Here is a 57,671-nt window from a genome sequence, read left to right on the forward strand (position 1 = left end):
AACTCGGCCTCCGCGACGAATACCAGGACGACACCACCCCCCACCGCCCCCAGATCGAGGGCAGCCTCCTCGGCAACTACCACCAACCCTCACCCAACGCACTCCCCCACGCCCAACTACGCCAACGCCACCTCCAACTCCTCGCCACCCTCATCGGCGACACCGACACCCAGAACCACAACGGCAACTGGGCCGAGTCACGGGCCAACACCACGCCCGCCGCGCGCAGTCACACCTGGATCGACCCCGTCTCCCAACCCCTCGGTCCAGAAGACGACAACACCGGCCCACGGGACACCGACGCAGTCGCTGCCCGCATGCTCCCGATTCCACGCAACCTCCGACAGGACTCCGACGACTCGGACGCCGAAGACTCCGACGACACCGACTGGGACGCACCCGCACCGACCGTGACCACGTCACTGCACACAACGGCGTTCTCTCCGCCCGCTGCCACGCCGACACCGGTCTACGCGGCGCCGACGCCGGCGCAACCCGACGACCAGGCGGATCCCGGGGGCAGCCAGGACGGCCAAGACGGCCAGGACAGTCGGCGGAGCGCGTCTCCGCCGGCACCGACCACGCTCTCGCCCGACGCACTGCCGACAGGTCCCTTCACCACGGCGACGCTCTGGTCGAACGCTCCGGCGCTGCCCGACTTCAGCGTGATCACCCTGGGGAACGGCAAGACCTATCCCATGGTCTATCCGGGCGACCGGTCGATCTCCCAGTGGACAGACCCGTACGAGGGTGTGAACGCCTACGACCAGAACATGGTGACGAGTGCTCAGTACCTGTCGCTCATAGCTCAGCGGGCCGAGGACGTCGTCGCCGACGCGAACGCCTCCGGGGTAGAGAAGAAGGCCGCGGAGCGGCTGCTGGAGACGAACTCCCTGCTGGAGGCGGACGGGTGGCTTCCGGAGTATCGCAGCGAGTTCCTGCGGATGCAGATGCTGCTCGGCGAGGGCGACCTGTTGGACGGCTTGCCGGCGCGGCTGGAGTCGGACGCCGGCCCGGTGTGGGCGCTGACCGACCCCACCGACGGCGCCCCATCGGCGCAGCGCCCGGTGGGCGGATCCCTGCGCGGTGAGCACGGCGTGTCCTCTCGTTTCCACGCCTGGGTGAACGACAACGGCGGGGACAGCGACTGGCTGGCCGATTGGTCCCTGGGGCAGTCCGGTGGTTCCATCCATTCCAGTTCGCAGTACTTCAAGGTGATGGTCAGTCATTTCCGTCCTCCGCGGGAGGACGAGGGCTATCACATGTCCCGGCTCGACGAGCAGAGCAGCCTCGTGCGCAGCGATCGCTGGCAGGACGAACACGGGAGGGACTTCCCGGTGACCGCCTTCTCCCCCGTGTACGTCCGCAGCATGGCGGCTCAACACGCCTTCACCTACGAGATGTTGCGCCGGGTGCAGATCCCGAACGTCGACGCCGCGCGGGGGGTGGTACAGCTCATCCGTCTGGAGGAGCGAAGCCTGCTCGGGCAGTACAACGAGAGCATGCCTCCGGTGGGCGGCCAGATCCGGATGAAGCGGGGTCCGGCGGAGTCGTACAGCCTCCTGGAGCCGTACAAGGACCCCACGGACACCGACAGTCACATGCTCGGTCCCTTCTGGGTGACCTCCCAAGAGGTGCCCCTGCACCGCGTTTTCGGTACCTACCTCCAGAGCCGGGCCGTCCCCAAGGAGGAGAAGTGGTCGGAGCACACACTGTTTCTGCGTGAGGACGAAAACGAGTTCCTCGCTCTGGGCGAAGGCGTGTCCATCGTCTACCACGGCACGAACACGCCGCCCGTCCTGCCCGTAACGCCCGCCCCGCCCCGAGCCGTCTCCGCCCGAGCGCCCCTCCTCGGTCAGGAGTCGGGCGTACAGCGGCAGTCGGCGGCCTCGGGGAGCGCCGGCCGGGGCTCCTCGTCGCGCGGGCGGACCACCCTGGACGAGCGGATCCGCACCGCGCAACGCCTCAGCCGAGCGGCCGAGGCGGAGTCCGCCCACATCAGGCGCCACCGTCCCGCCGAGCCCCAGGGTGTACGGCCGGACGAGATCCGTGCTCGCGAGGCCCGGCGGACCCTCGAACAGCTGCGAAAGGAAAGGGAGTCGACCGGCACCGAACCGTCCGGCACCGATCCGGCCAATACCCATCCGGCCAGTACCGAACCGTCCGGCACCGATCCGGCCAGTACCCATCCGGCCGGCACCGAACCGGCCAGTACCGGATCAGCCGGGGACGGATCCCGGCAGAGCGACCTCGCCAGGGCCGCCCGTGCACGCAGGTACGCCGCCGAGAAGGCTCTGGAGGAGGCGGGCCGACGCGCCGACGAGCTGAGGGAGTTGCTCGACGCCGCTCGCGAGCGGCAGCTCCTGTCGGCCCGCGCTCAGCGGGGGGCCGCCGAGCGCCTGGCGGGACTCGCGGCCGATGTGAACAACCTGCGGGGCGCCGTGCAGATCGACATGCCCACGGGATCACTCGCGCGTACGCCGTCCCAGTGGCCTGACCCGAGCTCCTCGCCGAACCCGGCAAGGGGGCTTGGCGACAACGACGTTCGAGGCGGGAGCCGCGCCGTCCCGTCGTCCCCCGAGGAGTCGTTCTCGGCAACCTTACTGGGCGAGTTGAGCCGGGAGTCCGCCCCCGCGCAGGACGGCGGTGGTCGTGAAGCCCTCAACTCCTGGTTGTCTGAACGTATTTCGGCCCTGGAAGCGGAGGGCGGCGTGCCCGTCCCCGGGCTGCCCTCCGGTGACGACACGGCCGACCTCGACGAGATCAACGCCCTCGGTGTGACACTCGGACCGGGCCAGCTTGCCGAGGCGAGCATGCTGGGCGGCCGGATCACCTTGTCCGCTGCGCAGTTGGACATCGGGCAACGGATCGGACTACTCGTCAGCCGGGCCGGCCCCGGGTCCTACCCTGAGACCATGGCGTCCCTGGCAGCGACGGTCACCGGCCGGAACGTCGTGATCGTCGACCAGGACGGCATCGAGCACAGCCAGGGAACCGGAACCGGTGAGCCGGTCCGAATCGTCTTCGACGGGGTGCGCTACACGACGCCCCCTCAACTTGGGCGAGAGAACTGAGGCATGGCCCGCACCTCTCCCAGCACCACACGGGAACCGATGGAACCCGCCCCACAGCCGCTTCGCCAGGAGGACGTCTTGACCACCGCACCGCACGCCGCCGGGTCCTCTCAGGGTTCCGAGGACGAGACAGCCTCCGCCGCCGCCCCGGGCGGGACCGCGGAGCAGACCACCTCGACGGCGGGGCCGTCGGCCGCCGCGGTCCCCGCCCTCGGCGTCGACCCGGATGCTGAGCCGGCCGGCCGATGCGCCGGTGGTACAAGTCCGGAGGCTGAGCCGGAAGGGCGCGGGACGACGGCCGCGGCGGCAGCCGCGGTCACGGAGCCGAGAGCAGAGCCGGCCTCCGGTTCCGCGAACGGCGCCCCCGAGCCCGAGGCCGCCGCCGAGCCGGACACCAAGACGCCCTCCTCGTCCGCCACCGCCGCACAGGCCGAGAGCACTTCCGCGGCCACGCGGGCCGAAGGCGGGTCGGCCCCCGTCACGGCCGAGGGCACGTCCGACGCGGTCGCCGCACGGGCGGGGCAGCCCGGCCGGCCGCCGCGCACCATCCTCGCCGCCGCCGCGATAGCGGGCGCGCTGCTGGTGTCCGTCCCCTTCCTGATCAACGCGCGGAACGACAACAACGACGGAATCAGGACGGCCGGTTCCAGCGACGCCGCCGCGGACACCGTCCTGACGGATGCCGCCGGGGACACTCCGGGCGCCTTCGATTCGGCCGCGCCCGTGGCGGGCAAGCGCAAGTCGGGCTCGCCCGAGGCGAACGTGCCGCGCGGCAAGCAGCCGGACCCTGGGAAGTCCGACGCGTCCGGAGGCTCGTCCGGCTCAGGCGGCAGCGCGTCGACGAAGGGCGACTCCGGCTCGGGCGGGACCTCCTCGAACAGCGACGGCACGACGAAGGGCGGTACCTCGTCGAGCTCGTCCAAGACCTCGTCCAATTCGTCCTCGTCGGCCTCCGGCGGGGGCGGCACGTCGAAGTCCTCCACCGTCACCACCACACCGGCCAAGACAACCACGCCGGTCGCGCCGGTCGCGCCGGTCGCGGCGGGCGTGTCGGTCTACAGCCATGCCAGCGGCCGGTGCATCGACATCGTGGGCGACGCCGGCAAGGACGGCGCCCCCTTGGAGATCCATGACTGCAATGGGAAGAACTGGCAGAAGTGGGACTTCCGGTCCGACGGGACCGTGCGTTCCATGGGACTGTGCATGGACATCGCGTGGGCGTCGACGGACGACGGCGCCCAGATCCAGCTGGCCAAGTGCAACGGTGGCTGGGCCCAGAAGTTCAAGGTCAACACGTCGTACGACCTCGTCAACACGCAGATCGGCAAGTGCGTCGACGTCAAGGACACCGCGACCGCCAACGGCACCCGGCTACAGCTGTGGACCTGCAACGGCCATCAGAACCAGAAGTGGAGCAAGCGCTGACGGCACCGTGAGGATCAGGCGGGTCCTGGACACGACCGGCGGCGACCAGGACCACGCACGCGTCGGTACCGCCCCGAACCGGACCGCCGGACCGCTCGAAGACCCACCCCGGTTCTCCGCGATCCCCGAAATCGCGCAGAGGGTCAGTCAAATCCGTCCGACACACCATGGAGAGCTACACCTGCGACGAAGCCCGCGACCCGGGGCGGCGACGTCCTCCCACCGGGCGCAGCCATACCCGCCCACCCCTTCGGGCCGCGCCCTGGTCCGAACGGCGTTGCGGCGTACCCAACTTCGCCCGCGCCCCGCCCTCAGGCGGCCGGGGGGACCGGCGGGACCAGTTCCGGCATGTCCTGTTCGTCGAGGACCACCAGCTGGGCCTCGACCGGGGAGGTCAGCTCGGTGATCCGCATGGCCTGCCGCTCGGTCATGGCCTGGAAGACCTGCCGGGCGGTGCGGCCGTTGCCGAAGCGGGCGTCGCGCGGCACGGCGTCGAAGTACCGGCCGAGCGCTCCGCGGAGACCGTCGCTCAGCTCGTAGCGGTGGCGCTGCGCGTGGTGCTCGACGATGCGGACCAGCTCGGTGGAGCTGTAGTCGGCGAAGACCAGGCTGCGGGTGAAGCGGGAGGCGAGCCCCGGGTTGGAGGAGACGAAGCGCTCCATGTCGCCGGGGTAGCCGGCGGCGATGACGACGACCTCGTCGCGGTGGTCCTCCATCAGCTTGACCAGGGTGGCCACCGCCTCCAGGCCGAAGTCGTTGGAGACCCCGGCCGGGACCAGCGCGTACGCCTCGTCGATGAAGAGGACGCCGCCGCGGGCCCGGTTGAAGGACTCGGTGGTCTTCGGGCCGGTGTGACCCACGTACTCGCCGACCAGAGCACTGCGGTCGACCTCCACCAGGTGCCCGCGCTCCAGCAGGCCGAGGGCCTTCAGCAGCCTGCCGTAGAGGCGGGCCACGGTGGTCTTGCCGGTGCCGGGGTTCCCCGCGAAGACCAGGTGGCGGCTGAGCGGCGGCGCCGGGAGCCCGGCCTGCTGGCGCAGCCGTACGGTCTGCATCAGCTTGACCATGCCGCCGACGTTCTGTTTGACCCCGTCGAGCCCGACCAGCTCGTCCAGTTCGGCGAGCAACTCCTCCAGGGTCTCCGGCTCCGGTTCGGGCTCGCCGAGTTCGGAGAGGTCGGACAGGGAGGCGAAGCCACCGCCGGCCGCCGCGGTGCCCCCCGGGGCGGTACGGGAGCCGCGCGCGGGGCCCGTACCCCCCGCGGCCCCGTCCGGGGCGGCGGGCTTCCTGGGCGGGGCGCCGGGCGCGGGTCCGGTGGCGGTGACTCCCGGCAGGAGCGGGTTCTTGACCCGGATCGAGACACAGTCCTCGAAGACGGGGGCGGCCTCGTCGGCCAGGGCGACGTCCTGGCCGCAGTCGAGGACCCGGCAGCCGGTGAACCGGGGGTCGGCGTTCGCGCCGATGTGCAGAGCGGGGAAGTTCCCGCCGGTCAGGTCGCAGTACGCGAACGTGCCGCCCGCGCCGGGCCCGAACAGGATGCCGTTCTTCGCGGCACGGTCGATCCGCAGGCCGCTCACCGCCGGCTCGGCGCCGGTCGAGACGACCATGCCGCTGCCGCCGGGGGCCTCGATGGTGCACCTCTCCATGGCCAGCCGGGCTCCGGCGGCGAGGACCACACCGGCGCTGCCGGTCGATCCGATCCGTACGCCCTCCAGGGTGGTGAGGGCGCGCGGTCCGAGTTCCACGCCCGCCTTGCTCGGGCCGCTCACCGTTGTGCCTCGTACCGATGCCTCGGCGGTGGAACGCAGCCGCAGCCCGGTCTCGCCCCGCTCGATGCGGCCGCCGGTAAGCGTGAGGCGGGCCCGGCCGTCGGTGTGCACCCCGGCCACGGCCGCGTCCGAGAGCGTGGTGTCGGCCAGTTCGGCGTGGGCGGCGTCGGTGACGGTCAGTCCGTGCTCCCCGCTGACGCCGATCCGGCAGCCGCTCAGGGAGGCCCGGGCCAGCTCGGAGACGCGTACGGCGGCCGCTCCGCTGCGCGCGATCAGGGTGTCCACGGCCAGGGCCACGGCCTCGCCGGTCACCAGGATGCCGTGGCCGGCCGAGTCCAGGATCCAGCAGCCGTGGACGGTGAGCTGGGCCGATCCCCCCACGGCCAGCGCGTCGGTCCCTGCCCCGGAGAGTCGGCAGTCGGCCAGGCCCACGGTGGCCGAGCCACCGGCCTGGACGGCGGCCCGGGCGGGACCGCTGATCCGGCAGTCCTCCAGGAGGCCCTCGGCCTCGTCCTCGATGAGCAGGCCGTGGCGGCCGGGGCCGCTGAGGCGGGTGTCGCGCAGCAGCACCCGGGAGGAGCCGCGGGCGCGCAGCGAGGAGCCGGCGGTGGCGCTGACGCGCAGCCGCTCGGCGAGCAGTACGGCGTTCCCGCCGAGGGCCGCTCCGAGCCCGTCGACGGTGTCGATGGCGGTGTCCACCAGCCGGGCCCGTGCATCGCCTTCGAGGTGGACGGCGGCGTGCCGGGCGTCGTGGAGCCGGCCGCCGCGCACCAGCAGCACCCCGCCGCCGACCGGGTCGCGCAGCGCCCGGGCCAGGGTGTCGGCGAAGGTGAGGGCGGAGTTCGCGGCGGCCCCGGTGTTGTCCCGGGAGCCGAGCACGTCGATCCGGCCCCTGCCGAGGTCGCACTCGGCGAGGGTCAGCCCGGCGGCGTCGGCGACCCGCACGGCGGGCTCGGCGGGATCGCTGCCGCGCAGTTCGAGCCCGTACACCTCGCAGCCGGGGGCGGTGACGTCGAGCACGGGCCCGCCGGCGGAGCGCAGGTGGACGGTCCCGGAGCCGTACTCCGGCTCCAGCAGCACCCGCCGCTCCAGGCGCAGGGACTCGGTGTAGACGCCGGGGGCGATGGTGATCACGGCCCCGGCGGGCGCGGCGGCGAGGGCGGAGGCGATGGTGCGGTGACCGCCCCACCCCTTGGCCGCCACGCGCAGCGGTGGGGTGCCGGCGGTGGTGGTCGTCATGGGGTGCCTGCTCCCTGCGGAAGGTTGTCGGTGTTGGGGTGACCGCCCTGCGTGCCGCCGGCGCCGATGTCCGTGTACCAGCTCGGCTGGAACCAGTCGCGGACGGCACCGTTCAGGAAGAAGGCGGAGAAGGACTTGTCGATGAGCTTGCCGAGGGCCGGCGCCACGTAGATGTCGACCATGCCGGCGCGGTGGTACCAGCGGCCGGCCAGGTTGAGGTGGATCATGCTGCGGGCCGCGCCGACGGTGAGCCCGCCGAGGGTGCCGCCGACCGCGCTCATCAGACCGGCGATGGCGGCGTCCGCCTTGGACAGGTGGATCAGCTCACCGCTCGCGGTCTTCACCCCGAAGACCGAGGCGGAGGCGGCTCCGGAGGCGAATCCGCCGAGGACGCCGGTGGCGATGCCGACGCCGAAGTCGTAGGTGCCGCCGCGCCAGCGGGTGACCTTGTCGTGGCCCGCCCATTCACCGCCCCAGTCGTCGTCGCTGGGGTGGCGCTGGTAGGCGTAGCCGTAGTCGACGTGGCCCCAGCCGTTCTTCCACGGGGTGCCGCGGCCGGCCGCGTGGTGCAGACCGGAGACGAAGCTCTTGACGACGGAGCCCATCATGGCGCCGAAGGCGGCCTTGGCGAGGTCGGTCGCGGTGAACTTGGCCCCGGTGACGAGGGCGGCGATGCCGAGGACGGTGAGGCTGAGGGCGAAGTCGACGATGAACTCGTGTCCCGCGTCGAGGGCGATCTGCTGCATCGCCTTGGTGAGGTAGGGCCGGTAGACGGACTCGCCGCCGACGCTGGCGCCGAACTCCCAGCGGTTGGCGTCCTTCCACATGCGGTTGTAGCCGCGGTACTGGTTGGCCCAGTCGATGAAGTTGGTCTCCCGGCCGACCAGTTTCAGTTGGCCGAAGGCGTTGGTCTCGTAGATCCATCCGGAGATGGACCGTTCGGCGAGGAGGTTGGTGCCGCCCGGCCCGTAGAGGCGCCAGTGTTTCTGCCAGCTCTCGCTCTCCAGGAAGTTCCCGGTGAGCAGTTCCTTCTTCTGGCGGACGACCGTGCCGCCGTCGAACTCCTTCCACACGTGGGCGTTGAAGGTGTCGCCCGGGTTCGCGACGTACTCGCGGACGCGGAAAGGGGCGTCGCCGAAGGTGTTCTGGAAGGCGCCGGCGCTGGGTCTGGCGGGGATCTCCTGGATCTTCATGTTGCCGAGGCTGGTGACGTGTTCGGACCAGCGGGCGCCCTCCGCCCAGCCGGGGAGGGCGTTGCCCCGCGCGTCGAACCAGTGGCGGACCTGGTCGCCGGCGCCGGTGCCGAAAACTCGGATGTTGCCGTGTGCGTCGATCTTGTTCCAGTGCCAGACCTCGTTGCCGGCGGCGTCGCTGCTGACGCGCCAGGAGTCGACGGTGGTGCCGTCGGCGAGGAGGCGGTGGTCGCGGATCATGCGTCCGTCGGCGCCGAAGTCCTGGTACGACTCGCGGTCCCAGCCGTAGCGGTTGATGTCCCGGCCGTGGGCGGTGACGCGGACGCCGCTGATGTGGGGGTTGTTGGCGTCGACCCAGGTCATGGTGGAGGTGGCGGGGCCGTGGGCGGTGATCCGCAGGTCGGGGCTGCCCTGGACGCCGGGCCAGGTGTCGGAGCGGGCCACGACGAAGCCGTGGTGGTCGTAGCGCGTCCAGTCGCCGTGGTTCATGTGGAAGTTCTGCCGGAAGGTGGCGCCGCCGTCGCCCGCCGCACCGCTGGCGCGGACCGCCGGGGCCGGCCGGTACTCGATCACCGTGCCGTCGTCCAGGCCGGTGCGCGCGATCCGCCACTGCTTGGCGGCGTTGGGGCTGAACCAGTCGCCGTCGCCCAGGTTGGTGGTGAACCGGTCGTGCCAGATGACCTGGTTGACGTGGACACCGGTCCCGGGCGGGGCCTGGAAGTCGGCGTGGTTGAAGGTGCGGTGCCCCTGCAACGTGCCCACCCCCTCCGACCAGGGCAGGTACTGGGCGGGAATGTTCACCGGAGCGCCCGCGGGGTCGTCGGGCACCTTGACGTTGCCGACGGTCAGGTCGTTGCCGTGGAACAGCTTGCGGGTCTCGCGCACGAGTTGCCCGGTGCTGGAGATGTCGGTGATGGCGGCGTTCTGGGTGAGCAGTCGGATGCCGTGGGCGCCGACGGCCCCGCCGGGCGTGGGCCGGACCCGCCATTCGTTGAGCTGCGGCAGGTTGTCGGCCTTCAGCCAGGGGAACGGGCTCAGGTCCGTCGTGCGGTACTCGCTGCTGATGAGGTGGCGGAACCAGTTCGGCGGGCGCTGCTCGGCCACCCTCCGGACCTCCAGGAGGCCGCCGTTGTTCTCCAGCTGCCTGAGGCTGTCGATCTCCTTGCCCGGTGCGGAGAGCGACACCGAGGTGGTCTTGGGCACCCCGTCGGCGCCCATCTCCCGTTGGAACAGCCTGCGTACGTCGTGGGGGTCGGTCTGGAAGCGGCCGAACTTCTCGTGGACGACGAAGCTCTGGCCGGTGAGCGGGTGATCCATCGTGTCGGTGAAGCCGCGGCCGAGGCCCGGCCCGTAGGCGCGGGTGCCCTGGGCGATCATCTTGAAGTCGGCGTCGAAGCGGAACCAGGTGCCGGTGCCCGAGCTCTGGTGGAACACGTTGCGGTCGAGGGTGCCCAGGACGTGCCCGCCGTCGGGGAGTTGCTGGAAGTGCAGGACCCGGTCGACCCCGCTGGTGCCGGTGGAGTCCCACCAGCTGCGGCCGCTCTCGCCCCAGTGCCGGTCGCCGTTGCGCACGAGCGCGCCCTGGGGGTCGATCTCGTGCCATTCGCCGCGCTGGTTGCCCAACGAGAAGGTGGAGACCTCGGCGCCGGCGCTGGACTGGAAGGAGTGGAGGGTGTTGCCTCCGGGCAGCGGCCGCGACTCGAAGACGGTGACGCCGGAGTGGGTGGTGAGGTGGATCCGGCCCTGGGGGATGCCCTTGGTGGTGATCAGCCCGTTGTGGAACCACTTGCCGCCCACCCCGGGGAGCGGAGCGCCCGCGCCGTCGGTACGGATCAGCTTCCAGGTGCCGGCCGGGTTCCCGCCGGCGCCGCCGGTGGCCACGTGGTGGAGCTCCAGGTGGTTGTTGGCCTTGATCCGCCCCTTGGTGACGATGTTGATCCGCTGGAGGGTGAGCGTGCCGTCGGCGGCGTACTCCGTGAACTCGCCCAGCCGGAGGTTGCCGGGCGGGTCGACGCGCCAGCCGCCGGCCGCCGTGGGGGCGACGGTGTGGCCCGGCACGACGGTGAGGTGGCCGTCGAGGACCCGCGGACCGCCCGGGGTGATGTCGACGAACCGGGACAGGCTCGCGTCGGAGAGCTTCACGGCGTCGCCGAGCGGGACGACGGTGAAGGCGGTGCCGGCCGTCGGGGTGACGGTGAGGGCGTTGGGGGCGCCGCCCGCGACCGGGACGGCCCGGAAGTCCACGCGGCCGCCCGCGTTGTACAGGGAGAACTCGCCGGTCGCTTGCTCGACCCGGAACCCGCCGCCCGGCCGGACGGTGACCACGGACCCGTCGACCACGTTTTGGTGCTGGTCCAGGAGGCGGATTCCGCCCGCGCCGTACACCCGTACGGTCTCCGGCAGGTGGGTGCCGGCCGCGTCGACGAGGCGTAGGAGGCTGAAGCGGAAGGCCCCGTCGGTGGCGTCGTGGACGCGGATCGTCCCGGCGCCGGTGACCTGGAGGCTGCCGTCCGGGCGGACGGTGACGGTGTCCGGCAGGTCGGCGCCCGTACCGTCCTTGACCTGCGGGTGCGGGCCCGCGCCGCCGGGAGCCGCGGGGTGGAAGACGTACTGCCCGGTGCCGCCCGCGGTGCCAGGGGCCCGGAGCTCGACGGCGGTGTGGGTGTGGGCGCCCCGGGGGTCGACCACCAGATGCGTGCTGCCCTGGTCGAGGCGGAAGCCGCCGCCCGCCGTGCCCGGCTGCGGGGTGGCCCGCAGGTGGGGGGCGGCGCTGAGGTCGGCGCGTACGACGGTGACGGTCCCGGCCGCGTCGGTCCGGACGAAGTGGCCGTCGAGTGCCGTGCCGCCGCTGACGGGGACGTCGGTGCGGAGGTGGGCGCCGGTCGCGGGGTCGAACACGTTCACGGTGCCGTGGCCGTCGGTGAGGCGGAACTCACCGCCGGTCCGCTGGACGGTGACGGTGGTGTCGACGGCCCCGTTGCCTGCCCGCGGGTGCCCGACGGGCACGTTCGGGGTGGCGACCGGAGTGAAGACGTACTGGCCGGCCCCCGGGCCCTGGAGGGTGACGGTGTCGTGGGTGTGGGCACCGGTGGGGCTGACGGTGATGTGCTGGTTGTTGTGGGTGATGCGGAAGTCTCCGCCCACCTGTGGGTGGACCTGGGCGCCGGGGACGGGTGTGCCGTCGCCCCGCGTCAGCAGGGAGCCGCCCGGGTTGACCGGGTCGGCCCGCAGGAAGGTGCCGCCGGGCGGGGCGACGGTCAGCCCGCCCACGGCGAGGGCCTGGTGCGTGTAGGCGCCGTTGGGGGTGTGGACGGAGAACTGGTTGCCGCCCAGGGCCACGTGGTAGGTGCCGTCCACCCACGCCACCGGGGCGCCGGGGGTGCCGCTCCGGTCGTGCAGCCGCGCGAGGGGCGTGTGGGGGGTGCCGGGAGGGCTGAACACGAACTGGCCGTCGGCCGGGACGCCCGGGCCCTGGAGGGAGACCACGCTGTGGGTGTGCACACCGGCCGGGCTGACGACGAGGTGCTGCCCGTTCTGGTCGATCCGGAAGCCCAGCGAGCCGTTGACCCCCTGCGGGTGCACGGTGGCCCCGGCGACGCCCGTACCGTCCGGGTGGACGAGCGAGGGCAGCCCGCCGGCGCTGTCCGGGAGGCGGACGAAGGCCGGGCCCGCTCCCCCGGCCGGGGTGACGGCCGGGACCGGCAGGGCGTGGTGCGTGAAGGTGCCGTCGGCCCGGTGGACGCTGAGGTGCGGGACCGCAGCGGCGCCGGGGGCCGGTGTGGGCCGTACGTGGAACACGCCGCCCCCGTGGGCGGGGGCGGTGACCGTGCCGAGCGGGGTCACCCCGTCGGCGCCCGTGAGCTGGAGCGGCGGTACGGCCCCGCCGCCGGGCGGGGTGTGCGGGGTGAGCACGTGCAGGGGGGTGGGGTTGCCGTGGGCGTCGACCAGGGTGAGACCGGTGTGGGTCTGCAGGCCGGTGGTGGGGTCGTAGAGGTGGAAGCCGTGGGCGGAGGGGATGTTGAGGGAGGTCGGGCTGATCAGGATGGGCCGCCCGCCGGTGGCCCGCACGGCGCCGGTGCTGTCCAGGTGGCGGACGGTGGGGACTCCGGCGGCGAGGTCGACGGTGATGACGCCGCCGCCCAGGGCGCCGTCGTTGAGCGGGAAGACCCGCTCGTCGGCGACGAGCCGGTTGCCGGTCAGGTCGGCGGTGAACTCCCAGCGGCGGATCTCGGCGCCCGCGGTGACGGTCTGCTCGACGCGGACGATGTCGACTCCGCCGGGGCCGCTCCCGGCAAGGTGCTGGACGGTGACCGGCGCACCCCCGGCCACCGGATGGGCGTGCGTGATCTGGCCGGTGGCATCGGTCCGGATGGTGACGTTGGTGCCCGTCAGACCCGGTAGCGGCACCACGTGCACGACGGGGGTGGGCAGCGGCACCGTGCTGCCGGCGCCCCCGACGCCCCCGGCCCTGGAGGAGCCGGCGACGGTGTCCGGCCGGAAGGTCTCCATCTCGATGTCCTCGCCGGTGACGCGGGCGGGGGTGATGGTCCGGCTGTCCAGCAGCTGGTGGTCGTTGGCGGCGCTCAGCTCGAAGTCGAGGCGCTGGATCGTCCCGTCCAGCTGGGTGTGCTCGACGCGCAGCACGTCCTGGCCGTTCACGGGAACGTGGGTGGCGGTCACCGACCCCGGGGTGCCGGCCGGGGTCGTCACGTGGACGTCCACCAGCTGCCCGGCCGTGCCGGGGGTGACCTGGACCTGGACACCGGCGGGCATCTGGGGGAGGTGGGTGAAGGTGTGATGGAAGTCGTAGGTGATGTGCGGGGCCATGAAGACGGTGAGGGGCTCGCGGTTCATCGCCGCGATCAGGCCGGCGAAGAACTGGCTGCTCGGCGGGGTCAGTGCCGAGCTGTTGAGCAGGGGGGCGGTGTTCGGCGTGGTGATCAGCGAGCCGTTGCCGGGCAGTACCGTCGGGATGTCCGCGAGCCTGCCGTTGATGCCCGGGGCGGAGAGGACGCCGGGAGCCAGGTGCGCGGTGGGCGGCGGTACGGAGAGCGCCAGGTCGTTCCGGCCGAGCCCCGGCAGCTGAACGGCTCCGGTGTGGCTGGTGGGCAGGTCCGTGTGGACCGGGCCGGTGTGCGCCTCCGGGGTGTCCACGTGTCCCGTGGCCAGGTTCACGTTCGGCAGGTCGATGTGGCCCAGGACCGTGCCGGTGCCGGGCAGCTCGATCTGGCCGAGCTGGGTGTCGACGTGCGGGGCGGCGTCGCCGAGGGCGGGGCTCAGGTTCGGGGAGGCGAAGCCGCCGCCCAGCGCGGTGTTGATCTGCGTCGCGGAGAAGTGGGGTGCGCTCAGGCCGAGCGACGCCACGTTCACGCTGCCGAGCTGGACCTGCCCCAGGGGGCCACCCGTGCTGCCCACCGACGGAAGGTCCACGATCTGCGCGTGGACCGACGGCATGTCGGTGCGGATGAGGCCGAGGTGGCCCGCACCGGCCGTGCCCAGGGAGGGCACGTTGATGTGACCGAGCGCGGGCAGCGAGGGGGCGTTCACGGTGACCTGGCCGAGCCCGGCGAGGTTGCCGTCGACGGACGGGGTACCCAGCGTCATCGACGGCACGGGGGAAGGGGAGAAGCCGAGTTGGGGGATGCTGACCTGGCCGGGGGCGGGCGTGGTCTGCGGGAGGCTTTCGAGGCTCGGGAGGCCCGCGAGGTTGCCGTTGACGGACGGGGTGTCGAGCGTCATCGACGGCATGTGGGTCGGCGAGAAGCCGAGTTGGGGCAGGCTGACCTGGCCGAGGGCGGGCATGGTCTGCGGGAGGTTCTCGAGGCTCGGGAGGCCCGCGAGGCCGCCGGGCAGGTCGATCCGGGTGACGGCGCCGAGGGTGGGCAGCGCCTGGTCGCCGGTCATGCCGAGGGAGGGCAGATCCGCGAGACGGGCGTCGATGGAGGGCAGGTTGATCTGGCCGAGGTTGGCGAAGCCGCCCTGTTCGCCGAGGTGGATCGAGAGATCGGTCGGCATCGACAGCGAGATGCCGGGGGGCGGTGCGGCGAACCGGCCGGGCGGTACCGGGCCGCCGGGGGCAGAGAGCCCGCCGGGGCCGCCGATGTTGCCGAAGGTGCCGGGAGCGAAGTGGAAGTCACCGGCCTTGACCAGGCTCATGCCGGCGCCGTTGCCGGCATCGAAGAAGTTGGAGACGCCCGCTCCGACCCCGGAGGCCTTGCTGCCCGCACCGATGAAGGAACCGTTGACGAACGCCCCGTACCTGTACATGCCGAAGACGCCGCGGTCGATGAAGCCGATCTTGAAGGCCAGGAAGAGGCCCTGGCCCATCTCGTCGGCGGCAACCGGCAGGAAGAGCCGTAGTCCCTTGACACCGGAGAGGCCGTTGGCGATCGCTCCGGCGCCCATTTTGATGCCGTTCAGGCCGACGATCACGCTGTGCAGCCCGAAGAAGCCCTTGGCACCGATGGTGTTGATGACCCCGAGCTGCACGCCGAGCGGGAAGAACTGGAAACCCTTGCCGGAGCCGCCGCCCAGGAGGGTGACGCCCTCCAGCCCCTTGATCTTGTTGAACTTGATCGCGTCGCCCAGACCGCCCTTGAGCCAGGAGCTCGTGGCACTGAACGTGTCGTCGATGCCCAGACCCAGCCGCCCGAAGAGACCGAAGGAGTTCGGGCCGCCCAGCACCAGGTTCTTGGTGCCCTTGATGCCCTGTGCGCCGAATCCCCTGATGGACTTCCACGCCTGGCCCACGTTCAGGCCCTTGGTGGTCGGCGCGAGCACTCCCACGATCGACAGCAGCAGTTCGGTCAGACTGGCGTCACCGCGGGAGAAGTCGATCGCCGTCTTGATCATGATGGCGAGGTTCAGACCGAACGCCAGCAGGGCGATCGGGCCTCCGACGATGATCGCGGGGATGATCAGGATGATCGCGATCCAGGTCAGCGCCTTCCACAGTTCCTCGCACTCGTCCACCGGCGAGGAGATCGACTCCGCGGCTGTCGCGATCGCGGTGGCCGCGGTGTCGGCCGCGGTCTCCATGGTGTCCCCGGCCGACTTCGCCGTCGCCTTGTGGGCTTCGCGGCCCTCGGTGTCGTCCTCCGGCAGGGCCGCCGCCGCGGTCAGCGCGTCGTCGGCGACCCGCTGTTGGGCGCGCATCACTCCGACGTAGGTGAGCAGGGCGGTGCGGACGTCTTCGTGGGCGGTCTTGAAGGTGGTGACGAAGCCCCGGATCCGGCCGTCGATCTTGCCGCGCAGCGCGTCGGCGGTCTTGCCCTTGAATGCCTCGGACGCCTTGTTGGAGACCTCCGCCAGCCCGCTGTCGATGGTCCGTGCCAGCTCGATCAGCGTGTACTGCGAGACGATGACCCGGTCGAGCTCGTCGGGATCACCCGGGGTCGGGTCTTCGGACAGTCCCAGCGCACTCCAGTCAGTGGGACGGGCCATGCCCGGCCACCCCCTCCGTCGTCCGGCGTCGTGTCCTCATCCCGACCACGCACGGGCCACCCGTCAGGTTCAAGGCTCCGCCGTCCAATCCGCGGCCCGGTTGAACCGAAGTGGGGTCCGGAGCGTGGTCGAAGCAAGGTACGAGCAGGAAGGAGGTGGCCGTGGCCGACATCACCTCGGACTTCGCCATCGACTACGGGTTGCTCCACGAGGTCCAGTCGAAGCTCCGTGATCTGGCGTCCCAGGCGGGAGCGGGCGCCGGTGAGGGCGCCTACCAGAGCCTGGGCGACGCCAAATCCAGTGAGCGCCGCAGGATCCTCGGGAACGCGAATCTCTCGGCGGAGTTCAACTACTTCTACTCCTTCTCGAAGAGGCGCCAGGGAAAGGCCAAGGACGGCCTGAACGAACTGGCCGAAATCTTCAAGAGTGTCTCCGACGTGTTCTTCGACGCCGACTCCCAGATCAGTGGCAGCGCCGGAGTCATGGGCAAGTCGATCGGGCTGGAGGACTGGAAGAACAAGAAGGAGGCCTACGACGACTGGGTGCAGGACAAGAAGGAGTGGGACGACTTCCTGAAGAGCATCGGTGCCTCCGACTACTTCGAGAAGAACCCGGACGCGAGCATCCGCATGGTCTGCAACGCCGATGACGCACCCGGCTGGTGCCAGGCGTGGCGCGATGCGGACGACCCGCCGCTGAAGCCCGGCGACGCGCCGCCCAAGCCGCCGGACACTCCGCCGACCCATTACCACTCCGAGACGACGACCGGTTCCGTCGACGTCGATCTGGTCCTCGACAAGGACAACAACGTCATCACGGAGACGTCCACCGTCAAGACCAACGGGCAATCGTTCACCACGTCCACCACCTACGAGCAGGGCGCGCCGAAGATGGTCGACCCGCCCGGCGACGGCAAGCCGTACGACACCCGCGACTACACGGTGACCACCACCGGCGGCGACGGCAAGACCAGCACCTCGACGGTGGTGATCAACGACGACGGCTCCGGGACGATGAAGGTCGTCCAGGACGACGAGACCACCCAGTACACCCGCTCGGGCCCCACCGCCGAGTGGGAGGAGGTCGTCGAGGAGGAGGACGACTACTCGTACACCTACGCCTGACGCGCACTGCGGTCTTGCCCGCGGATTCGCCCGCAGCACCTATCGAAGCTCCGACCGACAGAGGGAGAACCACTCGTGGTAGCCAACATCCGCCTTTCCTACTCCGAGATCGACCGGGTCGCCGGGATGCTCAACACCAGCGTCGACGTCACCCTGGTGCCCCGGATGACGGAGGCCAAGAAGGAGGTGGACAGTCTGCTGTCCACCTTCCTCGTCCTGGAGAAGAGCAGCCCCGCCCTCCAGCAGCAGTACGAGAAGTTCAACACCGCCCTGACGCAGGCGACGGAGTCCATCAAGGGCTACGCCAAGCAGTTCCAGGCGATCAAGGAGTCGGTCCAGGGCATGGACGCCGACCTGGCCGAGAAGGTCAACAGCAGCGGCAACTGACCGGCCCTGGGCCGTGTCTGACCATTCCCGCCGGGCGGGAATGGTCAGACACGGCCTGGCGCCTCGTACGACGCAGGGACACTCAACAGAAGGGGCTGTCAGGATGCCTGTCGGCAATGACGACGTCGTATTCGACTACGACGAGATCTTCAGCGGCTGTACCACCATGGGCAACAAGCTCACGGACATATCGAACGAACTGACCTCGCTGGAGGGCACCGTCAGCGGTCTGCTCCAGAACGGCCTGGTCTTCGAGAAGGCGAGCCCCGTCATGCGGGACGCCTACAACGAGTTCAGCAAGCAGATGAAGACCTCCGCGGCCAACATCGCCTCGTACGCGGACAACTTCAAGAAGATCGCCGAGTCGATGGGGCAGTCCGACTCGCAGATCGTCGAGGAGATCAAGAAGGCGCAGGCCGAGGCCGCCGCGCAGAAGTGACGGTCCCCGGGTGAGCCGTACGTCGAAGGGCCGGGCCAGGCGGCCCGGCCCTTCGACGCCGACGCGATCCTCAGGCGTCCAGGACCGTCAGCGGCACCTGCACGGCGATGGCGCTGCCGTTCTCGCCCGCCGTCCAGCCGCGTCCCGCCCCCAGCTGTGTACGGATCTGGTCGCCGGAGATGCGGGATCCGATGAGGTCGCCCTCGCCGGGGCTCTTGGGGCCGAGGAGCAGCCCGCGCCGGGCCCGGCGGGCCGTACCCACCCAGCCCAGCGAGTGCATCGACTCCGGCAGGCCGGCCAGCAGCAGGCCCTGCATGTGGTCCCGCCCGGACGTGGCCACCTGCCGCAGGGTGCGGTCGGCGTCCGCCGCCAGCAGCAGGTCCGCGTCGTCGACGACCACGACCACCGGCTGTCCCGCGACGGCGTTCAGGGCCTCGGTGAGCGCCTCGTTGGAGGGGTCCGGCTCGCGGAACACGTGGGCGAGGTCGTGCGCGGCGAGCCGGCGCAGCTGTGACTCGCGCGGGGTGATCACGATCAGCCGGGTGCCGCCGAGCAGCAGGGAGACGGACATCGCGGCGAGCGCGGTGCTGCGGCCGGTCCGGGGCGGTCCCGCGACGACGAAGGAGCCGCCGCCCTCCTGGAAGTCGTAGCCGATCGGGCCGACCGCGTCGCCGCCGACGCCCATCAGCGCCCAGAGCGGGCGCAGTTGGGCCTTGGGGACCTGGTCGACCGCCTCCTGGAAGCCGATCAGGGTGGGCATCTCGCCGATCTTGAACGGCCGCTTCTGCGAGGGCACCTCGCTCTCCCGTGCCCAGGCCTGCTTGCCGATGGCGCGCAGCGCGTCACCCTGGTCGGGCCTCTCCGGCGAGATGGTCGGCAGCAGCGCGATCTGCGCCTCGACCCCGCCCGGGGCGTGCCAGCCTCGGCCCGGTGCCACGTGGGAGGGGACCCGGTCCCGGCCCATGCCGACGACGTTGTAGTCGCTGGGGTCGGTCTGCCGGAGCACGAGACGCCTGTCGTTGTGCGCGGCCAGACGGCCCCCGAGCAGGACGCGTTCGGAGGTGGCGATGACGTGGATGCCCGCCGCGACGCCCTCGCGGAGCAACCGCACCACGTCGGCGTAGACCCGGCCGCCGTCGTAGTCGTCGAGGAGCTGGCTCAGCGCGTCCCAGCCATCGATGAAGAGGACCAGATGGGCGGGGCGTCGGGCCGCGGACAGTTTGGCGCGCAGTTCGTTGATGCCCGCGCAGTCGTGCTGGGACAGCAGGCGCTGACGGATCGTCAACTCCGCGACCAGGCGGTTGATCAGCCGCTCCATCCGCTCGGTGTCGTGGCGGGAGACCACGCCCCCGCAGTGCGGCAGTGCCTCCAGCGCCGCGAGGCCGCCGCCGGCCGCGTCGATCGCGTACATGTGCAGGTCGCTGCTGTCGATGCACAGGGCGGTGGATCCGGCGATGGTGCGCAGCACCTGGGTGCGGCCGGAGCGCGGGGCGCCGATGACGTAGAGGTGCCCGAAGGCCGACCACTGGATGGCGCCGAGGCGCCGCTGCTGGAGTGAGGGGATGTCGAGGAGCGCGTACGGGACCGCCGGGAGCTCGCCCTCGGCGGGCTCCGGGGGCGCGGGCAGCTCCTCCAGGGCGATCCGCTCGTCCAGGGGCGGCAGCCAGGGCCTGGGCTGCTGGGTGAAGTCCTCCAACCGCCCGGTGGCCTCGATCAGGGTGTCGACCAGAGCCTTCAGGTCGGTGGGAAGCTCCTCCGGGGCGGGTCCCGGCATCGCCTCGGGGTCGTCGTCGGAGTGTTCGGGCAGGGCCGGGGGCCGGCCCAGGCGCTGCCAGGTCAGTTCGGATCTCCGGATCGGCCGGAGTGGACGGTCGGGTACCGCCGCCGGGTCGGGGGCGGCGCCTCCGCGCTCGGCGCCCACGTAGGCCGTCTGGAAGGGCACCGGGGCGGCCGAGCCGCGCCGGACCAGGGCCCGGCCGGGATGGTTCGCCGAGATACCGGCGGCGTCCGGGGCGTCGATGATGTCCTGGCTCTCGGAGCGGTCGGTGACCCGCAGGGAGATCCGCAGGTTGGTGTTGGCACGGATCTCGTTGCTCACCGATCCGCCGGGCCGCTGGGTGGCGAGGACCAGGTGCAGGCCCAGCGAGCGGCCGCGCTGGGCGAGGCTGATCAAGCCGGGTACGAACTCGGGGAGTTCGCGCACCACGGTGGCGAACTCGTCGATGATGATGAGCAGTCGGGGCAGTGCGGGGAGCCTCGGGTCACGGGTCCGCTTGGCCCGGTACTCGGTGTGGTCCTTGGCCTCCACCTCGTTGAGCAGGATCTCCCGGCGCCGCAGCTCGGCGTCGAGCGAGGCCAGGGCCCGGCGGACCAGGTGCCCGTCCAGGTCGGTGATCATGCCGAGGGTGTGCGGCAGCCGGTCGCATTCGCGGAAGGCGCTGCCGCCCTTGTAGTCGACCAGGACGAAGGCGAGTTCGTCGGGCCGGTTGCCGGCGGCCAGGGAGGCGATCATGGTCTGGAGCAGCTCGGACTTGCCGGAGCCGGTGGTGCCGCCGATCAGGCCGTGCGGCCCGTCGCGGACCAGGTCGATGGTGAGCGGGCCGTCGTATCCGGAGCCCACGACGAAGGAGCTGGTGGCGGGCCGGCGGGCCCACTCCCGGACGAAGGCGGCCGGGTCCGGCGGCTCGTGGCCGATCAGCGGCAGCAACTGGACGTCCTCCGGCAGTCCGGAGTCGCTGTCGACGGTGACGTCGCGCAGCGGGGCGAGGGCCCGTCCGACCTCCTCGCACCACTGCGCGTCGACCTGGTCGGCCCGGACGTCCTCCACGGCCGGCACGCCGGAGGTACGGACGGTCAGCCGGTTGCCGGTGGTGGTGACGACGGCCGTGCACTCCTCGGGCAGCAGCCGCTCGCGTTCGTCGACGCAGAGGCTGAACACCCGGGCGGCGGGCCCGGCGGTGAGCAGGTGGACCACGCCCGGGACGTCGCGGAGCCTGCGTGCACCGTCCAGAACGACCATGATGTCGGGTTCCCGCTGGAGCGAGCGGCTCAGGGCGGAGGTGTTGTTGTCCGAGCGGTTCTGGATCTCGCCGATCAGCTCGTTCACCCGGTGCGCGGTGCTCTCCGGGTCGTTGCCGAGGCTGACGACGGCCGCGCCGGCGCGGGTGGAGCGCAGGTGCGGCAGCCAGCGCACCCAGTTCCAGGCCTCCGCGTGCTCGCGGTCGGTGAGGACGACGATCCGCAGGTCGCGGGGGCTGTGCAGGACGGCCGCCTGGGCGACGGCCCAGGCGGCCAGGGTGCGCGGGGCGGCGCCGGGACCGCTGATGCCGACGACCCCGTGCTCGGCGAGTTCGATGCCGAAGGGGGCGTCGGCGATCCGCCAGTGCACCTGGCGGTGGTTGGCGTCGCGGGCGCCGTCGTCGATGCGTTTGAGCGAGGGCCGGGTCAGGGTGCCGACGCGCAGGGTGAGGTGGTCGGGGTCGCGGCGCCGTCGCTGCCACAGCCCCTTGCCGGGCCCGGAGGCGGTCAGCAGCACCGAGGCCGGGTCGGGGAAGGTGTCGGCCCGCAGCTTCCTCTCGTCGATGGTCGCCTGACGCATCTCCAGCTCCGTCCAGGAGCGGCGGACCAGGTAGATCCGGAGGTTCTCCTCGTACTGCTTGCGCCCTGTGCGCCGGCCGGAGACCCAGTTGCCGACGGCCATCAGCGGCGTCAGCAGGATGAAGACGACGAAGTACAGGCTGTGGAAGAGGAACATCATGACCAGGCCCATGATCAGCGGCGAGATCATCATCAGGAACGGGAAGGGCCGCTTGGTGTTGTCGGCGGGCGGGCCCTGCATGGTCATCGACTCGGTGTCCAGGTGCGGGACGATCCGCGGCGGCCTGTTGTACTCGATGCCCACGCCGTCGGCGGCCCGGTTCACGGCCGCGTCCGCCTCGAAGGGCCGGCTCAGGCGCAGCAGGTGGTCGCCGAGGGACAGGTCGGCGTACGCGGGCCATTCGACGGAGCCGTCGTCCGGCACCGGCAGCTTCCCGACGGGCGGCAGCGGCGGCGGGACGGGGTGGCCGTCGGGGCCCGGCGGGGCGGGCTCCGGCGTGTGACCGCCGGGGCCGCCGTCCTGCGGGCCGGCGGGCTCCTCGGCGGTGAGCGGGGTACCGGTGGTCGGGTCGACCGGCGGGGGCGGGGTGAGACTGCGCAGCCCGCACTCGGCGTCCGCGTCGGGGGCGAGCCGCAGGCTCACCCGCCCGTCGGTGCCCACCGTGATCCAGGTGCCCCGCGCGGGCGCCCCGCCGCCGTCGAGGTACAGGACGCAGCCGCGGTCGGTACCGGCCTCGTGGTCACCGGGGCCGAGCCGCCAGACCCGGCCCGCGCCCGGCCCGCCGACGTGCCGGATCTCGACGAGGGCGGGGTCGGAGGCGGGCGGTCGCCACGCCTCGGACGCCCCGGCCGGGGAGGGCACCGGGACGCCCAGGCCGACCACCGAGCCCTCGCGCAGTCCGCTGCCCCGCACGGGGAGGTCGGGGTGGAGCGGACTGCTCCCGAGATACAGCTCGGCGGATCCCAGCGCCTCGCCGAGGGCGGCGAGGTCGGCGCCCTCGGGGAGGTCCAGCAGGTGGTCCGCACGGTGGCCCCGGGCGTCGACGGTGGAGAGGGTGAGTCTCACGGCACTCCTTGCGGTGGCTTTCAGCGGTGTCGTGGGGACGGGGCGGAGGGCACCCCGGCATCCGGATCGGGCTCCTCGCCCTGCTCCCCGCCCGGTCCGTGGGGTCCGGGACCGCCCGGCCCGTCGGGCCCGTCCGGTCCGCCGGGGTCGCCGGGGTCGCCGGGGTCGCCGACCAGCCCGGACCAGGCTCCCGGGTCAGGGTCGGAGCCGGCCCAGATGACGGGTGGTACCGGGCCGTCGGTGCCGGGCTCCGGCGGGCGCCCCGGCCCGCCGTGTACGGGCGCCGGCGCGGGAGGGTGCGCGCGCTCCGGGTCCTGGCCGGCCGGGATCCCGGGGGCCGGGTGTGTCTCCGGGCCGGCAGCGGCCCGCACCCTCGGCCGCGGGGTGGGCAGCGAGACGCCGGCCGGAACGGGGGTGGGCCCGGCCGTCGCCTCGCTGCTCTTCGGTGCCGTGCGCCGCGTCTCCCGGGCGGCGGGGGCCGCGGTCGGCACGCCCTCGTCCGGGTCGGCCTCGCCCAGCCCTGCGGGGACGGCCTCGTCCTCTTCCTCGAAGAGCGGCCGCATCCCGTCCGCCGAGGGGGCGGGCGGATGCACCGGCGGGATCCGCTTCAAGGTGCGGGACACCGCGCGCGGCAGGGCGTGCGACAGCAGCAGCGGCGTGCCGGGGAGCGCGAGCTGCCCGTACCGGTCGGCGTGCAGCCGCCGTACGTATCCGCGTCCGGAGCCGAGGACCAGCACCCGCAGCGCCGGCACCGCCGCCGGGGGCCCCGCCATCTCGGGCGGGAGCGGGTCCGGCAGCTCGCGCGCCGCCAGGAACGGGGGTGTACCCAGCCGGGCCGGAGTCTCCCTGGCCCTGCGGTACGCCTCCCGCACCGGCTCGCCCGGGTACCCGCGCAGCACACCCTCGGCCACGACCGTCTGCCCGGGCGGCAGCCGCCGCCCCAACTGCGCGGCGAGGGTGGGCAGCAGTGCCGCGCGGGCCCGCTCGTCCCCGTCCAGTGCCAGGGTCGGCGGCCCCGTCGCCAGATCCAGGAAGGCGCACCGGCCGACGGGCGCGTCCTCGGCGCCGATGGCGACCACGACCGGCCGGTTCAGCCCCGCCTCCGGCACCACGGCGGGAAGCTCCGACCGCAGGACCGTCCAGCGCGGCGGTTGGTCGACTTCGGCCTCCGCGACCCAGGGTTCGGGCGCCGGGGGGACGTGCCGCCCGGCCAGCAGGACGGTGACCGTCCGGTCGTCGACGAGGACCGCGTACGGTACGGCGGGCGCGGCCGCGAGCCGCACCGCGGACAAGGCCCGTTCGGCGTCGCGCCAGCTCTCGGGCGAGCGGAGCCGCCGCACCAGGATCCGCAGCACCCGGCGGTAGCGCAGCCAGGCCCGCGCCGGGGAGGCGAACGCCGCACCGGTGAGGGCGGTCTCCCTCGCCGCGCGCCGACCGGCCGCCTTCCAGCCGCCCAGCTTCATGGCGAAGTGCCGGACCAGCAGGAAGAGCAGGAAGGCCACGCACACCACGAGGGTCCACCGGATGATGCCGTCCCGGTGGTCGGAGATCCAGCGGATCGGGTCGACGCCGTTCACGCGGCCAACTCCCTGCGCAGGGCCCGCAGGGCGTAGTGCGTACGGGACTTGACCGTTCCCGGGGATATCCCTATCTCCCGGGCGGTCTCGTCCCTCGGGCGGTCGCAGAGGTGGACCCGTACGACCACCTCCCGGTGCTCCTGCGACAGCCGGGCCAGCGCCTTGCGCACCACGTGCCGGTCGACCACTTGCTCCGCCAGGTCGCACTCCCCGCCGCGGCTCAGCAGCTGCTGCGGCAACGCGCCCACGGGCACCGCGCGGTCGCGGCGGTGCATGTCGATGGCCAGGTTACGGGCGACCGTGTACAGCCAGGCGAGCAGCCGCTCGTCGTCGTCGGCCGGCACGGCGGCCGGCGGCCGCCTCCAGGCGCGCAGGAGGGTCTCCTGGACGATGTCCTCTGCCCGGTACGGGTCCCCGGTGAGCCGGTTCGCGAACCTCATGAGCAACGCCCGGTGGCGCTCGGCCGTGGCGGGTCGAGAGGACGAATCTGATGTGCCGTGAGCATCGATCACTGTTTCGCTCCACATCGCCCGGGGGCGGAGAATCAAGGGCACGGGGGAATGCCCTCTCATGTTCTGTCTGTTCACGGTGACGTTCAGTCAACGTAGATCCCCAGAAGCTTGTTGATGCTCAGTAAAAGCTCAGAACATTGCAGATCTCGAAACCCACGGAGACAAACCCGCGTTAGGGTGGCGCCCCGGGCCGACCCCCGGCCGGCGGACATCCCGACAGCGGGGGACCCGATCCGCTCCTGCCCGCTCCGCGACCGTCGACTGGAGCCACGCACCCCCATGAACTCGCAGTCCGAGCACTCGAAGCAGCCCCTGGAACCCCCGTCGTCCGCGGACCCGACGGCCCCGGACCAACCGTCCCCGGCCGGGCCGGACTTCGCCGACGCCTTCCGCCGCCGCCGCGTCCGCGGGCCCCGGGGAATGGCCCCAGGGCGCCGCGTCTGGACCACGCTGGGCTGGACGGCCGCGGCGGTGGCCGCGCCCCTCGTGCTCACCGCCGCACTGGCGGGCGACGGCGCCGATGATTTCGGTGACAGCCAGGAAGCGGCGGCCGCCCGCGTCCTCCCGCCGCCCCCGACCGCCGTCGTCTCCCCCACCCCGGCGGCCTCGGCTTCGCCCACCCCGAAGGCCTCCCCCACCCCGAAGGCCTCCCCCACCCCGGTGGCAGCGCCGCTGCCCGCCGCTCCCGCACAGGCCTACCAGCCCCCGCTCCCCGCCGCGCCCGCCCCGCAGAAGACGGCGCCCGCCACCCCGAAGCCGTCGGCGGCCGCTCCCAAGGCCGCCCCCGTCCCGGAGACCGCGGCCCTGATCGTGTCGCGCCTCGCGGCCCGGCAGCCGGGGCGGCACATCTGCTACCGCGCCTACGTCGAGGGCAAAGGCTGGCAGAGCGTGGTGTGCGACGGCGGCACGACCGGCATCACGGGCAGGAAGATCAAGGCCCTCAACATCGCGGTGTCTGGTACGAAGGGCACCGCCGGCAATGCTTTCGTACACAATGACGAGTGGAAGACCCCCTGGAACGGTGTGGCCGACGGGGTCGACAACTACATCGGCAGCACGGCCAAGGACTATCCCTACATGCTCGGCTTCGTCATCAACGTCGGTGACGGCGCGGTCTGCCAGAGCGCCCGGGTGCGCTCCGGCTGGGGCGACCTCGCCTGTGACAAGCCGATCGGCCAGGCCTCCGGGAACTACATATTCGGCGGCACCTTGAACAACGACTCCTGGCTGGAAGCCGTACGTTTCACGGTGTGAGCGCGGGGCCGCCGGTACGAACACGGCGGCCCTAGGTGGTGTCCGGGCCGCCCGTACCACCGCCTCCACCAGGCGCGTGTTCTCGGGCGCCTCGCCACCGGGGCAGGCGTACCGGCGGCGGGTGTACCCGTACGCGATGCCCAGCTCCGGGTCGGCGAACGCCTGCGAGCCCGACTGATCCCCGACTGGTTCCCAAAAACGATCGAGGGCCGGATTCGGATGACTCCGAATCCGGCCCTCGATCTACGACTCTCTCGAGTCGGGACGACAGGATTTGAACCTGCGACCCCTTGACCCCCAGTCAAGTGCGCTACCAAGCTGCGCCACGTCCCGGCACCTTCTGACCTGGGCTTTCGCTCTGGCCGAACCTGCAAGAGAACAATACCAAACCCGAGCCGGTGGTTACGAACACCTTCCCCTTGACCTCAACCTTGGTTGAGGTCACACCATGATCAGCATGACGAACTCCACCGGAGCCGAGCTCCGCACCCACGCCTACGCGGACCTGAACCGCCTGATGGGTCTCATGACCGGCGACGAGAAGCACGGGCCGGCCGCCACCTCCACCCTGGACGTGCTCTGGGTGCTCTACGACCGGGTGCTGCGGGTCGGCCCCGCAGCCATGGACGATCCGGACCGGGACAGGTTCCTGCTCTCCAAGGGCCACGGGCCCATGGCCTACTACGCGGTACTCGCCGCCCACGGCTTCTTCGCGGAGGAGCTGCTCACCGGCTTCGGCACCTTCGACTCGCCGCTGGGCCAGCACCCCGACCGGCTGCTGGTGCCGGGGGCCGAGATCGGCAGCGGTTCGCTGGGGCACGGCCTGCCCCTGGCGGTGGGCACCGTCCTGGGGCTGCGGGCGCAGGGGCGCACCGACCCCAAGGTCTGGGTCCTCGTGGGGGACGCCGAACTGGACGAGGGCAGCAATCACGAGGCGCTCGCCTTCGCCGGGCCCTCGGGGCTGGAGCAGCTGCACACCGTGGTGATCGACAACGCCTCGGCGACCTACGCCCGGCCCGGCGGGATCGCGGCGCGCTTCGAGACCGCCGGATGGTCGGTGGCGAGCGTGGACGGCGGGGACCACGAGGCGCTGTACGCGGCCTTCACCACCCCGCACCCCGGCCGGCCGCACGCCGTGGTCGCCCGGACGGCGCCGAAGCGCTGACCGGCCCACCATGCCACCCGCCCTCTCCAGCCGAACCGCAATCCCAGCAGCAACGGAAGGACCCGACACCGTGGACACCATGCGCGAACGCTTCATCGCCACCACCACCGAACTCCTGGACCATGATCCGCGTCTCGCCGTCGTACTGGCGGAGATCAGCCGCGACGGCTTCGAGAAGGCCTCGCGGAGCCATCCCGACCGGGTGGTCAACGTCGGCATCCGCGAGCAGCTGCTGATCGGCGCCGGAGCCGGGATGGCCCTGACCGGGATGCGGCCGATCGTCCACACCTTCGCGAGCTTCCTGGTCGAGCGCCCCTTCGAGCAGGTGAAACTCGACTTCGGGCACCAGGGCGTGGCCGGGGTGCTGGTGAGCTCCGGGGCGTCCTACGACTTCCCCGCCGCCGGCTTCACCCACATGTCGCCCGGTGACGTGGCGCTGATGGACACGCTCGACGGCTGGAGCGTGCACGTCCCGGGCCACCCGGACGAGGCGGAGGCCCTGCTGCGGCGGGCCGCCGCCGGGGACGACAGGGTCTACCTGCGGTTGTCGCTGCAGTCGAACCGCCGGGCGATGCCGGTGGAGGGCGACGCCTTCCGCACCGTGCGCGAGGGCTCCCGGGGCGTCGTCGTCGCGGTCGGGCCGACGCTGGACGACGTACTGGCGGCTACGGAGGGGCTGGACACGACGGTGCTGTACGCGACCACGGTGCGGCCCTTCGACTCCGCCGGGCTGCGCAGGGCGGCGGGCGCGAGCAGCGCCGACGTGGTGCTCGTGGAGCCGTACCTCGCCGGTACCTCCGCGGCGGTGGCCGGCGAAGCCCTGCTCGATCTGCCGCACCGGGTGCTGGGCCTGGGTGTGGGCCGCGCCGATCTCCGCCGCTACGGGCAGCTGGACGAGCACGTCGCGGCCCACGGGCTCGACGCCGCGGGGCTCCGGCGCCGCATCACCCACTTCCTGCACGGCTGACGGAACACGGCCGACGGAACACACGGCGGAACGGTCTCAGCGGCGGGGCAGCTCCCGGCGGTCGATGTGGCCCATCAGCTCCTGGGCGAGCGCCTTGATGGTGACGAGCCCCGCGCGCCCCCACGGCCGGGGGACGGTGTCGACGGCGCAGACGGTGCCGAGGGCGACGCCCGTACCGTCGATGAGCGGGGCTCCGAGGTAGGAGCGAATCCCTATGCCGTCCACGACCGGGTTCCCGGCGAAGCGCGGGTAGTCGCAGACGTCGTCCAGCACCAGGGCCTTGCGGCGGACCAGGACGTGCGGGCAGTAGCCGTGGTCACGGGCGAGGTAGCGGTCGCTCCGGTTGTTGTGCGCGGCGGCGGCTCCGAGGTCGCCGCCGCCCTGGGTGCCCGCGGGGGTGTGCAGACCGGCGAAGAACTGACGGTTCTCGTCGATGAAGTTGACCATGGAGTAGGGGGCGGCGGTCACGGCGGCGACCCGGTCCGCGAAGGCGTCGAAGTTGTCGAACGTCGTGTCCGGCCGCTCCCCCAGGCCGAGCCGGCGCAACCGGGCGGCCCGGGTGGAACCGTCGCGGTCGGCCGGGGTGAGCAGCGGTCTGCCGGTCACGGGTGTGCTCCGTACGTCTGGAGCGGGGCCGGGGCGGCAGTGGCGTTGATGAGGTGCTGGAGGAGGGTCACCAGCGCACCCGTACCGGAACTCGCGATCCGCGCGTCGCACAGGACGACCGGAACCCCCGGCGGGAGGTCCAGTGCGGCCCGCACCTCGTCGGGGGCGTACCGGTAGGCGCCGTCGAACTCGTTGACCGCGACGATGAAGCCGATGCCGCGCCGTTCGAAGAAGTCGACGGCGGCGAAGCACTCTTCGAGGCGCCGGGTGTCGGCCAGCACCACCGCGCCGAGGGCGCCCTGCGACAGCTCGTCCCACATGAACCAGAAACGTTCCTGGCCGGGGGTGCCGAAGAGGTAGAGGACATGTTCGTCGGAGAGGGTGAGGCGGCCGAAGTCCATGGCCACCGTGGTGGCGCGTTTGGACTCGATCCCCTCAAGGTTGTCCGTACCCACGCCGACCTGGGTCAGCAGCTCCTCCGTGCTCAGTGGGGCGATCTCGCTGACGGCGCCCACGAACGTCGTCTTGCCGACCCCGAACCCGCCCGCGACCAGGACCTTGAGGGCCACGGGGAAGGGCGCGGGACGACCGGCGCTGTCAGAGTTGTCGTCGTAGACCATCGAGCACTGCCTCCAGCAGGGTTCGGTCGGTGGGCATGTCCTGGAAGGCGGGGGCGTGCGCGGTGACGGCCCCGCAGTCGACCAGGTCGGAGACGAGGACCTTGGCGACCGTCGCGGGCAGCCGCAGATGCGCGGCCACCTCGGCGACGGACGTGGGGCCCTCGCACAGCCCGAGCGTCACGGTGTGTTCGTGGCCCAGGTGGGCCTGCGGTTGCCTGCCGGTCGCCATGATCAGCGAGAGCAGGTCGAGCTCGGTCGTCGGCCGGGTCCGGCCGCTGCTGACGGTGTACGGACGTACGAGCCGGCCGGCCTCGGCGTCGAGCAGCGGCCCTTCCTGAGCCCGCATCCTCACAGCCCCGGGGTGAACGGTGTCCCCGCCATGTGCCGCGCCGGGGTGGCCAGATACGGTCGCACGCTCTTGACCAGCATGGTCATCTCGTACCCGAGGACCGCCGCGTCGGCCTCGCGGCCCGCGAGGACCGCGAGGCAGGTGCCGGAACCGGCGGTGGAGACGAAGAGCAGGGTCGAGTCGAGTTCGACCACGACCTGGCGCACGTCGCCGTTGTCCCCGAACCTGGCCCCGGCGCTGCGGCCCAGGGAGTAGAGCCCCGCCGCCAGCGCGGCCATGTGGTCCGCGCTGTCGGAGTCCATGCCGTGGACCGACTTCACCAGTCCGTCCGCGGACAGCAGGACGGCGCTGCGGGTGTACGGAACGCGCTGGACGAGTCCGCTCAGCAGCCAGTCCAGGTCGGCGACCTGACCGGACGTCATTTCGCTCGGCATGGTGCATCTACTCCTTGTACGTGTTCTCGTGACGGGGTTCGGGGTTCTCGTGACGGGGATCGGGGTTCTCAGGACGGAGGCCGGGGCTCTCAGGACGGAGGCCGGGACTCTCGTGACGGAGGCCGGGGTCCTCGTGACGGAGGCCGGGCCGGCCCGCGATTCCCTTGTCGGACGGTGCGGCCGGCGCGCGGACGGGCAGCGGGGTGACCCGCCGGACCGGCTGCGCGGCCGGAGGGCCGTACGGGGCGAACCCGGACGCGACGGACCCCGTTCCCTGCGGGAGGCCCTGGCCCGGGCCTCGGGGGAACGGACCGGGACCGGTGGCGGGCGGCGGGCCGTCGCCACCCGGGGCCGGGGGTTCCGTGTCCTGCGCCGACCTGGCCTCCGCCAGATCGATGCCGCGCCGGAACGCGGCGACGAGGCCGGGGTCGTGCACGGCGTGCTCGTCCGGGACGCGCCGCGCCGGGGGCTGGCGGAGCTGCGGCACCAGGTTCTCCTGGTTGGTGCGCCGGGGCAGTTCGGGGCGTGCCGGGGCCGCGGACTCCGGTTCGGCGGGCGCGGGGTATCCCGAGGGTGCGGGGTGGGAGCCGGTCGCGGGGTATCCCGAGGGTGCGGGGTGGGAGCCGGTCGCCGCCGACCGCTCCGAGGTGCGCTGCGGCAGCGGCGGGCCCTGGGCCTCGCGGCGGATCTGGCGCGGGGGCTGCGGGGTTCCCGGGACGCCGGACCCCGAACCGGGTACGCCGGACCCCGAACCGGAAGCGGCTGCCCCCGGCATCGAGCCGGATACGCCCGGCATCGAACCGGGTGCGCCGGGTCCCGCGGCGAGGAGGTCGGGCCGTCCCGGTACGGACCGGAGCCGGTCCTGCGCGGGCGGCAGCTGCTCCTGGCCGGGCTGCCGGGTGCGGTCCGGGCCGCCGGGGAGGACGGGGCCGCCGGGGAGGACGGGTGCGGGTTGGGGCCCGGTGTGCCCCGGTGCGGGGTGGGCCTGGGGCGCGGAATCCTGGGCCGGGGGCCGGTGCACGGCGCCGGGCGGGGGCACCGGGACGCCTTCCGGCGGGGTGGTGGTGTCGCCCTCGGTGCCGAGCAGGACCTGTGGAAGGACCAGGACCGCCTGCGTACCGCCGTAGATGTTGCTCTCCAGCCGTACCGCGATGCCGTGCCGGCGGGCCAGTGCGGAGACGACGAACAGCCCGATGCGGCCGTCCTGGAGCAGGTGGGCGACGTTGACCTGGTCGGGGTCGGCGAGCAGGGCGTTCATCCGGCTCTGCTCCTGGCCCGGCATGCCGAGCCCCCGGTCCTCCACCTCCAGGGCGAAGCCCGCCGTGACGGGCTGGACGCGCAGCAGGACCTGGGTGTGCGGGGCGGAGAACACGGTGGCGTTCTCGACGAGTTCGGCCACCAGGTGGATCACGTCGGCGACCGCGTGTCCGCGCAGGGTGCCCTCGATCGGCGGGACCAGCTTGACCCGCGGGTACTGCTCCACCTCCGCGATGGCGGAGCGCAGCACCTCGGTGAGGGTCACGGGGTTCGACCACTGCCGACGGGAGACCGCCCCGCCGAGCACGGCGAGGTTCTCGGCGTGGCGGCGAATGCGGGTCGCCAGGTGGTCGACGTGGAAGAGGCCCTTGAGGAGGTCGGGGTCCTCCACCTCGTGTTCGAGTTCGTCGAGAATCTGGATCTCGCGGTGCACCAGGGATTGCAGACGGCGCGCGAGGTTGACGAAGACCTCCACCTTCTGTTCGTTGCCCGCGTTGCTGAAGAGCTGGGAGGCCTGCGCCACGGCGGCGACGGCGGCCTCCTGGGAGCGCGTGATCTCCTGTCCGAGCAGGTCGAAGGCGTCCGCGCCGGGGGCGGTGGGCTGTGGGGGCCGGCGGGCGGGCAGTACCTCCCCGGCGCGGAGCTGTTCCAGCGCCCGCTGGAGGTCGGCCTGACCGCGGGCGTTGGTCCGGCGGAGCGCCTGGGCCCGGTCGAGCAGCGCGGCCGAGACCCGGTGGGCGCCGATGCACGCCGCCGCGACGGCCGTCACGGCGAGCGCGCCCGAGCCGCCGAGGGCGGCCAGCAGACTGCCGGAGGGGCGTACCCCGGAAGCCCGCACGGTGAAGATGACCGCGGCGGCACCGCTCAGCAGGGCGGCCACGGTCGGCAGCAGTGCCGCACGCGTCATCTGGCCGCGCATCCGCACCTCGGGGGTCGGCTGTGCGGCACGCGGCTTTGCGGCGGACGGGGAACGGCCCGCCGGGCGGCCGTGCCGCCCGCTCTCCCGGCGATCCGGTCGCGCTTCTGGTGCGCGAAGTTGAGACATCAGCGTCCTCGGTACGTGGGGCACCCGGAATCGTTCATGCGGTGGCACCAAAGGGGGTCGGTCAGGCTCCGGATCAACCGGGTGAGCTCGAAGAACATGAGCCCATCGTTGATCACTGAGCACACACCGTAGTCGCCGACGCGGCGGGCGTGAGCGCCAGTTGTCGAACTTGCCCGCCATCCGTCCCGCTCTGGTATGACGGCCCGCACTCACGACCGAATTCCAGCGCCCCGCTCGAACCCTCTCGCCACCGCGGACCGACGCACGGTCACCGCACCCCACCCGCCCCACCGCACCCGTCCGCACGGGACCGGCATGATCCGTACGGGGACGGCACGATCCGTACGAGGACGGCACGACCGGCACCCGAGGCCCCCATTCGTTCGAGACGTGAACGGGCCACACGCGCATCCCTCCCCCAGGGCCAACAGAAGGTCTGTACCTGCACCTTGACGCCCCCTCTCCCCCTCACTTAAATCAAGTAGTGAATTAACAACCGGCATCGCCCCCTCGGATGCCGGTTCGCGCTGCAATCTGTCATGCCCATGACTAATGGGACATGTCCAGAGCCCCCTGCCCGAGAGACCCCCGGCAGGGCAACCCCCACACGAAGTGAAGTGATGATGGTGCGAACCCCCAGAAGGCGCCGACTGGCGCTCTGCGTCGCGGCCCTCCTGTGCGCTTCCGGCGCACTCACCGCCGTTCCCGCGGGCGCGGCACCCGTGGCCGCCCAGAGTGCCGCCACCGCGGCGGCCGCGACCACGACCTTCTCCGACGACTTCAACGGCGCGGCCGGGTCCGCGCCCGACGCGAGCAAGTGGCAGACGGAGACCGGCGACAACGTCAACAACCACGAGCGGCAGTACTACACGTCGGGCGCGAACAACGCCCAGCTGGACGGCCAGGGCAATCTGGTCATCACGGCCCGCAAGGAGAACCCGGCCAACTACCAGTGCTGGTACGGCACGTGCCAGTACACCTCGGCCCGGCTGAACACCTCGGGCAAGTTCTCCTCGACGTACGGACACGTCGAGACCCGGATGAAGATCCCGCGCGGCCAGGGCATGTGGCCGGCGTTCTGGATGCTCGGCTCCGACCTGGGCAGCGTCGGCTGGCCCAACAGCGGTGAGATCGACATCATGGAGAACGTCGGCTTCGAGCCGGGCGCGGTGCACGGCACCATCCACGGCCCCGGGTACTCCGGCTCCGCGGGCATCGGCGCGGGGTACACCCTGCCGAACGGCCAGGCCTTCGCCGACGCGTTCCACACCTTCGCGGTCGACTGGGCCCCCAACTCCATCTCCTGGTCGGTCGACGGGAACGTCTACCAGACGCGCACCCCCGCCGACGTGGGCGGCAACAGCTGGGTGTTCAACAAGCCCTTCTTCATCATCCTGAACCTCGCGGTCGGCGGCTACTGGCCCGGCGACCCCGACGGATCGACGCCCTTCCCCGGCCAGCTCGTCGTCGACTACGTGCACGTCACCACCAGTGACAGCGGTACGACTCCTCCCCCGGCCACCGGCGGCTCGATCACGGGCATCGGCGGCAAGTGCGTCGACGTGGCGAGCGCCGCGACCGCGAACGGCACCGCCGTGCAGCTGTACGACTGCAACGGTTCCGCCGCGCAGAAGTGGACCGTCAACTCCGACGGCACCATCCGCGCCCTCGGCAAGTGCCTCGACGCCAAGGACGCCGGCACCGCGGACGGCACCCTGCTCCAGCTCTGGGACTGCAACGGCACGGCCGCGCAGAAATGGGCGACCCCCGCAGCCAAGGACATCGTCGGCATCCAGGCGAACAAGTGCGTGGACGCGACCGGCAACTCCTCGGCGAACGGCACCCGGCTCCAGCTCTGGACCTGCTCCGGCACGGCCAACCAGAAGTGGACGGTGAACGCCGCGTGAGCCCGCGCGCGGGCGCCCGCCGCCGCTGGGGCCGGTCCCTGGCGCTGCCCTCGGCGCTCCTCCTCGCGGCGGGGGCGTCCCTCGTCTCGCTGCCCGCCACCGCGCAGGCGGCGGTGACCGCGACCGGGGCGATCACCGGCATCGGCGGCAAGTGCGTCGACGTCGCCGGTGCCTCGACGGCCAACGGCACCGCCGTCCAGCTGTACGACTGCAACGGCTCCGCCGCCCAGCAGTGGTCCGTCAACAGCGACGGCACCCTCCGCGCGCTGGGCAAGTGCCTCGACGTCAAGGACAACGGCACCGCCGACGGTTCCCAGCTCCAGATCTGGGACTGCGCCGGAAGCGCCAACCAGAAGTGGTCCGTCTCCGCGGCGCACGACATCGTGAACCCGCAGGCGGACAAGTGCGTGGACGCCACCGGCAACTCCTCGGCGAACAGCACCCGGCTCCAGCTCTGGACCTGCTCCGGCACGGCCAACCAGAAGTGGACGGCCCCCTCGGGCGGCGGTACGCCCGCCCCCACCGGGACCATGGCCGTGGCCCCGTACCTCTACAACGGGTGGGGCAGCCCGCCGAGTCCGACGACCGTGATGAACGCGACCGGGGTGAAGTGGTTCACCCTGGCGTTCGTCCTGAGCAACGGCTACTGCAACCCGCAGTGGGACGGTTCGCGGGCTCTGACCGGCGGGGTCGACCAGCAGACCGTCAACACCGTGCGCGCGGCGGGCGGCGACGTCATCCCGTCGTTCGGCGGCTGGAGCGGCAACAAGCTGGAGAGCTCCTGCTCCAGCGCCGGTGAGCTGGCCGCCGCGTACCAGAAGGTCATCAACGCGTACGGCCTCAAGGCGATCGACATCGACATCGAGGCGGACGCCTACAGCAGCGCCACCGTGCAGCAGCGCACGGTGGACGCGCTGAAGACGGTGAAGGCCAACAACCCGGGCATCAAGGTGTACGTCACCTTCGGCACCGGCCAGAGCGGTCCCGACAGTTCGCTGATCAACCGGGCCGCCGCCTCGGGGCTGACCGTCGACAGCTGGACGATCATGCCGTTCGACTTCGGCGGCGCCGGCCAGAACATGGGCAACCTCACCAAGCAGGCCGCCGAGGGCCTGAAGAACGCGGTGAAGAGCGCCTACGGGTACACCGACGACCAGGCGTACCGGTCGATCGGCATCTCGTCCATGAACGGTCTCACCGACGACAACGAGACGGTGACGGTGGACGACTTCCGCACCATCCTCGCGTACGCCCAGCAGCACCACCTGGCACGGCTGACCTTCTGGTCGGTCAACCGTGACCGGCCGTGCACCGGGGGCGGCGCGGACACCTGCTCGGACGTCAGCCAGCAGGCGTGGGACTACACCCGGGTGTTCGCGCAGTACACGGGGTGAACCACGGTGTGGTGGCCGGGCCTCTACGGTCCCGGCCACCACACCCGCGTGCGGGAGGGAGGCCCGGGCGGAGCGCCGGCGACGGGGCTGATGGAATACCGGGCAGGGCGGGCCGTAACCGACGGTCCCGCCCGGTATCGCACAACCCTGCCCAGTACCGGAAAGAGCACGCGCATGAAGATCGTCGACGCGAAGTTGATCGTCACCAGCCCCGGTCGCAACTTCGTCACGCTGAAGCTGACGACCGACGAAGGGCTCACCGGGCTCGGCGACGCCACCCTCAACGGCAGGGAGCTCGCCGTCGTCGGCTACCTCCAGGACCATGTGCTGCCGCTGCTCGTCGGGCTCGATCCGCACCGGATCGAGGACACCTGGCAGTACCTGTACCGGGGCGCCTACTGGCGGCGCGGCCCTGTCACCATGGCCGCGATAGCCGCCGTGGACGTGGCGCTCTGGGACATCAAGGCCAAGGCCGCCGGGCTCCCGCTCTACCAGCTCCTCGGCGGCGCGAGCCGCGACCGGGTCCGCACCTACGGCCACGCCAACGGCGCCGGCATCCCCGAGCTGCTCGACTCCGTCCGGGCCCGCCTCGCCGAGGGGTACCAGGCGGTCCGCATCCAGACCGGCGTGCCGGGGCTGAAGGCGGTGTACGGGGTGCACACCACCGACGACAGCGGCGCCGCCGTGCTCCACCAGCAGGCCAGGCCGCTGGTCGAGGACTGGGACACCGACGCCTACCTGCGGCACGTCCCGGCGGTCTTCGAGGCGGTACGGGCGGAGTTCGGCGCCGAACTGCCGCTGCTCCACGACGCCCATCACCGCCTCACCCCGATCCAGGCGGCGCGGCTCGGCAAGGACCTGGAGCCGTACCGTCCGTTCTGGCTGGAGGACTGCACGCCCGCGGAGAACCAGGACGCGTTCCGCCTGATCCGCCACCACACCACCACGCCGCTCGCGGTGGGCGAGGTCTTCAACACCGTCCACGACTACCAGGCGCTGATCACCGAGCGGCTGATCGACTACGCGCGGTCGGCGGTCACCCACTTCGGCGGGGTCACCCCGCTGCGCAAGCTCTTCGACTTCGCCGCGCAGTACCAGGTCAAGGCCGCGACGCACGGGCCCGAGGACATCTCCCCGGTGGGCCTGGCCGCGGCGGTCCACCTGGACCTCGCCGTACACAACTTCGGCATCCAGGAGTACTCCGGGCACTCCGCGCTCACCGAAGAGGTGTTCCGGCACGCCTACACGTTCACCGACGGGCACCTGCACCCGGGCGAGGCCCCCGGCATCGGTGTGGAGCTCGACGAGGAACTGGCCGCCGCCCACCCGTACGAGGCCGCCTATCTGCCGGTCAACCGCCTCCAGGACGGCACCGTCCACGACTGGTGACGCCCGGGGGCGCATGCTCCCTCCGCCGTATCCCGCATTCACCCGATGCCCCGGACCGCCGCGTTCCCACGCGCGACGGTCCGGGGCATCGGCGTGTCCACCACGCGCCGCCTTGCGCAAAAACGCAACCGGCTTCCATCCCTTGCGGCGAACTTGCATTTCCCGACAGCTCTCACGAAAGCCCCTGCTGGAACGGGGTGTTGACCCACCCATCCCACGAGGATCGGTAATTGGTACCTACGGGACCGGTAGACGAGCCTCCATATATCTGCAACCCTCTGACCGCTCCTCGCAAAAGATGTAGTGCATGACGCATAAATCTAATCCTCCCTGCACATCGACTGAGCCGCGCCTCGCCGCCGTCAGGGGCGAGGCCGAGGGATCGGGGATCCATGAGAGCGAAACGCTGGAGAGCGCGCGGACTGTCCGCAGTGGTCGTCACCAGCCTGCTGACCGTCGGATGGCCCGCGCTGACCGCCGCGGCGGCAGCCGGGCCGAACGCGGCCTCGGGCCTGCCGGCCAAGGCGAGCAGCGCACGGGCCGGGAACACCGCCGCCGACATCACCGACGGAGACCAGGGCAGCTACTGGCAGAGCGCCAAGAGCGACCGGGCCCAGTGGGTGCAGACCGACCTGGGCTCCACCGTCCGGACCGACGGGGTCGTGCTGAAACTCCCGGCCGGGTGGGCGAGCCGCACGCAGACCCTCGCCGTCCAGGGCAGCACCGACGGCACCGCCTTCACCACGCTGAAGAGTTCGGCGACCTACACCTTCAGTCCGGGATCGGCCAACGCCGTCACCGTGAACTACCCAGCCACCAAGGCCCGTTACGTGCGGGTCGCCGTCACGGACAACTCCGTGGCCGACGCCGCCCAGCTCTCCGAGCTGGAGGTGAAGGTCGCCGCCGCGTCCTCGGTGAACCTGGCGAGCGGGCGCACCCTGACGGAGAGCAGCCACACCGACGTCTACCCGGCGTCCAACGCCAACGACGGCAACAAGTCGACGTACTGGGAGAGCGCCAACAACGCGTTCCCGCAGTGGATCCAGGCCGATCTCGCCTCCGCGGTGCGGGTCGACCGGGTGGTCCTGAAGCTGCCGGACAGCTGGGGGCCGCGCAGCCAGACGCTGAAGATCCAGGGCAGCACGAACGGTTCGGCCTTCACCGACCTGACCGCCTCGCAGGCGTACACCTTCGACAGCGCGGGAGGTCAGACGGTCACGATCTCCTTCGACGCCACCACCACCCGTTACGTCAGGGCCCTGTTCACCGCGAACAGCGTGCAACCCGCCGGACAGGTCTCCGAGTTCGAGGTCTACGGCCCCGAGACCGGTGACACCCAGGCGCCGTCCGCGCCGACCGGTCTCGCCCTCACCGAGCCCGCGAGCGGACAGATCAGGCTGGCCTGGAACGCCTCCACCGACAACACCGGCGTCACCGGCTACGACATCTACGCCAACAACACCCTGCTGACCAGCGTCGCGGGCGGGGTGACGACGTTCACCGACAGCCGTCCCGCGAACCAGACCGTCTCGTACTACGTACGGGCCAAGGACGCGGCCGGGAACCAGTCGGGGAACAGCAACACCGTCACCCGGCAGGCGAGCGGCGGGGACACCACGGCACCGACGGCCCCCTCCGGGCTGACACTCACCGAGCCGTCGAGCGGCCAGATCAAGCTGGTCTGGAACGCCTCCACCGACAACACCGGCGTCACCGGCTACGACATCTACGCCAACAACACCCTGCGGGGCAGTGTCGGCGGTTCGGTGACCACGTACACCGACACGCAGCCCGCCTCGGCCACGGTCACCTACGTGGTCAGGGCGAAGGACGCGGCGGGCAACCAGTCCACCGCGAGCAACTCGGTGACCCGCAACGGCTCCGGCACCACCGGATCCAACCTCGCGGTGTCCAAGCCGATCACCGCCTCGTCGTACGTGCACACCTACGTGGCGACGAACGCCAACGACAACAGCGTGACGACCTACTGGGAAGGGGCCGGGGGCAGTTACCCCAACACCCTGACCGTGCAGCTGGGTTCCAACGCCGACCTGAGCTCGCTGGTGCTGAAGCTCAACCCGGACAGCGCGTGGTCGTCGCGTACGCAGACCATCGAGGTCCTCGGGCGGGAGCAGAGCGCGAGCTCCTTCACCAGCCTGGTCGCGGCGAAGAGCTACTCCTTCGACCCGGCGAGCGGGAACAGCGTCACCGTCCCCGTCTCCGGCCGGGTCGCCGACGTACAGCTGAAGTTCACTGCCAACTCCGGCTCCTCGGCGGGGCAGGTGGCCGAGTTCCAGGTGATCGGTGTCCCGGCGCCGAACCCGGATCTCGAAGTCACCGGCGTGACGGCCTCGCCCTCCGCGCCGGTGGAGTCGGACACCATCACCCTCAGTGCCACCGTCCGCAACAGCGGTGCGTCCGCGTCGGCCGCCACCAAGGTGGACCTGCTGCTGGGCGGTTCCAAGGTCGCCACCGCCTCGGTCGGCGCACTGGCGGCGGGCGCCCAGACCACGGTCAGCGCCTCCATCGGCACGCGGGAGGCGGGGAGTTACCCGCTGGGCGCGGTCGTGGACCCGGCGGGCGAGGTGATCGAGCAGAACGAGTCCAACAACACCTACAACCGGACCGATCCCCTCGTGGTGAAGCCGGTCTCCAGCTCCGACCTGGTCGCCTCGGTGAACACCTCGCCGTCCAGCCCTTCGGCCGGTGACGCGGTGACCTTCGACGTGGCGATCAAGAACCAGGGTTCGATCGCCTCGGCGAGCGGCAGCCACGGAGTGACCCTCGCGGTGGTCGACTCCAACAACGCGACCGTGAAGACCCTGACGGGCGCGTTCACCGGGACCATCGCGGCCGGAGCGACCGCGACTTCGGTGAAGCTCGGCCCGTGGACGGCGGCCGACGGCTCGTACACCGTGAAGGTGACGCTCGCCGACGACGCCAACGAGCTGCCGGTGAAGCGGACGAACAACGTCTCCACCCAGTCGCTGTTCGTCGGCCGCGGCGCCGACATGCCGTACGACACGTACGAGGCGGAGGACGCCACCACCGGGGGCGGCGCCCAGGTGGTCGGCCCCAACCGCACGGTGGGCGACATCGCCGGTGAGGCGTCCGGCCGCAAGGCCGTGAACCTGGACGCGACCGGCGAGTACGTCGAGTTCACCACCCGCGCGGCCACCAACACACTGGTGACCCGGTTCTCCATCCCGGACGCCCCGGGCGGCGGGGGCATCGACTCCACGATCGACGTCTACGTGAACGGTGTCCTGAAGAAGGCCCTCCCGCTGACCTCCAGGTACGCCTGGCTGTACGGCGCCGAGGCGGGTCCCGGCAACTCCCCCTCGGCGGGCGGGCCCCGGCACATCTACGACGAGGCGCACCTCCTGCTCGGCGAGACCGTGCCGGCGGGAGCCAAGATCCGGCTGCAGAAGGACGCCGCGAACACCTCCACGTACGCGATCGACTTCGTCAGCCTGGAGCAGGCCACGGCCGTCGCCAACCCCGACCCGGCGGCGTACGCGGTGCCGGCCGGGTTCACCCACCAGGACGTCCAGAACGCCCTGGACCGGGTACGGATGGACACCACGGGGAAGCTGGTCGGTGTCTACCTGCCGACGGGCGACTACCAGACCTCGTCCAAGTTCCAGGTGTACGGCAAGGCGGTGAAGGTGGTCGGCGCGGGACCCTGGTTCACCACGTTCCAGGGGCCGTCCGGGCAGGAGAACACCGACATCGGGTTCCGCGCGGACGCGACGGCGAACGGGTCGTCGTTCTCGGGCTTCGCCTACTTCGGCAACTACACCTCGCGGATCGACGGTCCGGGGAAGGTGTTCGACTTCGCGGGCGTCTCCGACATCGTGATCGACGACGTCTGGGTCGAGCACATGGTGTGCATGTACTGGGGCGCCAACACGGACCGGATGACCATCAAGAACTCCCGCATCCGGGACACCTTCGCCGACGGCATCAACATGACCAACGGTTCGACGGACAACCTCGTGTCCAACAACGAGTCCCGGGCCACCGGTGACGACAGCTTCGCGCTCTTCTCGGCGATCGACGCCGGCGGGGCGGACATGAAGAACAACGTCTTCGAGAACCTGACGTCGCTCCTCACCTGGCGGGCCGCGGGCATCGCCGTGTACGGCGGTTACGACAACACCTTCCGCAACCTCCGGGTCGCGGACACCCTGGTCTACGCGGGAATCACCATCTCCTCGCTGGACTTCGGGTATCCGATGAACGGCTTCGGCACCGGGCCCACGGCGCTGGAGAACATCTCCCTGGTCCGGACCGGCGGCCACTTCTGGGGGTCGCAGACCTTCCCGGCCATCTGGGTGTTCTCCGCCTCCAAGGTGTTCCAGGGCATCAGGGTCAGCCACGTGGACATCGTGGACCCGACCTACAGCGGAGTGATGTTCCAGACCAACTACGTCGGCGGGCAGCCGCAGTTCCCGATCAAGGACACGGTCTTCACGGACATCTCGATCTCGGGCGCCCGCAAGAGCGGGGACGCCTTCGACGCGAAGTCCGGCTTCGGTCTCTGGGCGAACGAACTGCCGGAGTCGGGGCAGGGTCCCGCGGTCGGTGAGGTCACCTTCAACGGCCTGAGGCTCTCCAACAACGCGGTGGACATCCGGAACACCACCTCGACCTTCAAGATCAACGTCAATCCGTAGGGGAGGCCGGTAGGCGTACGGGGGCCGTCGTGGCGGGGTTCTTCCACCGTCACGGCGGCCCGCGGCACGAGCCGCAGCACGACCGCAGGACGAGCCGCAGGACGAGCCGCAAGACCGACGCAAGCTGCTTGCGCAGATTGCGTTAGTCTTGCGTCCATGACGCGAAGACTTGCTCAGGTAGCAAAGAAGGTGGGGGTCAGCGAGGCCACGGTCAGCCGGGTCCTCAACGGCAAGCCCGGGGTCTCCCAGGCGACCCGGCAGTCGGTGCTCACCGCGCTGGACGTGCTCGGCTACGAGCGGCCGAGCCAGCTGCGGGGCGAACGGGCGCGACTGGTCGGCCTGGTCCTGCCCGAGCTCCAGAACCCGATCTTCCCGGCCTTCGCGGAGGTCATCGGCGGCGCGCTCGCGCAGCAGGGCCTCACGCCGGTGCTCTGCACCCAGACCAAGGGCGGCGTCTCCGAGGCGGACTACGTGGACCTGCTGCTCCAGCAGCAGGTCTCCGGGGTGGTCTTCGCCGGCGGGCTCTTCGCCCAGGCGGACGCGGAGCACGCGCACTACCGGCGGCTCGCGGAGCGGAAGATCCCGGTGGTCCTCATCAACGCCCCCATAGAGAACCTCGACTTCCCCTGCATCTCGTGCGACGACGGGGTCGCCGTCGAGCAGGCGTGGCGCCATCTCGCCTCCCTGGGCCACGAGAGGATCGGCCTGGTGCTGGGCCCGGCCGACCACATCCCCTCGCGGCGCAAGCTGGCGGCGGCCCGTACGGCCGCACTGGCCAACGGGGGTGAGCTGACGGCGGAGTTCGTCGAGCGGACCATGTTCTCCCTGGAGGGCGGCCAGGCGGCTGCCTCACGGCTGCTGGACCGGGGCGCCACCGGCATCATCTGCGCGAGCGACCCGCTGGCCCTCGGCGCGGTACGGGCGGCGCGCCGGCGCGGGATCTCCGTGCCGGACGGGGTGTCGGTGGTGGGGTACGACGACTCCGCCTTCATGAACTGCACGGAGCCGCCGCTCACCACCGTGCGCCAGCCGATCGAGGCGATGGGCCGCGCGGTCGTCGAGCTGCTGTGCGCCCAGATCCAGGGCGGCGAAGTGCATCCGGGCGAACTGCTCTTCGAGCCCGAGCTGGTGGTACGCGGCTCGACGGCGCAGGCGCCGCGGTAGCACGGCACGCCCCACTCCAGCAGACCCCTGCCCCCTTCCGGGGCGGGGGTCTGCCGCGTTCCGGGGAGGGGGACTGCCGCGTTCTGCGCCGCGGGAGGCGGCAACCACCGGCGGCAGGTCCCGTGCGGGGCGACCCATGATCCGCCTCTCCCCATTCATTCATCTGTCAAACAATTACGAGATCGGCGCTAGATATTGCGCCCTTCTGTTCCCGGTGGTTGAGTGTGCGGCGCCCCACAACGCATCGGCGGTGGGGCGACGTCCACGTACATGCCCGAGGGGGACCACCCATGAGTAGAGCCGCGTTCCGCCGTCGAAGCCGCGCAGGCGCGGTCGCCCTTGTCTCCGCGCTGGCGCTCACCGCGCTCGCGGCCTGCGGTACGAGCAGCAGCAGCGACAACGACAGCGGTGAGAAGGACGGCGGATCCAGCGCGTCGGCCGACCCCGCCGCCCCGCTGGATCCGAAGACCAAGGTGACGATCACCATCGACTGCATGCCGCCCACGGCGAAGGCGGCGGAGCTCAAGGAGTGGAAGGAGGACGTCGCCGAGTTCAACAAGACGTACCCGAACGTCACCATCGAGGGACGGTCCACCGCCGGCCAGTGTCTGGAGCCGCCGCGCTTCACCGCCATGCTGAAGGCGAAGTCGCAACCGGACGTGTTCTACACGTACTTCACCGACCTGCCGCAGGTGCTCGACAACGACGGCGCCGAGGACATCACCGCGTACGTCACCGACAAGAGCGTGCCCGCCCTGGCGGACATCGACCCGAACGTCCTCAACTCGCTCAAGCAGGATGGCAAGTTGTACGGGCTGCCCACCAGCAACTACACCATGGGCCTGCTCGTCAACCGCAAGCTCTTCCAGCAGGCCGGCCTGGATCCCGACGCCCCGCCGCGCACCTGGGCCGAGGTCCGTACCGCCGCGAAGAAGATCGCGGGCCTGGGCAAGGGCATCTCCGGCTTCGGCGAGTACAGCGCGGGCAACACGGGCGGCTGGCACTTCACCGCGCAGATGTACAGCGTCGGCGGCGAGGTCGTCGACGCGAGCGGCACCAAGGCCGCGTTCAACGACGACCTGGGCAAGCAGGTCGCCGAGAACATCAAGGCCATGCGGTGGCAGGACGACAGCATGGGCAAGACGCAGCTGCTGAAGTGGGGCGACCTGCAGAAGCAGATCGCCACCGACAAGCTGGGCATGTTCCTCGCCGCGCCCGACGACATCGCGTACATGGTGCAGCAACTCGGCGCCAAGTACGAGAACTTCGGGATGGGCCCGATCCCCGGCGAGAAGAGCACCCTGGCCGGCGGCAACAACTACATGATCAAGAAGGGGATTTCGGCCGACAAGATCAAGGCCGCGATCGCCTGGCTGAACTTCAAGAACCTGAGCGTCGGCAAGGGCCAGTTCAACTGGGAGCGCACCAAGGCCGACCAGCTGCCCGTCGGCGTCCCGCAGCCCAACTTCTGGCTGAACGGTTCCAAGACCGAGGACGACGCCGCGCGCACCCAGTTCGCCACCATGCCGGTCGCCAACTTCAAGACCTTCGTGGACAACCCGGTCCCCGGCAAGGCCGAGCCGCCGAAGGCCCAGGAGGTCTACAAGGTCCTGGACAACGTGATGTCCGGCCTCCTCACCAACAAGAACGCGAACGTCGACAAGCTGCTCTCCGACGCGGAGAAGCAGGTCAACCAGGTCCTGGCCACCCAGTAGCCGCCACGGGTGGGGGCCCGGCGCACCGGCCCCCACCCGTCCGCGCACCGTCCGCGCCCGGACCGTGTTCCGGCACCACTGCACCGAGGAGGCGGCGACGATGTCGGCCCCCACCATCCCCAAGACGGCGGCGAAGACGCCCCGCCCGTCCCGGCACCACGGCGACGGCCCGAAGCCCGCCGGCGCCTTCGCCCGGGCCCTGCGCCGCAACCTCACCGCCCACGGCTTCCTGATCGGCGCCGTGATCTGCTTCGGTCTCTTCTCCTGGTACCCCATGGTGCGGGAGTTCCTGCTCGCGTTCCAGAAGACCGAGGACGGCCAGACCACCTGGGCGGGCCTGGACAATCTGAACACCGTCTTCAACGACCCGGCGTTCTGGCAGGCCTGGCGCAACACCCTGCTCTTCACCGTGCTCGCGCTGGTCCTGGGCTTCGCCGTCCCGTTCGTGGTCGCGGTGGTACTCAACGAGTTCCGGCACGCGCAGGGGTATCTGCGGCTCCTCGTGTACCTCCCCGTCATGCTCCCGCCGGTCGCCTCGGTGCTGCTCTTCAAGTACCTCTACGACCCCGGGTACGGCCTGCTCAACCAGCTTTTGGGCTTCGTCGGGATACCAGCCCAGCAGTGGCTCCAGGACCCGAGCACCTCGATGCTCTCGGTCGTGGTGGCGGCGACCTGGATGAACATGGGCGGCGCGACGCTCATCTACCTCGCCGCGCTCCAGGGCATCCCGGGCGAGCTGTACGAGGCCGCCGAGCTGGACGGGGCCGGGCTGCTGCGCAAGATCTGGCACGTCACCATCCCGCAGACCCGGCTCATCCTGTCGCTGCTGCTGCTCATGCAGGTCATCGCGACCATGCAGGTGTTCGTCGAGCCCTTCCTGCTCACCGGCGGCGCGGGCCCCGAGGGATCGACGACCACGGTCGTGTACCTGATCTACCAATACGCCTTCAACTTCAACAACTACGGCGCCGCGGCGGCGCTCGGCCTGGTCCTCCTCGTACTGCTCGCCGGAGTGTCGGCCGTGTACGTGAGGCTCAGCCGCGCCGAGGACGAGTAGGACCCGGGGGAAACGACAGATGTCCACACGCACGCTCATCTCGCCGGCCCAACTGGCCCGGCCCCGGGGCAAAGCCGTCTACTGGGTGGTCTTCGGCCTCGTCATGGTCCTGTTCACGCTGGTCTTCCTCGGACCGCTCTACTGGATGGTGTCCGGGGGCCTCAAGTCCACGCAGGAGGCGGTGCAGTCGCCGCCGACGCTCTTCCCGTCGACGCTGACCCCGTCCAACTACTCGCGCGCCTGGGAGGTGATGGACCTTTCCCACCTCCTCCTCAACACCCTCTACTACGCGTTCGGGGCGCTGGCCTTCCAGCTCGTGCTGGACGTCGCGGCGGCCTACTCGCTCTCCCGGCTGCGGCCCGTCTTCGGCAAGGCGATCCTCGGCATGATGCTGGCCACCCTCATGATCCCGGCGACGGTGCTGGTCGTCCCGCAGTACCTCACGGTGCTGGACGTCCCCCTGGTGGAGCGCAACCTGCTGAACTCGCCGTGGGCGATCTGGCTCCCGTCGGTGACCAACGCCTTCAACATCTTTCTGCTGAAGAGGTTCTTCGACTCCATACCCAAGGAGTTGCTGGACGCCGCGTCGATGGACGGGGCCTCCCCGCTGCGCACCCTGCGCTCGATCGTCCTCCCCATCTCCCGGCCGATCCTCGGGGTGGTCTCCATCTTCGCGGTGGTCGGGGTGTGGAAGGATTTCCTCTGGCCGATGCTCACCCTGCCCGATCCGGCCATGCAGACCCTGAACGTCGGCATCTACTCGCTCTCCAACGGTGTACCGGAGAACGTGCTGATCGCCGCCCTCACCATCGCGTCCCTGCCGACGCTGCTCATCTTCCTGGTGTTCCAGCGGAACATCATGAGCGGCCTCACCGCGGGCGGCCTCAAGGGCTGACCCGGCCCGGCTGCCCCGGTCGGTCCGGGGCGGCCGGTGCCCCTTGCCCGCACCACCTCACGCCCGCGTGCCCGTACACCCTCGCGCCCGTACGCCCGTACGCCCCCATGGCACGTACGGCATGTACGCACGTCGCACCGCACACGCACCTCCCGAAGCCACTCCATGAAGCCTCCGCCGCCGGCCGTGACCGCACGCCCCGCTGTCCGGCCGGTGGCGGACCCTGCCCGAAAGGACCCTCACGTGGCAGCCCCTCTTCCGGTACGCGCCGACGACTGGTGGCGCAGCGCCGCCATCTACCAGGTGTACCCACGCAGCTTCGCCGACGGTGACGGGGACGGTACCGGGGACCTCGCGGGCGTCCGGTCGAGGCTGCCGTACCTCGCCGAACTGGGCGTGGACGCCATCTGGTTCACGCCGTGGTACGTGTCCCCGCTGGTCGACGGCGGGTACGACGTCGCCGACTACCGCACCATCGACCCGGCGTTCGGGACGCTCGCCGAGGCGGAGAAGCTCATCGATGAGGCCCGCGAGTCCGGCATCCGGGTGATCGTGGACATCGTGCCAAACCACGTGTCGGACCAGCACGCCTGGTTCCGGGCGGCGTTGGAGGCCGGCCCGGGCAGTCCCGAGCGGGAGTTGTTCCACTTCCGCCCCGGCCGGGGCGAGGACGGCGAACTGCCGCCCAACGACTGGCCCTCGCAGTTCTCCGGGCGCACCTGGACCCGCGTGCCGGACGGGGAGTGGTACCTCCACCTGTTCACGCCCGAGCAGCCCGACCTCAACTGGGCCCACCCGGCGGTCCGTCGGGAGCATGAGGAGATCCTGCGCTTCTGGTTCGAGCGTGGGGTGGCGGGCGTACGGATCGACTCGGCCGCGCTCCTCGCCAAGGACCCGGCGCTCGCCGACTTCGTGGAGGGCGTGGACCCCCATCCGTACATCGACCAGGACGAGTTGCACGACATCTACCGCTCGTGGCGGGCCATCGCCGACGAGTACCAGGGCGTCTTCGTCGGTGAGGTCTGGCTGCCGGACTCCGAGCGCTTCGCCCGGTATCTACGCCCGGACGAGCTGCACACCGCCTTCAACTTCAACTTCCTCTCGTGCCCGTGGCGGGCGGACCGGCTGCGGCGGACCATCGACGACACCCTGGCCGAGCACGCGCCCGTCGGCGCCCCGGCCACCTGGGTGCTGTGCAACCACGACGTGACCCGGACGGTGACGCGGTACGGCCGGGAGGACACCGGCTTCGACTTCGCCACGAAGGCGTTCGGTACGCCCACGGACCTGGTGCTCGGCGAGCGCCGGGCGCGGGCCGCCGCGCTGCTGACGCTCGCGCTGCCCGGATCCCTCTATCTGTACCAGGGTGAGGAGTTGGGCCTGCCGGAGGCGGACATCCCGCTCGACCGCATCCAGGACCCGATGCACTTCCGTTCCGGTGGGAGCGATCCGGGGCGGGACGGCTGCCGGGTGCCGCTGCCGTGGAGCGCGGACGCCCCGCACAGCGGTTTCGGCTCGCGCACGGAGCCGTGGCTGCCGCAGCCGGAGGGCTGGGAGGCGTACGCCGTGGACCGTCAGAGCGGTGACCCCGGCTCGATGCTGTCGCTCTACCGGGAGGCGCTGCGGCTGCGGCGCACCACCGAGGCGTTCCGGAGCGAGCCGCTGACCTGGCTCCCCTCCGCCGAGGGCGTCCTCGCCTTCCGGCGCGGCCCGAACCTGATCTGCGTCGTCAACCTGGCGACGGAACCGGCGGAGCTCCCCGCCCACACGGATGTCCTGCTCGCCGGCGGCCCCCTGGACGACCGGGGCCGTCTCCCCGAGGACACGGCGGTGTGGCTGCTGGCCTGATCCAGCCGCCGCACCGCCGCCCAGATACCCCCCACAGGAGGTTGTGCACCATGAGCGTGAGAAGAGCCGCACCCGGTGGACGGTCCGTGACCGCTCTGCTGGCCTCACTCGCCTGCACCGTGGCCCTGGGGACGGTGGCCGCCCTCACCGGGGGCGGCGCCGGCTCCGCGGCGGCGGCCGAGGCGCCCGTACTCTCCCCGTTCGCGGTGGCGGGGCGCGGCGCCCAGGTCCCGTTCACCGAGCTGGAGGCGGAGAACGCCGCGACCACCGGCTCACCGATCGGCCCCGACCGTACGTACACCACCCTTCCCTCCGAGGCTTCCGGGCGGCGCGCCGTGCGGCTCGACGCACCGGGCGAGTACGTCGAGTTCACCCTCACCAAGCCGGCCAACGCCATGACGGTGCGTTACTCCGTGCCGGACAACGCGGCGGGTACGGGCATCACCGCGCCGGTCGCGCTGAGTCTGGACGGGACCAAGCTGAAGGACCTGGACTTCACGTCCAGGTACGGCTGGTTCTACGGGTCGTACCCGTTCACCAACACCCCCGGCAGTCAGCCGCACCATTTCTACGACGAGACCCGGACCCTCTTCGGGAGGACCCTGGCCGCCGGTTCGAAGGTCCGCATCACCCTTCCGTCCACCTCGGTCACCCCGTGGGCGGTGGTGGACCTGGCCGACTTCGAGCAGGTCGCGGCCCCGGTGACCCGGCCGGCCGGATCGCTCTCGGTCACCGATTACGGTGCCGACGCGAGCGGCGCGGCGGACTCCACCTCCGCCTTCCAGCAGGCGGTCGACGCCGGGAAGGCGCAGGGCAAGGAGGTGTGGATCCCGCAGGGCACCTTCAAACTGACCGACCACGTGGTGGTCGACCAGGTCACGCTGCGCGGCGCCGGGCCCTGGTACAGCGTGCTGGGCGGCCGTCACCCCACCGACCGGAGCCGTGCGGCGGGGATCTACGGCAAGTACGTCTCCGGCGGCGGGTACGGCGGCGGGGTCCGCCCGTACGAGTCCGGCGGCCCGAGCCGCAACGTCACGCTCAAGGACTTCGCGATCATCGGCGACATCACCGAGCGGGTGGACGAGGACCAGGTCAACGCGATCGGCGGCGCGATGAGCGATTCCGTCGTGGACGACGTGTGGTTGCAGCACACCAAGGTCGGCGCGTGGATGGACGGGCCGATGGACAACTTCCACATCCGCAACAGCCGCATTCTGGACCAGACCGCGGACGGGGTGAACTTCCACTGGGGCGTCACCCACTCCTCCGTGGAGAACACCTTCCTGCGCAACCTCGGCGACGACGGCCTCGCGATGTGGTCCGACACCAAGGCCGACACCGACAACGCCTTCTCCGGGAACACCGTGGTGGCCCCGATCCTCGCCAACCACGTCGCGATCTACGGCGGCAAGAACATCTCCGTCACCGACAACGTCCTCGCCGAGAGCCTCACCAACGGCGGCGCCCTGCACGTGGGGAACCGCTTCCCCGGCGTCTCCCCCGGTCAGGGCACCGACGTCCAGGGCACCTTCACCCTCGCCCGCAACACCACCATCCGGGCGGGCAACACCGACTACGGCTGGCCCTTCCCGATCGGCGCGGTCTGGTTCGACGCCCGCAACAGCCCGATCGACAAGGCGACGATCAACGTCACCGACACCGACATCCTGGACAGCTCCTACGCCGCCATCCACTTCGTCTCCGGGACGACGAAGAACGTCAACTTCACCAACGTGAACATCGACGGCACGGGAACGTTCGCCCTCCAGTTCAACGATCCGGCGCAGCTGTCGCTGACCAATGTGCGCGCCACGAACATCGGCTTCACCGACGCCGTCTACAGCTGCCTCGGCTCCTCGCTGGCGCTGACCCAGGGCACCGGCAACTCCGGCTGGAACACCAAGCTCCCGGCGACGTACTGCGGCCCGTGGCCCGCCGCGAACTACGACCACGGCACCGGCACCTCTCCGACCCCGACCCCCACCCCGACTCCGACTCCGACTCCGACACCCACTCCGACGCCCACGCCCACCGGTCCGACCCCGGACCCCGGCCGGAACCTCGCCCAGGGCAGGCCCGTCACCGCGACCGGGTACGCGGACGTCTACACCCCGGCGAAGGCCGTCGACGGTGACGCCAACTCGTACTGGGAGAGCGTCAACCGCTCCTTCCCGCAGTCGCTGACCGTGGACCTGGGAACGGCGACCGCGGTGGGCCGGGTCGTCCTCAAGCTGCCGTCGTCCTGGGAGGCACGCACCCAGACCCTGACGGTCCTCGGCAGCGCCGACGGCTCCGCCTTCACCACGCTGACCGCGTCGAAGGACTACCGCTTCGACCCGGCCTCCGGCAACACGGTGACCGTGACCCTGCCGGCCGGCTCCACACCCCGGTACGTGCGGGTCACCGGGACCGCGAACACGGCCTGGCCCGCCGTGCAGGCCTCCGAACTGGAGGCGTACCGCTCCTGACACTCCCGCCGCGCGACAGCCCCGCCGCCCGCCCGTGGTCCCGGACCGTGGGCGGGCGGCGTCGTCGCGGGACGCTTCCGGGGTCAGCGCTCGTAGACCCCGGTGAGCCGGGCGCGACCGAGGACCGGCGCGGTGACGCCGGCCAGCAGGGCGCGGGGCCGTGCCCGGTCGACCGGTGTGGCGCCCGGGACGTCGCCGACGGGCGCGGCGAGGGCGTAGAGCTGGAAGACGTAACGGTGCGGTCCGTGGCCCTTGATGGGCCCGGGGCCGTGATAGCCGCGTCCGACGGTGGACCGCAGCGGGCGCACCCCGGGGCCGGGCCGTTTAGCCGCCAGCGCGCCGGGCGGGAGGTGTCCGGTCGCCGGGTCGATCAGCGCGACGCAGTGCACCGCCGGCTTGGCCATGGGTACGTCGACGTCCTCCACGACCAGGAGGAGCTGCGCGGTACCGGGCGGGAGCGCGGTCCACGCCAGGTGCGGGGAGAGGTCCTCGCCGCCGACGTGCTTCGCGCAGTGGGCCCGGGCGAGGGAGTCGTCGGGACCGAACTCCTCGCTGGTGAGGGTGAACAGCCCGGGACCCTGGAGCTGGGGCAGGTTCCACGACAGATGGGTCTCGCCCGCCCGGCGGTTGCGCAGGAGCCGGCCCAGCAGCGTCATCGGGTGGCCTCGACCATGGCGAGGACCTCGGCGGTGGTGGCGGTCTCACCGATCTTGGGGAACACCCGCTCCACGCTGTGGCGATGGTCGGCTTCCACCCGGTCGGCCATGGCGTCGGTGGCGAGGACGACGTGGTAGCCGTGGTCGGAGGCCGAGCGCGCGGTCGACTCGACGCCCGCGCTCGTCGAGATCCCGGTGAGGACGATCTGGGTGACGCCCAGATCCCGCAGGAGGGTGTCGAGCCCGGTGTCGTGGAACGCGCTGCGCCGCCGCTTGGTGATCAGGTGGTCGCCCGGCCGGACGTCGAGTTCGTCGATCAGGTCGGCCCAGCCGGGGGACGACGGTACGGCGGCGCCCGGCCGTGCGCCCTCGGTACGCCCCGGGGCGCGCCCGGTGACGTTGACCAGGACCACCGGCAGGCCGTGCCGCCGGAAGGCTGTGACGAGGCGGGTCGTGGGCTCGACGACGGCCGCGATCGCGGGCTCGGCGCCGTCGAGGAGGCCCTTCTGCAGGTCGATCACGACGAGCGCGGGGGTGGGGTCGATGGTGGTCAGTGTCACGGTGGTCGTCTCTCCTGTGCGTGTCGGCCGGGGTGCGCGGGGCCGGTCCGGCAGGTCCCGCGCGTGGTTCGGCCAGGTGTGCGAAGCCGGTTCGCCCGGTGTGCGCCGGGTCGTTCGGCCGGTGTGTGCCGGGCCGTTCGCCCGGTGTGCGCCGGGTCGTTCGCCCGGTGTGCGCCGGGTCGTTCGGCCGAGGTCGGGCGTCAGATGTTCCGGGCCAGCCGCTCCAACAGCGGTGCCGCCGCCGCGAGCCGGTCCAGCTCGTCCTGGGTGAACGCGCCGCCGGTCAGGGCCCGGGCGATGAGTTCGGTGCGGGCGTTGCGCTTGTCCTTCAGCGCCTGCCGTCCCGCGTCGGTCATCGTCAGCACCGCCCGCCTGCCGTCCTCGGGATCCGGGTGGCGTTCGACCAGGCCGCGGGCGCGCAGCCCGGAGAGCGTCGCCCCCATCGCCTGCGCGGTGATCTGTGCTTCCCGGGCCAGCGCGGAGGAGGTGGTGGGTCCCGAGCGGTCCAGGAGCGACAGGGCGGTCCGTTCGGGCATCGCGAGTCCGCCCTCGACGGGAACGTGGCGGACCCGCCGTACCAGCACGCCGATACTCGCCAGGAGGGCCGCGGCGACTCCGTCCGGAGCCAGATCATCATTCATACAGTAAGGCTACTTTATCAACCCGCCTTACTACATCCTCACCCTTCCTTTCTTCCTTTCGCCGGGAGTCGCCACCGGACGGGCCGGAGTCCACGATCCACGGATTGAGAGCGCTCTCAACACTTCACCCCAAGCCGCCCCACACCCCCTCCATCCGCCAGAAGTCGAACGCAGAGATCCGCGTACGCTCCCCCAACTACCGTGCGTGTCACTTCTATTGACACAAAGGTTTCAGAAGTTTTACTTTCCTTGACATCTGAGAGCGCTCTCGAAAGCGCTTCATCCCCCTCCTGACTTCGAGGTGCTTCCCCATGCAAGCCTCCCTCGTAAGACCCGCCGCCGCGGTGGCCCTGGCCGTCGCCCTGGCAGCGGTGGGCCTGGGCCCCGCAGCGTCCCCGGCGGCGGCGGCCACGATCACCGCGGGCGCCGGCAGTTACACCGACACCCGCCCGGCCGGCACCTCCGGACCGACCAACAACACCGGCGCACCGGTCACCCCCAAGCTGACCGAGGCCGCCAAGAACAAGCCGGTCCCCACCAACGACTGGTGGACCTCGCTCGCCTACCAGCGCTACGGCGACAACCCGTACTCCACACCGATGTACGGCCACCCGCTCACCTACCAGGCCACCGCCGGCGGGCTGGAGGTCGGCTACCCGACCACGCCCTCGATCGTCGGGGACGGCCGCCAGTACGAGTACGCGCACAAGGCAGACCTGACCCTCGGCCTCAGCGGTCTCAACTCGCCCGACGCCAAGGCCGACGACTGGTCCGACTGGACGGTCACCCCCTACTGGTCGGACGGCACCCGCACGCTGCGCACGACCATCGGACACGGCCTGCCGTTCGTGTACGCGAAGGGTTCCGGCGGCGACGCCAGCATCACCACGGCGAGCACCCCCACCGTCTTCGCGGACGACGGCAACGTCCTCGGCATCACCGTGGCCGGGCACAACTACGCGCTGTTCTCGCCGACCGGCACCGACTGGACGGTCTCCGGGTCCACCATCACCGCCCCCCTGGGCGGCAAGGACTACTTCTCGCTCGCCGTGCTGCCGTCCACCGACGCGCTCGCGACGTTCCGGAAGTACGCGTTCAGCTTCGTCACCGGCTCCACGGTCTCCTGGTCCTCCTCCGGGGGTACGGTCCGGGCGACGTACAGCCTCACCACGGAGGCGAAGGAGGGCACCGAGCGCGGGACGCTCCAGGCGCTCTACCGCCACCAGTGGCTGCACACCAGCGACACACTCACGGGCTACACCTACGTGTCCCCGCGCGGCACCATGAAGGTGCGTGAGGGCACCTCCTTCTCCACGAGCCAGAAGAGCTCCGGCGTGGTGCCGGCCCTTCCGGCGGTCAGCGGCGTCGACACGGCCCAACTGACCGCGTACCTCAACGAGGTGGCGAACGCCTCCGATCCGCTCGTAGGGGCCTCCGACACCTACTGGACCGGCAAGGCGCTCGGCCGCCTGGCCCAACTGGTGCCCGTGGCCGACCAGATCGGCCAGACCGCCACCCGGGACAAGCTGCTGGGGCTGCTGAAGAGCCGGCTCCAGGAGTGGTTCACCGCCGGCGGCGCAAGCGAGTTCAGCTACGACACGGTCTGGAAGACCCTCATCGGGTACCCCGCCTCCTACGGCAGCGACACCGAGCTGAACGACCATCACTTCCACTACAGCTACTACGTGTACGCGGCGGCGATCGTCGCCCAGTACGACCAGGCGTGGGCCGCCGACTCGGCCTGGGGCACCATGGTCAAGAACCTGATCCGCGACGCCGCCAACCCGAGCCGCACGGACAGCTCGTTCCCCTTCCTGCGCGGCTTCGACGTGTACGCGGGCCACAGCTGGGCCTCCGGGCACCAGGGATTCTCGGCGGGCAACAACCAGGAGTCCTCCTCCGAGTCGACCAACCTGAGCGCCGCACTCGTCCTGTGGGGATCGGCGACCGGTGACACCTCGCTGCGCGACCTCGGCAGCTACCTGCTGACCACCGAGTCGGAAGCGATCGAGCAGTACTGGTTCGACACCGACCAGCAGGTCTTCCCGAGCTCCTTCGGCCACGACACGGTCGGCATGGTTTGGGGCAGCGGCGCCGCGTACTCCACCTGGTGGACCGCGAACCCCGAGGAGATCCACGGCATCAACACCCTGCCGATCACCGGTGGTTCGCTCTACCTGGGCCGCGACAAGGCCACCGTCAAGCGGAACCTCGCCGAGATGGAGCGTGAGAACGGCGGCCCGGCCGTCGAATGGCGCGATCTGCTCTGGGAGTTCGAGGCCCTGGCCGACCCGGCCTCCGCGAAGGCCAAGTGGGACGCGGGCAACGCCGGTTACACCCCGGAGGCGGGTGAGTCCAAGGCGCACACCTACCAGTGGATCACCACGCTCGACAGCATCGGCACCCCCGACATGAGCATCAGCGGGGACATCCCGACCTCCGCCGTCTTCACCAAGAACGGCGTCAACACCTACGTCGCCCACAACTACGGCACCACCGCCCGCACCGTCACCTTCACCAACGGCGCGACCCTCTCGGTACCGGCCCGCTCCACGGCCACCGGCACGGGCACCGCGGGTGGCGGCACCACCGACCCGGGCACGGACCCCGGCACCGATCCCGGCACGGGCACCTCCACCGGGAACACCTTCCGGCTGAAGTCCGGCGGCACCCTCACCACCGCGACGGACGGCGCCGCCGGTACCGACACCATCGCCTCGGCGGACGGCGTCAACCGGGACGGCACCCCGTACAAGCCGACGACCTACCAGATCACGAACGTCAACGGCACCCTCTCCTCCGGCGCCTCCACCTCCTTCAGCCTCCGGGTCGACGCGGGCACGTCGGTCGGGCTCGCCCCGCAGGTCAGGGTCAGCTACGACCTCACCGGCGACGGCACCTTCGACCGGACGGAGACCTACCGCTACTTCGCCACCGACCCGGTCGCCGGGTGGGAGGGATACACCCAGGCCGTGGGCGCCCAGGCGACCACCGGCACCCTGGGCAACCTCACCGGCGGAACCGTCCGCCTGGAGATCTGGAACGCCCTGGGGAGCGGCACCTCCCAGGTGCAGACCGGCACGGACGCGGCGGTCCTGAAGATCCCGTACGTCTGATTCCGTACGTCTGATCCCGTACACCTGATCCGATCCCGGACGTCCGATCCCACGCACCCCGTCCGGGAACAGGAGCCCCCGCAGGCGCCGCACCACGCGCCTGCGGGGGCTCCTGCCGGTGTACGGACGAGGGATTTCACAGGACGGCGGAGAGGTCGGTAAGGTGCCGGGTCACGACCGCACCGGGTTCGATCCACGGACAGGTCAGGACTCTGCCGCAGTACGTGGCACCTCCCACCGCTGCCGTGCCGGCACCTGCCTGTGGGGGCCCGGGACGCGGGGCGATCTTCACGGCCGGGCATTCGGGCCCCGGTCGACGGGTCAGGAGGAACGAGTGGCACAGATCATCGCCGAGGTCTCCCGGACGTTCAACGAGTTCTTGCTCCTGCCGAACCGGACGCGGTCCGATTGCTCGGCCGCTACGGTCGACCTGCGCACGCCCCTGGTACGGCACGTCGTGGGCGAGCGGCCGACGGTCGAACTCGGCTCCCCGTTCACCTCCGCGATCATGCAGGCCGTCGGCACACCGGACCTCGCGATCTCACTCGCCCGCAACGGCGGTGTGGGCTTCCTGCACCACAACCAGACGGTCCAGGAGCAGGTCGCGGCCGTCCGCCAGGTGAAGGACCACAAGGCCCGGCCGGAGCGCACGGACGACCGGCGCTTCCCGAACCAGGCCGTGGACGCCGCCGAACGCCTGCGCGTGGGCGCGGGCGTCAACACGCACGACTACCAGGAGCGCGTCCCCGCCCTGCTGGAGGCGGGCGCGGACGTCCTGTGCTTCGACTCGTCCGACGGCTACAGCGACTGGCAGGCAAAGGCGCTGACCTGGGTGAAGAAGCACTACCCGGAGATCCCGGTCGGAGGGGGCAACGTGGTCGACGGCGAGGCGTTCACCTTCCTCGCCGAAGCGGGTGCGGACTTCGTCAAGGTCGGCGTCGGCGGCGGCTCGATCTGCATCACCCGCGACCAGAAGGGCATCGGCCGCGGCCAGGCCAGCGCGGTGATGGACGTCGCCGCGACCCGGGACGCCTTCCGCGACCGCACCGGCGAGTACGTGCCGATCTGCTCCGACGGCGGGCTCGTGCACGACTACCACGTGGCTCTGGCACTGGCGATGGGAGCCGACTTCGTCATGATGGGGCGTTACTTCGCGCGCGTCGACCAGGCGGCCGGCGCGAAGGTCCCCACCCGGGACGGGTTCGTGAAGGAGTACTGGGGCGAGGGGTCGAACCGTGCCCGCAACTGGCAGCGCTACGGCCAGGGCGGCCAGGGGCTGATCTTCGAGGAAGGCGTCGACGGCTACGTTCCCTACGCGGGCGACCTCGACGAGGGACTCGCCCTGACCATCGCCAAGATCAAGACCACGATGGTGTCCTGCGGCTCCGCCACTCTTCCGGAGTTCCGGTCCACGGCCCGGCTGACCCTGGTCTCCGATCAGAGCTTCCAGGAGAGCCACGCCAACGTCACCCTGCGGGTCTCTCAGGGGACCGTCGCCTGAGAGACCGCCGGGCGCGACGGGCGCCACTTCGCACGCACCTGGCTCCGTCCCCCGGCTCGACCGCCCTCCGCGGATCGTCTCAGCCGGCCCCCGTCAGGACGAGGCCCGCCGTACCAGCGTGGTCGGGGTGATCACCGAG

At 71.3% G+C, this 57,671-nt stretch carries 33 protein-coding genes, 1 tRNA gene and 2 pseudogenes (1 of these 36 running past the window's edge); 20 read left to right on the forward strand and 16 right to left on the reverse strand.

Going from position 1 to position 57,671, the window contains the following annotated elements; translation table 11 throughout:
• Nucleotides 1–3,074, forward strand: a pseudogene (locus ACWCWD_RS23390) (hypothetical protein); the annotation flags it as partial.
• A 78-nt stretch (nt 3,075–3,152) separates the two neighbouring features.
• Nucleotides 3,153–4,499 (forward strand): ricin-type beta-trefoil lectin domain protein, encoded by a 1,347-nt coding sequence (locus tag ACWCWD_RS23395; RefSeq protein WP_450775214.1) that lies wholly within the window; start codon nt 3,153–3,155, stop codon nt 4,497–4,499.
• A 311-nt stretch (nt 4,500–4,810) separates the two neighbouring features.
• On the opposite strand, the gene ACWCWD_RS23400 is transcribed toward ACWCWD_RS23395, so the two are convergent.
• Entirely contained in the window at nt 4,811–7,507 is a 2,697-nt protein-coding gene (locus tag ACWCWD_RS23400; RefSeq protein ID WP_450775215.1) for a right-handed parallel beta-helix repeat-containing protein, read from the reverse strand.
• Nucleotides 7,504–16,143 carry a hypothetical protein gene (locus ACWCWD_RS23405; protein ID WP_450775217.1) on the reverse strand — a complete coding sequence of 2,880 codons (8,640 nt, stop codon included), beginning with the start codon at nt 16,141–16,143 and terminating at the stop codon, nt 7,504–7,506. The genes ACWCWD_RS23400 and ACWCWD_RS23405 overlap by 4 nt, the downstream gene beginning before the upstream one ends.
• 161 nt (nt 16,144–16,304) lie before the next feature.
• On the opposite strand from ACWCWD_RS23405, the gene ACWCWD_RS23410 reads away from it, so the two are divergent.
• From ACWCWD_RS23410 to ACWCWD_RS23420, 3 genes are all read left to right on the forward strand, one after another.
• Nucleotides 16,305–17,267 (forward strand): serine/arginine repetitive matrix protein 2, encoded by a 963-nt coding sequence (locus ACWCWD_RS23410; RefSeq protein ID WP_450775219.1) that lies wholly within the window; start codon nt 16,305–16,307, stop codon nt 17,265–17,267.
• 75 nt (nt 17,268–17,342) lie between these two features.
• Nucleotides 17,343–17,654: a hypothetical protein gene (locus ACWCWD_RS23415; protein ID WP_266712148.1), complete on the forward strand. Its 312-nt coding sequence runs from the start codon at nt 17,343–17,345 to the stop codon at nt 17,652–17,654.
• A 103-nt stretch (nt 17,655–17,757) separates the two neighbouring features.
• A complete protein-coding gene (locus tag ACWCWD_RS23420) occupies nt 17,758–18,093 on the forward strand; it encodes a hypothetical protein (RefSeq protein ID WP_266712146.1) in 336 nt (111 codons plus the stop codon).
• 70 nt (nt 18,094–18,163) lie between these two features.
• Here ACWCWD_RS23420 and ACWCWD_RS23425 read toward each other — a convergent pair whose 3' ends face one another.
• Genes ACWCWD_RS23425 through ACWCWD_RS23435 form a run of 3 tightly spaced genes read right to left on the reverse strand, consistent with a single transcriptional unit; the run spans nt 18,164 to nt 24,860 of the window.
• A complete protein-coding gene (locus ACWCWD_RS23425; protein ID WP_450775222.1) occupies nt 18,164–22,756 on the reverse strand; it encodes an FtsK/SpoIIIE domain-containing protein in 4,593 nt (1,530 codons plus the stop codon).
• 20 nt (nt 22,757–22,776) lie between these two features.
• Nucleotides 22,777–24,333 (reverse strand): hypothetical protein, encoded by a 1,557-nt coding sequence (locus ACWCWD_RS23430; protein WP_450775224.1) that lies wholly within the window; start codon nt 24,331–24,333, stop codon nt 22,777–22,779.
• Complete coding sequence (locus tag ACWCWD_RS23435) at nt 24,330–24,860, reverse strand: sigma-70 family RNA polymerase sigma factor (RefSeq protein WP_450775494.1); 531 nt, start codon at nt 24,858–24,860, stop codon at nt 24,330–24,332. The genes ACWCWD_RS23430 and ACWCWD_RS23435 overlap by 4 nt, the downstream gene beginning before the upstream one ends.
• Nucleotides 24,861–25,124: 264 nt before the next feature.
• Between ACWCWD_RS23435 and ACWCWD_RS23440 the strand changes: the two genes are divergently transcribed.
• Complete coding sequence (locus ACWCWD_RS23440) at nt 25,125–26,099, forward strand: hypothetical protein (protein WP_450775226.1); 975 nt, start codon at nt 25,125–25,127, stop codon at nt 26,097–26,099.
• Nucleotides 26,100–26,144: 45 nt separating this feature from the next.
• Here the strand turns inward: ACWCWD_RS23440 and ACWCWD_RS23445 are convergent.
• Both ACWCWD_RS23445 and ACWCWD_RS23450 read right to left on the reverse strand, forming a co-directional pair.
• Nucleotides 26,145–26,273, reverse strand: a pseudogene (locus tag ACWCWD_RS23445) (EstA family serine hydrolase); the annotation flags it as partial.
• Nucleotides 26,274–26,358: 85 nt separating this feature from the next.
• A tRNA-Pro gene (locus tag ACWCWD_RS23450) sits at nt 26,359–26,432 on the reverse strand.
• Nucleotides 26,433–26,556: 124 nt separating this feature from the next.
• Between ACWCWD_RS23450 and ACWCWD_RS23455 the strand changes: the two genes are divergently transcribed.
• Both ACWCWD_RS23455 and ACWCWD_RS23460 read left to right on the forward strand, forming a co-directional pair.
• Complete coding sequence (locus ACWCWD_RS23455; RefSeq protein WP_450775228.1) at nt 26,557–27,264, forward strand: transketolase; 708 nt, start codon at nt 26,557–26,559, stop codon at nt 27,262–27,264.
• 70 nt (nt 27,265–27,334) lie between these two features.
• Nucleotides 27,335–28,231: a transketolase family protein gene (locus ACWCWD_RS23460; RefSeq protein WP_450775230.1), complete on the forward strand. Its 897-nt coding sequence runs from the start codon at nt 27,335–27,337 to the stop codon at nt 28,229–28,231.
• A gap of 36 nt (nt 28,232–28,267) precedes the next feature.
• Here the strand turns inward: ACWCWD_RS23460 and ACWCWD_RS23465 are convergent, their stop codons facing one another.
• From ACWCWD_RS23465 to ACWCWD_RS23485, 5 genes are read right to left on the reverse strand one after another with little or no spacing between them, the layout of a single operon-like run.
• On the reverse strand, nt 28,268–28,837 hold the full coding sequence (locus tag ACWCWD_RS23465; RefSeq protein ID WP_450775232.1) for a GAF domain-containing protein: 570 nt from the start codon (nt 28,835–28,837) through the stop codon (nt 28,268–28,270).
• Nucleotides 28,834–29,457 (reverse strand): GTP-binding protein, encoded by a 624-nt coding sequence (locus ACWCWD_RS23470; RefSeq protein WP_450775234.1) that lies wholly within the window; start codon nt 29,455–29,457, stop codon nt 28,834–28,836. Before ACWCWD_RS23470 ends, ACWCWD_RS23465 begins: the two co-directional genes overlap by 4 nt.
• Nucleotides 29,435–29,803, reverse strand: a complete 369-nt coding sequence (locus ACWCWD_RS23475; protein WP_450775236.1) for a DUF742 domain-containing protein — start codon at nt 29,801–29,803, stop codon at nt 29,435–29,437. Before ACWCWD_RS23475 ends, ACWCWD_RS23470 begins: the two co-directional genes overlap by 23 nt.
• Nucleotides 29,804–29,805: 2 nt before the next feature.
• A complete protein-coding gene (locus ACWCWD_RS23480; protein WP_266712128.1) occupies nt 29,806–30,240 on the reverse strand; it encodes a roadblock/LC7 domain-containing protein in 435 nt (144 codons plus the stop codon).
• 7 nt (nt 30,241–30,247) lie between these two features.
• Nucleotides 30,248–32,404: an ATP-binding protein gene (locus tag ACWCWD_RS23485; protein ID WP_450775238.1), complete on the reverse strand. Its 2,157-nt coding sequence runs from the start codon at nt 32,402–32,404 to the stop codon at nt 30,248–30,250.
• Between the two features lie 755 nt (nt 32,405–33,159).
• Here ACWCWD_RS23485 and ACWCWD_RS23490 point away from each other — a divergent pair.
• From ACWCWD_RS23490 to ACWCWD_RS23535, 10 genes are all read left to right on the forward strand, one after another.
• A complete protein-coding gene (locus ACWCWD_RS23490) occupies nt 33,160–34,449 on the forward strand; it encodes a family 16 glycosylhydrolase (protein WP_450775240.1) in 1,290 nt (429 codons plus the stop codon).
• Between the two features lie 38 nt (nt 34,450–34,487).
• Nucleotides 34,488–35,843: a ricin-type beta-trefoil lectin domain protein gene (locus tag ACWCWD_RS23495; RefSeq protein ID WP_450775496.1), complete on the forward strand. Its 1,356-nt coding sequence runs from the start codon at nt 34,488–34,490 to the stop codon at nt 35,841–35,843.
• 174 nt (nt 35,844–36,017) lie between these two features.
• Complete coding sequence (manD, locus tag ACWCWD_RS23500) at nt 36,018–37,232, forward strand: D-mannonate dehydratase ManD (RefSeq protein ID WP_450775242.1); 1,215 nt, start codon at nt 36,018–36,020, stop codon at nt 37,230–37,232.
• Nucleotides 37,233–37,624: 392 nt separating this feature from the next.
• Nucleotides 37,625–41,911, forward strand: coding sequence for a discoidin domain-containing protein (locus tag ACWCWD_RS23505; protein ID WP_450775244.1), 4,287 nt, complete (start codon nt 37,625–37,627; stop codon nt 41,909–41,911).
• 156 nt (nt 41,912–42,067) lie between these two features.
• A complete protein-coding gene (locus tag ACWCWD_RS23510; protein WP_450775246.1) occupies nt 42,068–43,075 on the forward strand; it encodes a LacI family DNA-binding transcriptional regulator in 1,008 nt (335 codons plus the stop codon).
• Between the two features lie 290 nt (nt 43,076–43,365).
• Nucleotides 43,366–44,790 carry an extracellular solute-binding protein gene (locus tag ACWCWD_RS23515; RefSeq protein WP_450775248.1) on the forward strand — a complete coding sequence of 475 codons (1,425 nt, stop codon included), beginning with the start codon at nt 43,366–43,368 and terminating at the stop codon, nt 44,788–44,790.
• 100 nt (nt 44,791–44,890) lie between these two features.
• Nucleotides 44,891–45,847, forward strand: a complete 957-nt coding sequence (locus tag ACWCWD_RS23520; RefSeq protein WP_450775250.1) for a carbohydrate ABC transporter permease — start codon at nt 44,891–44,893, stop codon at nt 45,845–45,847.
• 19 nt (nt 45,848–45,866) lie between these two features.
• Complete coding sequence (locus ACWCWD_RS23525; RefSeq protein ID WP_450775252.1) at nt 45,867–46,742, forward strand: carbohydrate ABC transporter permease; 876 nt, start codon at nt 45,867–45,869, stop codon at nt 46,740–46,742.
• A gap of 243 nt (nt 46,743–46,985) precedes the next feature.
• Nucleotides 46,986–48,590, forward strand: a complete 1,605-nt coding sequence (locus ACWCWD_RS23530; protein WP_450775254.1) for a glycoside hydrolase family 13 protein — start codon at nt 46,986–46,988, stop codon at nt 48,588–48,590.
• Between the two features lie 50 nt (nt 48,591–48,640).
• Nucleotides 48,641–51,058, forward strand: coding sequence for a discoidin domain-containing protein (locus ACWCWD_RS23535; protein WP_450775256.1), 2,418 nt, complete (start codon nt 48,641–48,643; stop codon nt 51,056–51,058).
• Nucleotides 51,059–51,141: 83 nt separating this feature from the next.
• Here ACWCWD_RS23535 and ACWCWD_RS23540 read toward each other — a convergent pair whose 3' ends face one another.
• The 3 genes from ACWCWD_RS23540 to ACWCWD_RS23550 form a co-directional block, all read right to left on the reverse strand.
• Entirely contained in the window at nt 51,142–51,714 is a 573-nt protein-coding gene (locus ACWCWD_RS23540) for a YbhB/YbcL family Raf kinase inhibitor-like protein (RefSeq protein ID WP_450775258.1), read from the reverse strand.
• Complete coding sequence (locus ACWCWD_RS23545; protein WP_450775260.1) at nt 51,711–52,274, reverse strand: cysteine hydrolase family protein; 564 nt, start codon at nt 52,272–52,274, stop codon at nt 51,711–51,713. Before ACWCWD_RS23545 ends, ACWCWD_RS23540 begins: the two co-directional genes overlap by 4 nt.
• 200 nt (nt 52,275–52,474) lie before the next feature.
• Entirely contained in the window at nt 52,475–52,915 is a 441-nt protein-coding gene (locus tag ACWCWD_RS23550) for a MarR family winged helix-turn-helix transcriptional regulator (RefSeq protein ID WP_450775262.1), read from the reverse strand.
• Nucleotides 52,916–53,226: 311 nt separating this feature from the next.
• Between ACWCWD_RS23550 and ACWCWD_RS23555 the strand changes: the two genes are divergently transcribed.
• Together ACWCWD_RS23555 and ACWCWD_RS23560 are read left to right on the forward strand one after the other, a co-directional pair.
• Entirely contained in the window at nt 53,227–56,031 is a 2,805-nt protein-coding gene (locus ACWCWD_RS23555; RefSeq protein ID WP_450775264.1) for a glycosyl hydrolase, read from the forward strand.
• 334 nt (nt 56,032–56,365) lie between these two features.
• Nucleotides 56,366–57,532 (forward strand): IMP dehydrogenase, encoded by a 1,167-nt coding sequence (locus ACWCWD_RS23560; RefSeq protein ID WP_450775266.1) that lies wholly within the window; start codon nt 56,366–56,368, stop codon nt 57,530–57,532.
• A 93-nt stretch (nt 57,533–57,625) separates the two neighbouring features.
• Here the strand turns inward: ACWCWD_RS23560 and ACWCWD_RS23565 are convergent, their stop codons facing one another.
• Nucleotides 57,626–57,671 carry the final stretch of a LacI family DNA-binding transcriptional regulator gene (locus ACWCWD_RS23565; RefSeq protein ID WP_450775268.1) on the reverse strand. It continues 995 nt past the right edge of the window, so 46 of the gene's 1,041 nt are visible here — the last part of the coding sequence; its start codon lies off the right edge, out of view — the gene reads right to left on this strand; its stop codon occupies nt 57,626–57,628.

The organism is Streptomyces sp. NPDC001493 (genome assembly GCF_053597235.1).

Excerpts from the sequence above, each read along its gene's own strand:
- ACWCWD_RS23400 (WP_450775215.1), bottom strand. The coding sequence starts at position 7,507 with ATGACGACCACCACCGCCGGCACCCCACCGCTGCGCGTGGCGGCCAAG.
- ACWCWD_RS23405 (WP_450775217.1), bottom strand. The coding sequence starts at position 16,143 with ATGGCCCGTCCCACTGACTGGAGTGCGCTGGGACTGTCCGAAGACCCG.
- ACWCWD_RS23420 (WP_266712146.1), top strand. The coding sequence starts at position 17,758 with ATGCCTGTCGGCAATGACGACGTCGTATTCGACTACGACGAGATCTTC.
- ACWCWD_RS23435 (WP_450775494.1), bottom strand. The coding sequence starts at position 24,860 with ATGTGGAGCGAAACAGTGATCGATGCTCACGGCACATCAGATTCGTCC.
- ACWCWD_RS23440 (WP_450775226.1), top strand. The coding sequence starts at position 25,125 with ATGAACTCGCAGTCCGAGCACTCGAAGCAGCCCCTGGAACCCCCGTCG.
- ACWCWD_RS23455 (WP_450775228.1), top strand. The coding sequence starts at position 26,557 with ATGACGAACTCCACCGGAGCCGAGCTCCGCACCCACGCCTACGCGGAC.
- ACWCWD_RS23470 (WP_450775234.1), bottom strand. The coding sequence starts at position 29,457 with ATGGTCTACGACGACAACTCTGACAGCGCCGGTCGTCCCGCGCCCTTC.
- ACWCWD_RS23475 (WP_450775236.1), bottom strand. The coding sequence starts at position 29,803 with ATGCGGGCTCAGGAAGGGCCGCTGCTCGACGCCGAGGCCGGCCGGCTC.
- ACWCWD_RS23480 (WP_266712128.1), bottom strand. The coding sequence starts at position 30,240 with ATGCCGAGCGAAATGACGTCCGGTCAGGTCGCCGACCTGGACTGGCTG.
- ACWCWD_RS23485 (WP_450775238.1), bottom strand. The coding sequence starts at position 32,404 with ATGACGCGTGCGGCACTGCTGCCGACCGTGGCCGCCCTGCTGAGCGGT.
- manD (WP_450775242.1), top strand. The coding sequence starts at position 36,018 with ATGAAGATCGTCGACGCGAAGTTGATCGTCACCAGCCCCGGTCGCAAC.
- ACWCWD_RS23505 (WP_450775244.1), top strand. The coding sequence starts at position 37,625 with ATGAGAGCGAAACGCTGGAGAGCGCGCGGACTGTCCGCAGTGGTCGTC.
- ACWCWD_RS23510 (WP_450775246.1), top strand. The coding sequence starts at position 42,068 with ATGACGCGAAGACTTGCTCAGGTAGCAAAGAAGGTGGGGGTCAGCGAG.
- ACWCWD_RS23515 (WP_450775248.1), top strand. The coding sequence starts at position 43,366 with ATGAGTAGAGCCGCGTTCCGCCGTCGAAGCCGCGCAGGCGCGGTCGCC.
- ACWCWD_RS23520 (WP_450775250.1), top strand. The coding sequence starts at position 44,891 with ATGTCGGCCCCCACCATCCCCAAGACGGCGGCGAAGACGCCCCGCCCG.
- ACWCWD_RS23525 (WP_450775252.1), top strand. The coding sequence starts at position 45,867 with ATGTCCACACGCACGCTCATCTCGCCGGCCCAACTGGCCCGGCCCCGG.
- ACWCWD_RS23535 (WP_450775256.1), top strand. The coding sequence starts at position 48,641 with ATGAGCGTGAGAAGAGCCGCACCCGGTGGACGGTCCGTGACCGCTCTG.
- ACWCWD_RS23540 (WP_450775258.1), bottom strand. The coding sequence starts at position 51,714 with ATGACGCTGCTGGGCCGGCTCCTGCGCAACCGCCGGGCGGGCGAGACC.
- ACWCWD_RS23550 (WP_450775262.1), bottom strand. The coding sequence starts at position 52,915 with ATGAATGATGATCTGGCTCCGGACGGAGTCGCCGCGGCCCTCCTGGCG.
- ACWCWD_RS23555 (WP_450775264.1), top strand. The coding sequence starts at position 53,227 with ATGCAAGCCTCCCTCGTAAGACCCGCCGCCGCGGTGGCCCTGGCCGTC.